The organism is Cytobacillus sp. MT66 (genome assembly GCF_058792595.1).
The window spans coordinates 568578-626248 of record NZ_JBXAFB010000001.1; the positions used below are offsets into that span (position 1 = coordinate 568578).

Consider the following 57671-nt stretch of genomic DNA (forward strand, 5'->3'; position numbering starts at 1 on the left):
TAGGTTTGTTTACTTTATAAATGTCTTTCCATCGCTCAAAAGTTAATAAGGTGTAGCCATGGTCTCTTAGATAAATCATTTGTTCTGCGAAATTCTCCGGTGTTACATATAACTCCTTAGAACCATGCCCTTTAAACTCGTCAATCGAATGATAGATTAAAATAGGTACTTTACGTTGAGCATGAACTTGTGACGGAAGAACGAATATAAGAAGACATAGGAAAAACACTGCAAGCTTTTTCATCAAACTCCTCGCTTTATTTCCTTTTTTTATACTTTTCATTTATTGTTCCTCAAAAACATAGAGCTATATGCAGAATTAGACCACCACCGTTCCTTTAATAAGTAAAAGTGAAACCGTAAAGACCTGGGGATATTATTACTCTACGAGGTAATAAAAATGATTTTAAGAGTAATTTTTTATTGAAAATTAACACTTTTCCATTTATTATATAGAGGAAGGGAGTTAAGCTATGGAAAAAATGGATGACCTCAGGTTAAATGTAGGTTTATTACGCAGGAAAGTACCGAATCTAACAAGCGCAGCCCGGCAAGTTGGCTTGCGGCCAGCTACCGTTTCTAATCTTTGCACTGGAAAGATTCCCGTTGGCAGAGCTGAAGTACGAACTTTAGCTGCACTTGCATCCTTAGCCAATTGCAGTTTGGATGATCTGATAATCAGAGGGGAGAAAATCGAAATGATTGAAACCAAAATCAAGACGTTAGATTTGTTTGCTCCATTAGCCAAAGGTGGCACTGTCGGTTTGGTTGCACGTCCTGGCATGGGGCAGCTTGTTGTCTTAGCAGAGTTACTTCATCGGTTTAAGAATGAAAAGTATAAAACAATCCTGCTAATGCCTGAAGGCGAACACCAGGGAATAAATGATCTCGTGGAGAATGTAGAAATCATTATTAACACCATTGATGATGCCTATAAGACGATCGCGAATATCGGCGGAGACCAAGAGATTATATTTGTTGCAGACAGAACCCATGTAATAACAGGACACATCCAACAACTGCAAGAGAATCTTGAAGAGATTGGCATTCATTCCGTTACAACTTTCCTCGTTGATTTGACAGGAGACGTGGTTGATGAAGATTTTCCTTATGGACCACTTGAAACCTTATGGCAATTCGATGCTGATCTTGCTGCCCGACACCGCTATCCAGCCGTTAATCCTCTAAGTTCAACATCATCTGTTCTCGAAGGAGCCCATTTAGATCAGGAACACTTCACCATCCAGCAAAAAGCCCTAAAACTTCTTCGCCGCTATCGGGAACTTCGCTCTTTAGTAAATGTTAGCGGGTTAGAAAGAATTCCAGCTACTGAGTTACTAACCTACCAAAGAGGAGAAAGACTTGAAGCCTATTTAACCCAGCCTTTTTATGTTGCCGAGGCCTTTACCAAAAAACCGGGGCAATCAATCCCCCTTCAAGACACGTTGAATGATGTGAACGAAATTATAAAAGGCGCCGCCGATTCTAAGGACGTATCAGAACTAGAGTTTATAGGGAAATTCCAATCCTAGAATAGAGAAAGCGCTCCTTTTTTAGAAGAAGCGCTTTTCCCTTCCTCTATATGGCTTCCGGGAATCATCCACTAATATTTATCAGTCATCGGGATTCCCATTTTAATCTTAGTTTAGAGTGAAGATGCAACCATATTCTCTTTAAGCTTTAGCTGTTTAGACTTCAACTGCTCGAATAAATTCTCAACCGTCCCTACTCCAACATTTGCATACTTTGCCAAGATGACAAGTTCTTTTGGCAGCTGTCCTACGGTTTCGATTTGATCTTCGTTAAGCTGCCGCAACAGGCTTGGGATTCCCGTAAATTCATCAGAAGTAAGCGGGATTTTTGATAATTCTTCGGTTACAACGATATGATCTGCTTGATAAAAGAAAAACAATTCCCCGGGACGTTCTAATGTGAGCTTTCTGCGCGCCTTTTCTTGTTCAATAAATATTGCTAATTCTTCAAAGAAAATTCCTTCATTTTTTTCACTGAAACGTTTGACATGCTTATGCAATCCTTCAAGATTGTTTGGCAGTTCACTCATTATGCGAGCCTGCTGCTCAGCCCCTAATCTGATAAGGAAGGTTTCGGATTTTGAAAAACGCTGCGGGAGTAAAAAGGCATCTCTCAAAAAGTATGGGACTTCAAGCTGCTGTTCTTTGCAGACAATGGTCCTGATTGCAGTAAACCCTGGCTGTTCCGGTGCTGGTGCAGAGGGTTCCTCAGCAGCACTTCCCCCCTCCCCTTGTTCGGGTGTGTGCCCACCCTGAATCGAGGATCTTAAGAGCTCCTCTAATCCTTTTAGCCTTGCTTCCAGTTCACTAACATCATAGGGTTTTTCCGTTTTAGGCGAAGGATCTTGATAATCTGGGACGATAAAATCTACTGGCCCATAGACCTCAACAAACCATTTCACAATTTTGTATACAGCTTCCCATGACAAAAGAGCCTCCGAATAACGGAACACACGTGCATCGTGTGCCGCCTGATTGCCAATTTGCCTGACATAATGCAATGCATCGCGTATTTCGGCAGTTAAATAACCGTTCTCATTAAGTAAATCAATTCTTTCCTTTAAATTTGACCATTGGTCTTCTGGCAGCTTTTCTGCCCGAATAACCTTTTGTAATATGTTTTCAACAAAGATTCTCGCGTGTGTTAACATTGTCCGCGGCCCAGTAAAAATACTATTTTCAAGTTCACGGGCGACTAAGGCAAGTTCCTTTGAGATTGGTTCAAGATAATAATAGAAATAGGATGATGTATTCATATTGAATCCTCCAAGTAAATGATCACTTAATATCGTGTTCATTGTTTCGTATGCTGCCAAATTAAACACCCCCTTTCTTTAAGGGAGTGCCCCATCTGCTCTATGTAGCTGCTAGAATAATAGTAGCATATTTTTTATCGATTAACCAGAAAAATAAGAACAGACGTTCCGTTATTTTTCATTTAAGGCCAAGCTGGATCCTATTCTCTAGCTTGGCCTTTTTCTTAAAAACTTGAGCCAACATGTCTCCTTAAAACTTCCAGGTTATTCGCTTATCATTCCTTTGCAAAAGTAAATTTTATCGAATTTTGTCTAACGCTAAAAAGTTGTATACACGCAAAAAATATTTACAAAGGCAAGAACCAGAGTTAAAATAATTTCATAAATTATATTATTTAATAACCTTTTTTACCTAAAAAGTTGGTCTAAGGAAAGTTTTTTAGCTTGATTCATATTCTAGGAGGGTTGATTGATGGATACTAAGCAAGAATTTGTGGGAAACGAGCATGGGTGGTTAAGGAAAAGCTCAAATGTAAGCCTAGAAGAGGTAAATAATACAGTAAGTGTTCCAAATAAAGGAGGATTTTGGCGTAAACTGCTTGCCTTTATGGGGCCTGGCTCACTAGTAGCCGTTGGTTATGTGGACCCAGGAAACTGGGCAACATCTATAGCTGGCGGTGCACGCTTTGGTTACACACTGTTAATCATCATTTTACTTTCTAACTTGGTTGCGATGCTTTTACAAGGATTGGCATCAAAACTTGGAATTGTCACAGGAAGAGATCTCGCCCAGGCAACAAGAGATGCAACCGGGATGAAAACAGCCTTTGTTCTTTGGATATTAACCGAATTAGCTATTATAGCAACAGATTTAGCTGAGGTTATTGGTTCAGCTATTGCCTTAAATTTATTATTTGGCATTCCTTTATTATTGGGTATAGCGATAACTACATTAGATGTTTTGCTTTTACTTTATCTGCAAAAGAAAAGCTTTCGTATTATTGAATCTATTGTCATTGTTTTAATGGTAACAATCTTTATCGTATTTGCATTCGAAGTCATTTTTTCAAAGCCGGAAATCTCCGCCTTATTTGGTGGATTTGTTCCTAAATCTGAGATTGTCACAAATCCACAAATGCTCTTTATTTCTTTAGGAATTTTAGGGGCAACGGTGATGCCGCATAATTTATATTTACATTCTTCTATCGTTCAAACCAGACAATATAAGAGGACCACAGAGGGGAAAAGAGAAGCCATTAAATTCTCTCTCATTGATTCCACCTTTTCATTAACCATTGCTTTCCTCATTAATTCAGCTATTCTGATTTTGGGAGCATCCGCATTTTATGGTACGGCTTTAGATGTAACAGAAATTGAAGCGGCTTATGAACTGCTCAGTCCAACACTCGGGGTAGGCATTGCAAGTACCTTATTCGCTGTCGCCTTACTTGCCTCCGGTCAAAATGCAACGATTACTGGAACGATTAGCGGCCAAATTGTAATGGAAGGATTTATTCATTTACGAATTTCACCGTGGCTTCGCCGCTTAATTACACGGTTATTGGCTGTTATTCCAGCGTTTATTGTAACTTGGGTCGCAGGTTCTAAAGGAACTGGTGAATTGCTATTATGGAGTCAAGTGGTATTAAGCTTAGCACTGCCATTTGCCGTGATACCGTTAGTCATGTTTACTAGCGATAAAAAGAAAATGGGTGTATTTGCGAACAAATTACCTGTGAAAATATTAGCATGGGTATGTACTGGTGTAATTGTTGTATTAAATATATTTTTAATTGGATATATTGTTGTAACAGGTCAAGACTTAGGGTAAATCTATTTTGCAACCATTGTGAATCTCGTATGCTAGTATTAAGGGGCTGTCTAGAAAGTAGGTATCGACTACTTTTCTGGAGCGCCTTTTTTATTTTTTGCTCTGTTAAATTTGGCCGTTGTTTTCCGCTCCAGGCGCATTGCTTTCCGGGGGCGTTTTGCGTGCCTCCTCAGAGAAAAATCCAAAAGGTAAAAATAAGGGTGGAGAAAATTTGTTGATTTTCTCCACCCTTATTTATTTCAGGGACTTATCGGACAGCCCTAATTGTAATACCATCATCGGAATAATTGATGTTAATGACCTGCACTTTTTTGGTAATTAAAGTATTTATTGTTTTTCTTTTACCAATACTTCACTAATTTTTTGCCCTTTTTCAAAATCAATCTAGGGCTTGCCAGATTAAGACGATTGTAACCATTGTTGCTTATATAAAGATGCTTGCCCTCATGTGTATTAATTCTTTAATTGATTTACTAAAGAGTCAGGCCAAAAATCCTTTTATAACAAATTTAAGGGTATATAATATAAAATAAATGTCAGAACTATAACGAGTGCGCCGCCAAAGATTAAAATATTTGGATATCTTTTCGTGATGTTCATCTCTTTTGGATCGGCTAAATCATCAGGAGCTTTCCAAAGTTGTTGTTGGAATAATCTCTCCTCCTCTGTAACTTCTCCAAACTTTGAACCTACGAAAAGAATGAGTGTTGATAGAACAACACCGATAATAACTGGATGGAAATAGATTGGGAAAGAAAACCAGAACTTCTGAATTATTTCACATACAAATACTGCTGCAAATCCAACGATAATGCTCCAAAATGCCGCTTCCTTATTAATCTTTTTAGAAAAGATACTCGCAAATGCAACTGGTCCCCAAGAAGCTGCAAATAATGTTGCCGCAAAATATCCAATCCACATTACTGCTGGTGGTTGCCAGAAAGTAAATATGAGGATGACAATACTAGATAATAACATTACGATTCTACTAAAACGCAAAAGACTCATGTCACTATTTTTCTTATTTATAAATATATCATTTGAAACACTATTTCCAATTAGCTGCAAGAAGGTTGAACAAGATGAAAGAACAGCTGACATAATACCTAATAATATGAGAATACCCAACCAGGTAGGCATCACATTTATTGCTGTCCAAATAAAGACATTTTCAGAAGGAGTAATATTCGGATTTATGTTATTTACAGTAGTCATGCTTATATGCAGGATGAGATAAATGACCATAATCGAAATCATTCCAATAATACCCGAACGAATAACAACATGTTCACTTTTTGCCATAAGGTATCTACTTGTCTGCCATGGACTTACAGAAACGATTGTACCCCAAACAAGTCCTAAGACAACAGCCCAAATAAGTGCTTCTGCAGGAGTGGAAAAATATGCATTTTCTCCTACTATTCCATGCCAATCAAGTATACCCTCTTTCCCTGGTGTTGAAGCTGCCTCAATAATCGCATTTGGCCAGCCACCTGTAACATTTAGAATAAATGGTAAAGCTACTACTGTAGCAAATAGAAAAATAAAGAACATTAATGTATCATTTACAAGTACCCCCTTTGCACCCGAAAGGAATGTGAAGGATGTATAAGCAAACCAGATGATAATTAATGATACAGTATAGGAAAATCCTGATACGGATGAAAACAGTAATGCTCCTCCCATGGTAACAGCAACTATATAGGCAGATATTCCTATGATCGTTGTAATGCCAGCGGCTCTTTGAATCTTTTTAGAGTTAAATCTTTTACCAAAGTATTCAGGCACCGTTAACGCGTTACTTCTACGTAAAAATCTGCCAAATAGGAAGACCCCAAAAACATAACCACTTGCATTAAAGATGACTAATATTAATTGAATAATTGGATAACCGTCATATGAAAATCCTGCTTCCCCCATAAAGGTTACGGAACTTAAAAAGGAAGCCACTAATGAACCTGTAATTAAGACAGTTGGTGCATTACGTCCAGAAACATAATAGTCTTCTACATTTGCTATTCGTTTAGATAGAACCAGACCAACTAAGATAAAAATTAGAATTCCTATTAGAATACCAACTAAATAAACCATTTTAAATCACCTCTTTTCGGCTATCTTTTTTATCCGCACTTTCAACTTTAGCCATTCGTGATATCATATATTTTGCAAAAAATCCAATGATAACCAAACTGCCTCCAAATGCAAAACTAAAAATTAAATTTCCCAATTAACATCATCTCCCTTTTTTAGTAGTACTTAGCTTGATAGATAGGTTGGATTTGAACCACAACCGATCATACATGTGCTGTTTGATTAGTATCTTCCAAATTAAGAATTGTTTCTAACCCTTCCGTGGTAGCCTCTTCAATCGTCCGTGGTGCTAAGCAGTCACCAATTTGATAAATGGATGGTGCTAAGTTCTTAATTTCCTCATATAGTTCCACATTTGGTACTCTTCCGTATGCAAGAATGATATGATCCCAATTTTCTAGTTCAAGAGTTTCATGTGTGAATAGATTTCTAGCCATTGCTTTATCTTCCTTAATTCCCCCAAAATCATGATGAGTCACCATTTTTACATGTGCCTTATAGAGTCTCTTCATATATTCATTTCGTAAATATTGATGAACTTCCTGCCCAATGTGTAATTTAGTTGTAACTAAGGTCACATTCTTCCCTTTTTCTGCTAAATAGAGTGAAGCTTCAATTCCGGCCCAGTCACCTCCCAAATCAAATACAATTGCATTGTTTCCAATCGTATCGTTTGATGATTTAAATAAATCATCTGCATAAATGATTCTATTATCTGTAACATTACTAACATGAGGTCTGTACGGTCTTGATCCCACCGCACAAATAATAACATCGGGTGCTATTTCTTCCACTTCATTAGCTGTTATACTTTTTCCAAGTTTTATATCAATATTTGTTGTAGATAGTTGGCGCGAATAGTTATCGATCATACTTTCTGCCATTTCAAGACGCATAGGCGCTTTTCGCATTATATTTAATAAACCACCAATTTTATCGTTTTTATCAACAAGAGTTACCTTATGACCTTGTCTATCTGCTGTAATCGCTGCCTGTAAACCAGCAGGTCCAGCTCCAATTACAAGAACATGTTTTACCGAACTACTCTTTTTCAGCTTTGGCAGCAGTTTCCCTTCTTTACCTGCTAAAGGATTTTGAATACATCCAACTGGTAACCCTCTATGATAATGGCCAATACAAGCCTGTAAGCAACCTATACAAGCATTAATTAAATGCAACTGATTGTTTAGAGCTTTGTTCGGCATCTCTGGGTCAACAATATTAGCCCTTGTCATGCCTACAGCATCTGCTTTACCCGAAGAAATGATATCCTCAGCTTCTTTCGGATCAACAATTCTTGTTCCAACAAATACAGGCACTGCTCCAGCCATGCGAATTTCAAAAGCTCGTGATGCATTATAAGCATGTTTCATAGGTGATCCTGGCGCAATATGTGTGGATCCAGCATAGGTACTTGAATCACCTGAAGTAACGTCTATAAAATCCACCCTTACTTTATCCACTAGATATTCCACAATTTGAACCGTATCTTTAATCTTAAGTCCATCCATTGTCATTTCATCCGCACTAATTCGAATCCCAACAGTGAAGTCATCTCCAACCTTATCCCAAATACGTTCTAACACTTCCACAATAAATCTCATTCTATTTTCAAAAGGGCCGCCATAGTGATCTACTCGATAATTTGTATGATGAGACCAAAATTGGGCTGGCAAATATCCATGTGAACAAGCAATTTCTACACCATCTAATCCAGCATCCTTTGCATTTTTTGCAGAAATAGCAAACCCTTCTATGATTTCTTCTATATCTTCAATACTTAACGGCCTAGGCATTGCTCCAAATCGCAAACTAGGTTCAGCAGATGGTGCCCATGCAGGATGTCTATATGTACTTGAAATAACCTCCCTACCGCCATGAAATAATTGAGCAAATACTTTCGTTCCATATTGATGCAGCTTTTTAGCAAGATCTGAAAACACCGGTATGACATTTTTGTCGTACCCAGCAATGGTTTTTCCCGTTAGCATTCCTGATGTATGTACTGCTGCAGCTTCTAAAATAGCTAGTCCTAACCCCCCCTTAGCCCGAGCAGCATGATATTCAATCATGTCTGATGTAGGAATTCCGTTAACTACATGATTGGTTTGGTGTGCTGTACTTATAATCCTATTTTTCAAAATAGTATTACCAACTTCCAAACTTGAAAATAGGTGTTTAAATTGTGTCATAATAGCAACCTCCTAAAATATGTGTAAGCGCTTTTATTATTCGATAGATTAATAAATCGCATAATTAATTACTCTAATACAAATTAAATCTTAGATAGTTTTAAATTATTATATTATTCTAACTATTATGGTACAATTAGATAATCGTATTAAATATATATATGAGTTCATACGAAAGGATGAATGACATGACAATTACAGTTGGTGACCTCGTTGACAATATTCATTTAAAAGCTGAGGTTATAGCTGGGAGTGACGGATTAAACCGTGAAGTAAATTGGGCCCATTCTTGTGACTTAGAAGACCCAACTTACTGGTTAACTGAAGGTGTGTTATTCATGACAAATGGTCTCACGATTCCAGAAGATGAAGGGGGACAAATATCTTATTTACAAAGAATTATCAATTCAGAGGCAAGTGGATTAGCAGTAGGCAAAGGATTACACGCACCGGAATTAACAGCAGGATTAATTGATTTAGCCAATCAATATCATTTTCCTATATTACTAGTAGACTATGATGTACCCTGGATTGCATTTTCTAAAATGGTAGCAACATCAAATGTTATGGAAGAACAGAAAAAAGTGGTAAAAACTATGCGCTTATACGACCTCGTTTCCAAGTCGATTCACCATACATCTCCAGAAAAGATCATTGAGATGATTAGCTGTATTATAGAATGTAGAATTTGTATTATTGACTTGAATAATAGTTTGCCATTATTTAATATGGATATTGAAAAATCTCTCATCGATCATTTTAAAACTTTATCAGTAAATAATGCACCACTCGCAATTAACACTTTTAAATGGTCTGAAAAAACTGTTGTAAATATTTCTTTATCTACTACTCGGCCATTATCAATGTTTGCCATTTCATCCACAACCAAAACTCCGGACGATGTAATTCTTAAACATATAGCAACAATTTTGGGACTAGTTATCGAGGTTGATACAACCATTTTAGAACGTCAAAGAAGAATGGGGTCTGAAATATTTATAAGAATGTTAGAAGGAGTCATAACAGATCAAATGGTTTCTCTACTTCTTCATGAACATGATTTTGAGGAAAAGCCCGTAGTACTTGCTGCAATAGAAAAACATTCATTCAAACATGATTGGTTACATCTTTGGCTGCGTGATTTAAGTATTCCACATCTTATTACAGAAAGAGAAAATTCACTTCTTATATTACTTCCAAACCAATCTGAAGTAATTTCTGCAGTGAAAAATGTATTACCAAAAAACTTGCAAATTGGTATAAGTAATTCAATTAGTAAACGCTTTACAAGAGTCCCTAAGGCATATGAAGAAGCAATATGGGCCTTACAATCAGCGATATCACAGAAAAAAAGAATAGCTTTCTACAGTCAAGAATTACCAACTAGCATTTTCGTGCCTAATAATATAGAAAATGCAACGGAAATCGTTGAACGGGTACTTGGCAGTTTGTTAAATTACGATACTGCCAATAATGGTCAGTTAGTTGAAACCCTTTATGAATATTTAAGTGAGACTCGTTCCTGGAAAAAAACAGCGGAAAAGCTACACATACATAAACAATCTTTAGTATACCGAATCAATAGGATTGAAGAAATCACAGGAAAGCCATTAAATGATATGAATCACATCTCAGAATTCTGGATTGCATTACGAATTGCTATCATGCTCGAAATTATACCTGATTATGGTAAAAAAAATAAAGGGGCTATCTAAAAGATCCCTTTAAAAGACACGAATAAGACCCCGAATGTTAAAAAACGAGGTCTCTGCACAGCCCCACTTTCACCATTCATATTTATCAATTTATCAAACTGAGGCAGTTTTTGATCTTAAATCCAAAAGGTTCCAATCATCTAAAAACGATGGCAGGAACCTTTTTAAAATTCTTCAGCAAGTTGGTCACAGCCTCTTTTTAATGAGAAAAATTATTCACTTTTACATATTCTTATAACTTCTTACTTTCCATTCTTCAAATTTTGACAGAAAAGGATAGACCAGAACAACAATCCCAAAGGTAAGGAGTCCGACTGGCCAGGCTTCAGGCAAAACAAAAGCCAGTATTGTTCCTAGAATGATCACTGTAATGGCACGCCTGTTGTACCTATAGCTTCCATCAAGGACCGCAAGATTAATCGTACGCTTTTGCATAAATACGAATTCCATAAAAATGACGCCAACAACCGGAGCTGCCAAATAACCCAAGAAAGAGATATAACGTTGTGCCTCACTTACGAATATAGGAAAGAAACACAGCAGGATTCCTAATAAACAAAATAATATTGTACTTTTTAGCCGGCCTAGAGATGGGAAACAATTCAGCAGACTGTAACCTCCTGAATAGGCATTATTCATATTAATTAATAGCATACTGATCATGGCTGCTAGAAAAATAACTGCTCCAACCAAGGGGGAATTCGTAAGTTCGTTTGCCGTGATATAGGCGTTCCATTCGCCGGTTGCTGATACAGAATAGATTGCTAGAAATGCCGTAAATGAATATCCAAAGAAATTACCAATCAACAGCCCCCAATGGGCATCCCGGTCCGTCTTGGCATACCTTGTTAAATCAGATGAGCTCCATGAACCTGAAAGAAACTGAACAAAGGCTAGACTGGCAAAAAAGAACATGGACAAAGGTTTGTTAGTAGCCTCCGGTGAATTCCAGACTTGCGCAAAATAAAAAGACTCTTTCTGAGAGGTTAAAAATAAAATAAGAGCAAAAATACCGCCAGCAATCAGGACAGGCAAACAGTATTTCGTTATTTTGCGGACTGCCTCATATCCGACAATCGAGAGAATGGACATAAGTATCGCCATGATAAGACTGATCGGTAAAAGCGGAATCGTCAATCCCCCGAGCTTCTGCAGCATCACTTGAATAAACAGTGCGCCGCTAATTGTTTGTACAGCGAACCAATAGATCAGCACAATCGCTCGTATAGGTGATGAAATATATCTTGCCCCATTAATTCCGAGGAAAGACCGGAATGCATATTGTGAAGGAATCCCGTACTTCGAACCTGGAAGTGACATGATTGAAAAAACAATAAAAGATAGCGATGCTCCGAAAAGTGCAGATAAAAAAGCCCAGCCAAAAGAAAGCCCACCGACCGTAACAGCCAGAGCAGGTACAAGAAAATTCCCCGCATTCGGGGAATAAGAAAATTGCATAATGGCGTACTCAAACCATCTAGTATTTTTCAATTCTTGCGGAACCGGTTCAAGTCCGAATTTCTCCAGTGCTGTTCGATGAATGTTTTGTTTCTCATGCTTAACCAGCGCCGAACTTTTCATTTGCTGCCTCCCCCCTTTTTATGTTTGAATTCTATAACAAAGCTATATATATGTAAAATTAAGAATAGTCATACAATGTTTGTCTGTTTTATTTTACCATATATACACATTAAAAAAGAGACAATCATTTTTGATTGCCTCGATCTTTTACCTCTTTTTCATAAAATACCCACTGGAAGTTGCAGGCATTGCTTGGACGGATGATTCATCATTTTCATGTTTTAATTGTAAAACTGCTAATTTTCATTAATATTGGAGACATTAATAGAAAACTCCTCAAAACTCAATTGTCCTAAGGCAAACTTCGTACTTTCAACAAATATACGTTCATTTTTAGTTAGTTCCTGTTTTGCTGCCTTTTCAATCCATTCATGTTCTATGTCTAAAATATCTAAAACATGCTTTTGTTTTGAAAAAGCCTCATAGTATCTTAATCCAAATTTCCTTTGGGACATAGCATCAATATGTATGCCATCTGGATTTGCAGTTAAGCCTTTTGACGTTACAAAATAGCAATTTTTTTCGGTATGAGCAACTTTAGATAATATCTGGTTTATTTGTTTATATTCTACAGCACTTTTTCCAAATCCTGCCTCTCCAAGATAATGTCCCAACTCACCAATAATTATCGGGATATCCGGTGCATTCAATTCTTCTCTCAAGTGTTTAAATAATGAAAGCAATTTATCTTGATATGTCTTATAACGTTCTCCGTAACTGTCGCTTTCTCCTTGATGCCACAGGATTCCCACTATTTCACTAGTTTCCATAGCGAATTTTGCTTCAGAAATCGCATGTCTTGTTAGTAATCCATCAATTGCCCAATCATCAATAGAGCTTCCTCCCTCGGCACATGGTATGACCCCAATGGACTCACCCGGATGATCCTCTGTCCAAGCCTGAGCAAAAGAGGCCGCCGGCCCAACACCGGATATGTGACGATCAAAATTAAGTGGCTCTGCCATCATTTGCCATCTGCCGTTTCGCAACATATTTATGTGCTCATTATAAATCGGAGATACATCCTCAATAAATCCTCTGCCTGCCATATTTGATTGCCCGATTAATAGTATAGATTTCATTGAAAAACCTTCTTTCTTTGTTTACAAAGATGTAATTAGATTAAATAAGATTAGATTATATTTACATATCTTTTAGATCAAATTGACTTTTAAATTCGAAAATCTTATCAACAGCCTTGTGATAACCACCCGATTTTCGGAAAGATTCCCTTATATTTGCTGCATTTTTTTTGAAAGATTGGTGGTTTAACACATGATCTACAGTTTCAAACAGTTGATTTGGAGTCAAATTTTCCATTTGTAATTTAACTCCAGCCCCGATATTAGTAACTTGCTGTGCGATTAACGGCTGATCAGCACTTAGTGGAATTACAATTAACGGAACCCCGTAATAGAGACCTTCATGGGTACTGTTCATTCCTCCATGTGTAATAAATAATTTAGTGTATTTCAGCACCTCAGTTTGTGGAATATAATTTTTAACAATAAAGTTTTTAGGAATCTCTCCTAATTCAGATAGTTGAACTTTTTCCCCAATCGACATTACCACGGTATGATCAGTGTTCCCAAATGCTTTAAAGCAAAGCTTATAGAAATCTAAAACTTGGTTAAAGACAGTACCCAGTGAAATGTAAATGGGGCTTTCTCCTTTGATTGAAGTATGGTCGAAGTTTTCTAGCTGTAGTCGAGGAGAGATGGATGGACCTACAAATTTGTATGTTTGATCAAAAGCTTCTCCACAAGGCTGAAACTCCCTAGTTGTATAAACAATGGTAAGTTGTGCGGGATTACAAAATACTTCGTAAGGAGAAGGAATAGCCACATCATATTTTTCCCTCACCATTCCCTTCAGGCTTTGAAATTGATCGTTTAATGGTTTATAGATCTCAGCAGGAATGTTTTTAGAAAGCTGTTCGAACATTTTGTTGAATGATGCTTCTGTATGTGCAAAAGTAGTACAAGAATTAATTGCTGGTAGTTTAAGTATTTGTGCAAGTAAATATCCACAGCCAAACATAGAATCGTGGATGATATAATCAAAATCTTCTCCTTCGGTTTGCTCCAGAACACTGGGGATCACGATATCTGCCGTAAGCAAAAGACCGTTGATTCTTTGCAGTAAATAGTTTCTTCCACCTGATATAAAGGCTTGTATAAACTTTTGAACATCAAAGGTTCTAACAGTGGCTCCTGTCTTCTCAATACGCTCTCGGAAATCTTCAATTGTAAAGTACACTACCTCTTCCCCACGCGAAATAAGCTCTTGCACAACTCCAATAGTTGGATTGACATGACCTTCTGATCCAGCATTAATAAATAAAACACGTGCCATTATTACCTCTCCTTAGATAAAATATGTTCATGCAGGCATCCTTTGTAAATAGGGGGCTTATTCTTTGTGAATAATCTTCAACTATGAAGAAAGACGCTTTCCTTAATAGGGAAAAGCGCCCGATTGTTGAAGATCGTTATTATAGTAATGCACTCTTTAGTGAAACACCAGTAAGGCATTGATTTTTTAAATTCTTAATATCATCTATCAGCATTTCAACATTTTCCTTTTTGGTAGCCCAACTGGTACAGAATCTCACAACACTTTGGGCTTCATCGACTTTTTCCCAAAAGGAAAAAGAATATTTTTCACCTAATTTTACTAACACATCATTAGGTATAATGGGAAACTGCTGATTGGTTTTGGAATCATAGCGTAATGAATAGCCTTTTTCAACAAAAGCTTCACGAATCATCATCGCCATTTCCACGGCATGATTAGAAATTTCAAAGTATAAACCATCTTCAAACAAGGTTTCAAACTGGATACCTAATAATCTCCCCTTAGCCAGCATGCCACCCTTTTGCTTAATAAAATACCGAAAATCTTTTTTAAGTTTATCATTTGCGATGACTACGGCTTCCCCAAACAATGCTCCTACTTTCGTGCCACCGATATAGAACACATCACAAAGTCTAGCAATATCTGCTAAGGATAGATCGCTGTCTTTTGAAACCAGACCATATCCCATTCTGGCGCCATCCATAACCAATGGCAAATCACACTCCCGGCAAACTTTGCTTAATTCCTCTAACTCGGATTTACTGTAAGTCGTCCCATTCTCTGTAGGGTGAGAAATGTACACCAAGCCTGGCTGCACCATATGTTCGTGTGTAACATCATTCCAGTGAGCATCATATATTTCTTTTACCTGTTCTGCTCGAATTTTCCCATCATCACTCGGCAAAGTAAGCACTTTATGACCAGTGGCTTCGATTGCTCCCGTTTCATGTCCTGCAATATGACCCGTCATTGCAGCAACTGCACCTTGATGCGGGCGCAATATGGAGGAGATAATGGTGGTATTCGTTTGTGTACCTCCAACTAAAAAGTGTACATCCGCATTCTCTGCATCGCACGCTTTTCTAATATAAGCTCTAGCTTTTTCGCAATGTTCATCCACACCATACCCAGGTGTTTGCTCTTCATTGGTTTCAATTAGTCGATTCAGAATTCGCTTATGAGCACCTTCTGCATAATCATTTTCAAAACGTATCATTAATGGTCCCTAGCCTTTCTAGTTAACAATCTCAAATAAAATTCGGACACGGGGACAGGCACTCTGTCCTCTTGGAAGAGGACAAGGCGCCTGTCCCCGTGTCCGTATTCCCCACATATTATTGTGGTGAGGAACTAAAATGCTTTTCTAATTTACTAGTAACTGCATCATTTTCTGCTCGCACCACTTCTACATATTGTGGTTTGTTAAACAATTGATCAATTTGTTCAGGATATGTCTGTTCAATTTCACAACGTTCAATGGCTTCATTGAATTTTGCAGGATGAGCCGTTGCTAATGTGACACACACCTCATTAGACTCATTACAGATTTTCGCTGCTGCCATTCCACAGGATGTATGCGGATCGAGTAAATACCCTGTTTCTGCATAGTACTTCCTAATCGTTTGCAGACATTCTTCTCCCTCTACTCCATATGCTGAAAAATCGGCTTGGACCTGGCGCAATTGATCTGTATTTACAGCGATTTTTCCATCTGACTTGAATTGGTCCATTAGAGAAGTGACATCATTTGGATTTTCATCAAGCAAATAGTATAAATACCGTTCAAAGTTGCTAGCCACTTGAATATCCATAGAAGGGCTATATGTGCTGCGGAACTCACCCGGCTGGTAGATCCCATCCTTGATAAAGTGTTCTAATATATTATTCTCATTCGTCGCAACAATAAGCTTGCCAATAGGAAGGCCCATTTTCTTTGCCAAATACCCAGCAAAAACATCACCAAAGTTGCCTGTTGGAACACTAAAATTAAGGGACTTAATCTCATTTTCCTTTGCAACTTGGAAATAGGCATAGAAATAGTAAACCGTTTGCGCTAAAATTCGGGCGAAGTTAATCGAATTAATGGCACGCAGATGATATTTTTCTTTAAATGACAAATCTGCGAAAATTTCTTTGATCATTCTTTGTCCATCATCAAATGTGCCCTCGATGGCTAAATTCAAGACACTCTCATCATCGACAGTTGTCATTTGCAGCTCTTGTACTTTACTTACCTTCCCATGAGGGTGCAATATACAAATGCGAATTCCTTCTTTTCCCCTTACTCCCTCAATAGCTGACGCACCAGTATCCCCTGACGTAGCACCAAGAATGTTAATAGTAACACCTGTCTTTTTTGCAATATAGGAATACAAATTTCCTAAAAATTGCAGAGCTACATCTTTAAATGCAAACGTTGGTCCATGGAATAGCTCCAACACATACATTTGATCGTTTATTTTTTGAACAGGAGTGACCTCTGGATGACGGAAGGTTCCATAGCTCTTCTCAATTAATTCCTTGAGCTCATTTTCCGGAATTTCCCCATCGACATAATAAGATATAATTTCGCATGCTAACTCCTGATAAGTCATCTTTGCCATTGATTGGAGCTTTTCATCAGAAATTTGCGGAATTTTTTCCGGAACCAAAAGTCCCCCGTCTGTTGCTAGCCCCATCAGAACCGTATCAATAAAACCAATTTTCTCTACATTGCCACGTGTACTTATGTATTTCATCATATCCTCCAAGATTACAGCTGCATTTGCCTCTGGTTTAATAAAATTTGCTTTTATTATACCATTTTAACTTTGTGAGTATTGAGAAATCTTTTATCAGGTGGTAAATAATATTTTAAAGCGGACAAAGGAACGGTATAAAAAAAGGCAATCATTTCTGATTGCCCCCTTCCTGTTCTAAGGGACAAGGTCCCATCGTCCCATTAATTGGATTCTTTTGCCGGTTGTACAAATTCCACAGTTACACCTTCAAATCCCTCTGGTTTAGCAAAGGCAACCATGGAGTTATGGGCACCAGGTCGCGGACTTCGATCTTTCATTTCTATTGATAAGTCCTCCATATTTTGAAGAGTTTCGTGAATGTCCTCTACCTCCACAGCTATGTGGTGTAATCCACCTCCTGTTTTTTGCAGAAATTCTACAAGGTCCCCTTCATCTCCTAATGGCTGTATCAACTCTATCTGTGTATCTCCGATAGGAAGGAAGACAAGGCGCACATTGAAAGATTCAACATATTCTATCTCCGTTTCTTTTAACCCAAGTCCTTCTCGATAAGGAATAAGAGCCGTTTCAATATCCTTTACGATGATGGCGATATGATTGATCTTCTTGACCATAAGTATATAACCCCTACCTTTTTTATTATTCTAGTAAATTAGTTTAATTATTTTTAGCAATAGTAAGGCTTCGAATTTGTTCTAATGTTTCAGGATTTTCCAATGATGACAAATCACCGATATCTGTATTCAGGTAAGATGCCCGAATAGCACGGCGCAAAACCTTGCCGTTTTTCGTTTTCGGAAGATCAGACACGAAATGAATTGCTTTTGGACGCATAGATTTTCCCATTTTGATCGTTATTAAATGTATTAGTTCTTCTTCTAAATCACTATTATCGTATTCTTCCATTTTCTTTACTACAAAACATACAGGTGCTTCACCTTTAATATGATCAGGTACACCAATTATTCCTGCCTCTACAACACATTCATGTTCGATCAAAACAGACTCTATCTCTGATGGACCCAACCGCTTTCCTGCTACGTTTAAGGTATCATCTGATCGCCCCGTGATTGTCCAAAAACCATTTTCATCAACCACAGCCCAGTCACCATGGACCCACGTTTCTGGCCAGCGATTCCAATAAGATTTCTCATAACGCTCAGGTTCCTGCCAAAAACCTTTTGTCATACCTACCCACGGCTTTTTTAATACTAACTCTCCCAATGACTCGCGTACGGACTGTCCATTTTCAGAAAATACTTGCACGTCCATACCCAACATAGGGGAATTGAATGTGATTGGCGTTATCGGTTTAACCAAAACATTAGTAAGAATTCCTCCACCAATTTCAGTACCACCCGCATAATTAATTATAGGAATCTTTCCTTTTCCAAGTTTTTCAAACAGCCATACCCATGGTTCAGGGTTCCAAGGTTCTCCTGTTGATCCGATAACTCTAAGCTTTTCGAAATCATGGTTTTCTAAATATTGATTGCCATATCTCATTAGGGAACGAACCAGTGTAGGTGAGATTCCTAAATGTGTCACTTGATGTTCACTTGTTAGTTTCCATATTCGATTTGGTTCAGGAAAATCGGGTGCGCCTTCGTAAAAGACAGCTGTAGCGCCGTTTAATAAAGCACCAAATAATACAAGCGGTCCAGTCAACCACCCCATATCAGCAATCCATAGTAATCTGTCTCCTTGTTTTACATCCATACCAATCCCTAAATCTAATGCTGCTTTAATGGGAAAACCGGATTGTGTGTGCACTGCACCCTTGGGTTTTCCAGTCGTACCAGAAGTATATATCAACATCATCGGGTCTTGGCTTTCCATTACTTCTGTGTTGGATTCAGAGACCTCTGTTGTTTCCAAATCTGCCCATTCCATATCAAATCCATCTTTCCATGGAATGTCACGATTCAGCCGACGAACTACGACAACTTTTTCAATTGAAGAAGACGCGGTAACTGCTCGGGCTACTTCTTCTTTCATCTTTATTTCTTTCCCTTTTCTTAAAAAACCATCTGCTGTTATAATCATCTTGGCCTGAGAAGCATTTAATCTTATGGATAACGGATCGGATCCATAGCCAGAAAAAGCTGGAGTGAATATAGCCCCTATTTTGACCGCAGCCAAAATAGCTACAGCTGTTTCCGGGATCATTGGCATATAGATCGCGATTCGATCTCCTTTCTTAATTCCATGGTTTCTAAACCCTTGTGCAACACAATTGATCCAATCATTCAATTCTGAATACGTATATTTCTTTACTTCTCCATCTTCTCCCTCCCATATTAATGCTAATTGGCGGGAGGCAGAAGAATCCTTTGCCCATCTATCAATAATACTCTGAATAATATTCAATTTTCCTTTTGTATACCAATTTGGATGCTTCATCCCCTTCGAAAGATCAAGGACTTGTTCATAAGGGCTGATCCACTCAATCCCTAGTTCTTTTTCCACTTCTCCCCAATACCATTCCGTATCATTTACTGAAGCATCAAGGAATTTCTCATAATCAGAAAAACCTAGTTTTTTCATCCAATTATAAATACGCGTAGACTCCAAATACTTCTGACTAGGTACCCATTCAGCCCGATTATTCATATGATCAATCACTCCCGAAAAAGATTTAGTCTTACACATTACCAAACGGTATATAACAAGTTATTTTAAAATTTTTCAATCTATTCATTAATTAAAAATATTATGAAACTAAATTAACTAGGTTACCATTGCAATAAAATTTAAATACCGATGTCGAATTTGACGTTGTAGCCTCAAAATCTCTTTTAACCTATTTTTCTACTAATTTTCTTCAACTACAAAGAGATAAATAGTACACACTCACAAATAGAACCAACCCAACAAACTGAAATTATTCTAAAGGTCAAAACAACAAGAGATGACCACCAAATGGCAGTCACCTCTTTATTGTTAAGTATCTCTTTTTATTTCGATAACCCTAAAATTAATTCTTTATAGATATCAAAGAAAGCCAAGTAATATTCTTTGTAGACGTATTCATCAGTTTTATGTGCCATTTTTGTTTCGCCTGGACCAAACATCATAAATGGGAAGTTTTCATCTTTATCTCGTAATAGGTTAGATGCATCCGTGACTCCTGGCGAACCTTTAACGGAAACTTCTAAATCCAAATGCTTTTTACCGAGTTCTTTAGCAAGTTCAACCATTTCAGACTGTCCTGAAGTGAAAACACTTGGTAATGACATGGTTACTTCAATATTAATAGTAGAGCCTTCTTTATTGTACTTGTTCGCTGTTTTGTTAAATATGTCAATGACTTCCTCGTTATCAAATTCTGGAATAGTCCGGACGTTTATTTCAGCAACTGCTTTTTCTGGAACTGAGTTTACCTGATTCCCTGCATGAAAAATAGTAGTACTCATAACCAATTTATCTAGAACTTCATTTTTTCGCTCATCACCATTTAATTTTTCGTCTATTTCTAATAGAAATTCCATCAACGGATTAATCGCATTATAACCTTGGTCAGGCATCGAACTGTGTGCCGCTTCACCAATAGACGTTACACGCAAGTTAAGTGATCCTTTGTGAGCGTAAATAATTGTGTCATGAGAAGGTTCAGCTACCCAAAGATATTCAACATCATTCATATAGCCTTCTTCGTATAATTTTTTTGAACCTGCGCCGCCCACTTCTTCACCTGTCGTTGCCATAAAACGAACCGTACCCTTTTTTAGTTCATTATTTTCTTTGAGTTCAATCATCACTAAAGCAAGGTTTAATAAACCTGCTTTCATGTCATTGGTTCCACGCCCGTATAATTTCCCGTCTCTTTCGGTCAACGTGAACGGATCTGAAGTCCACTCGCTCTCATCACCAGGAGAAACGACATCCATATGACCAGAAACGCCAATGACTGGACTCCCGCTCCCAATTTCAGCCACTAAGTTAACACGAGTGTCTGTAACGGGAACAATTGTAGACTCAATGCCGTATTCATTAAATAAATCTTTCAAGTAATTGGCCACTTCGATTTCGTTCTCATTAATAGATTTAATCGCTATAATGTCAGATAAAATCTTTACCTTTTCTTCTACTGTAAAATGTTTCAAACGAACTCCCTCCAAAATCCTATCTGTTTATCATCAATTGGAATACACCTGTATTTTACCCAAAATGGCCCCATTCCTCATAAAAGCAATGGGGCCATTTTGACTATTCTAAATCCAGTGTATGAATTCGATCATTTGAACAATCTGGGCAGATATCTAAAATCTCAAATATGAATTCATCTTCATCTACTTCTTCCTGCCGGCCGCAGATTTCACACACTCTAGGAATAAGAATCGCCTCCTAATTGTTTTATTGTTCATCTGTACTTACAATCTCAAATCCACTATCAATAATGGCCTGTTCAAAATCAGTAAAAGAAGCAGCTTTCTCATCATAAGAAATAACCGCCTCCCCCTTTTCAGGATTAAGCTTTACATTTCGAACACCCCATACATCATGTAAGGCATGATTAATTTTTTCTTCATCTGCTTTACTCATCTTTGTAATAGAAATTGTACGTGTAATCAAATGAATGTTCACCGTCCCGTCTTCAATGGGTGTGCCCTTTTTCTATTTCTTTTCCCATCCCTTTCAAAAATCCCATCATAAATATAAGTGCTGCATTCACATCAGGATCCCGGATGGATTTCATCATGCCCCAAACGCTAATGCTTTCATTTTTCCCGTTCATATCCGATGTTTCTTCTAGCCCTTTACTGATCCCATTTAAAATGATCTTCAATTTTTCCGGTTCAAGTGTTCCTAAAAACTCAAAGGCATTGAAACCATTTTTTATGGTGTTATGCATGCTTGGCTGATTAATTTGTTCCAAGGCGATAGCAGCTGCTTTTTCTCTTGCTTTTAGGAAACCTTTTAAAATATTGAGTACGCCGGAATTTTGCAGCTCATTCAAGATCTCAAGACTAGTTGTTATGGCTTCACGATTTTCTGAAATTTGTTTTAATATGACAGCTATATCCTGTGCTTGTTCTTCTTGAGCTGAAGACTGGATTTTTTCAATTTGCCTGATTGCTTTCGCCATCAATCAGCCCCTCGCTTTCTAACATTTCTGGAATGGAGATAAAATCGGATCGGCGCCATTTTTTCATCGTCTCAACCCCGATATGCGGCTGGGGATTACCGAATCTAAAATTATGGTGCGGTAAAGGTGATTCACCTTCTGTTTCCAGCACTTCCATTTTGACTTGCATTTCTTTGTAATTTGGCGTGTGCGTAATTTTATCATGATAACTGCTAGTAAGTTTGTTAACTGCTCCTTTGCCTTCCGTTGTGTGCATTGGCAAGTATAATTCTCTTCCTTTGACCTGATCCGTCACCCATACCTTTACTTTGACATGTCCATAAGGGGACGTAAGACGAACAAGAGCACCTGTCTGAATGCCCCTTTCCTCAGCGAGTTCAGGCGATACTTCCAGCCATAGTTCAGGAACTTTGCTTGTAATTCCTTCAGACTTATAAGTCATATTTCCTTCATGGAAATGTTCTAAAATTCGGCCATTATTCAGATGTAAATCATATTCGTCACCTGCTTCAAATGGCGGTGTCCAGTCCACAGGGAAAAGGCGTGCCTTGCCATCAGGAAAATGAAATTTATCCTGATATAATAATGGCGTATCCTTTCCGCTTTTCTCTACTGGCCATACAAGGCTTTCCCATCCTTCCAGCCGTTCGTAGGCGACACCTCCAAAAACAGGGGCTAGTTTAGCTGCCTCATCCATGATTTCCCCAGGATGCGAATAGTTCCAGTTTGCACCGAGCTTATTGGCAAGCGCCTGGAAAATCTCCCAATCGGGCTTACTGTCCCCTAGAGGCTCAAACACTTTGTAAAATCGTTGGATGCGCCGTTCCGTATTCGTAAATGTACCATCCTTTTCCAGGCTAGGTGCAGCTGGTAAAACGACATCCGCAAACTGAGCTGTTTTGGAAAAAAAGATATCCTGTACAACAAAAAACTCAAGCTTTTCGAAAGCCGCATGAACATGATTAATATTGGCATCGACCAATCCCATTTCTTCCCCAAAAAGATACATGGATTTCACTTTCCCGGCATGAATGGCTTCGACAACTTGGTGGTTATTGAGACCAGGTTTCTTCGGCAGTTCTGTTCCCCATGCTTTTTCATAACGGGCACGGACCTCATCATTTTCAATGGGTTCATATCCTGGCAGCCAGGCAGGCATCGTGCCAAAGTCACTGGCACCCTGCACATTATTATGACCACGCAAAGGATATGCACCGCAGCTTGGCTTTCCGAAATTGCCAGTGATTAATAGAAGGTTTCCGATCGCTGTGCTTGTATCGGTACCGCCCATATGCTGTGTGACACCCATTGCCCACAAAATACATGTTCCTTTTGATTCGTGAATCGCATTAGCAATGGTAATCATAGTATCTTTTGATAGCCCTGTGATTTCTTCGGCATAATCTAGGGTAAATTTATCAAGGGATTTGATGTAATCTTCAACATGATTAACCCGATTTTTCAGAAATTCTTTATCTTCCCATCCTTTATCAAGGATATATTTCGTGATCGCTGACAGCCATACAAGGTCCGTTCCAGGCTTTGGATGGATATGCAAATCAGCTCTTTGGGCTAAATCATTTTTCCGTAAATCTGCTACAATCAGTTTTTGATCATGCAGTTTATTTGCCCTCTTGATCCTTGTTGCTAGAACAGGATGGGATTCAGCAGGATTTGCGCCAATAACAATGATTAAATCTGCTCCCGCTATATCTTTAATGGTACCGGAGTCACCGCCGATTCCAACCGTACGCATGAGGCCCGTTGAGGCCGGTGTTTGACAATACCTTGAACAATTATCAATATTATTTGTTTTGAAAATGGACCTTGCCAGCTTTTGAAACAAATAGTTTTCTTCATTTGAACATTTGGAGGATGCTATAAAGCTAAGAGAATCTGCTCCATTTTCTTCCTTAATACGAAGGAGTTTTTCCGAGATAAGTGAAAGGGCTTCATCCCATGTCGCTTCAAAAAACTTTTCCCCTTTTCTTATTAAAGGCTTTGTTAACCGTTTTTCACTGTTCACAAAATCCCATCCGAACTTCCCTTTCACACATGTTGAAATTCCGTTGACCGGCGCATCCGGCTGTGGCTGAATTTTGAGAATTTCACGGTCCTTTGTCCAAACTTCAAAACTGCAGCCAACTCCGCAATAGGTACATACCGTTTTTGTACGGTTGATCCGATCCTCACGCATGGCTGATTCAATGTTTGAAATGGCAAAAATCTCTTTATATCCTGGCTCGACTTCTTTTGTTATATCAATCATCGGCTCAAGTATATTATTCGGAATATTTGTCAAATACCCAGCTTTACCGAGCATCGATTTTTCCATTAAAGCATTACATGGGCAGACCGTTACACAATGTCCACATGATACGCAGGACGATTCATTAATCGGAACATCATTGTCCCAAATCACTCTCGGCTGTTCCCGCTCCCAATCAATACTTAATACTTCGCTCACTTGAAGATCCTGACAAGCCTCTACACATTGACCGCATAAGATGCATTGATCAGGCTCATAACGGTAGAATGGATGAGAGTTATCAGGAGGATAAGGCTTCGGGGTAAATTCATATTTTTGATGATCCACTTGTAAATGCTCTGCTGTGTTATGAACCACACAGTTTCCGTTGTTATTATCACAAACGGTACAGTAGAGTTCATGATTTTTAAGAATCCGGGACATTCCCTCCAGCTGAGCTGCTTTTGCCCGATCAGACGCTGCGCTGACCTTCATATTCGGTTCGACCTTTGTCGTACAGGAGCGCTGTAATGTTCCATTCACTTCAACATAGCAAGTATCGCAAGTTTGAATGACGCCAACTCCCAAATCAGGCTGAGAGGAACAAATACCTGGCATAAAAAAGTCATTATCCCTGGCAGCTTCAAAAATGGATTGCCCTTGCCTAGCCGTCATCTTATGATTATCAATAAAAAAAGTAATGTTTTTTTCTTCCAACATAATCCCACCTAATTTAGTCCTCTGCTGTTAAGTATTAGCTAAATTTGGTAATTGTATTACTGATATCTAGTTATTTGCCATGTCTATTGCCAATAGTTGATAATGGAGGGAAAAATTGAAGGAAACTATTTTATTGGATATAATAAAAATTCCTTTTATAAAAATTTTTGGAAAAAATGATTCAAATTATGTGTTTTGGCCCGATTAGAATCAATAGTAGAGTACTAGGAAAGGAGTTAGAATATGATTCAAGAATATATCGAAATTCGCGGTGCACGGGAAAATAACCTTAAAAATGTGTCTTTGCGCATTCCGAAACGTAAAATCACGATTTTCACTGGTGTTTCGGGATCTGGCAAATCGTCAATCGTTTTCGATACCATCGCAGCTGAATCTCAGCGACTATTGAATGAAAACTTCAGTATGTTCGTCCGGACTTTTCTGCCGCGTATACCGCAGCCTGATGCGGATGCCATCGAAAATTTAAGCATGGCGGTAATTGTCGACCAAAAACGCTTAGGGGGCGGCGCCCACTCGACCTTAGGGACCATTACCGATATCTCTCCCATCCTTCGTCTCCTTTTTTCCCGCGCAGGTCAGCCTTATATCGGCGAGGCCTACATGTTCTCATTTAATGATCCGCAGGGCATGTGTCAGGAATGCAATGGAATTGGCCGCAAGCTGCGTGTGGATATGGATAAAGCCATCGACATGTCCAAATCATTAAATGAAGGGGCCATCATGCTCCCTGATTATAAAGTGGGCAGCTGGGAATGGAATATGCTAGTAGATTCCGGATCCTATGATATTAACAAAAAGCTAAGTGATTATTCTAAGGAGGATCTAGAGGAACTCCTGTATGGAAAAGCCAAAAAAGTTAAGGTGCAACTCTCTGGAAATACAATGAATTTGACTGTAGAAGGCGTCATCGAGAAGTTCACAAATAAGTACATCAAACAGGATTTGAAGACGAAATCCGAACGAACACAAAAAGCGGTTGCCCCATACATCACGGAAGGCCCATGCCCAGGCTGCCACGGAGCTCGCCTCAGTCAAAAGGCTCTTAGCTGTAAAATTAACAACTACAATATTGCTGATTTATCTTCTATGGAGGTTGGTCAGCTGATCCCTGTGATAAAGGAAATAAAAGACCCGGCAGCTGCTCCAATGGTGAAAGCAATAACAGAGAGATTACAGCACCTGGTGGATATCGGTCTCGAATATCTTAGTCTTGATCGTGAAACTGACACCTTATCTGGCGGTGAATCCCAGCGTGTCAAAATGGTTAAGCACTTAAGCGGCAGCCTAGTAGATGCTGTGTATATTTTTGATGAGCCAAGTGTAGGCTTACACCCCCGAGATGTACACCGACTCAATGAATTGCTGAAAAAGCTGCGAGACAAAGGGAATACTGTGATTGTGGTTGAGCATGACCCCGACGTTATTCAAGTAGCCGATCATATTATTGATGTAGGTCCATATGCTGGCGACAAGGGCGGCACAATTTTGTACGAAGGAAGTTTTGCTGGTCTGCTCGAGTCTGATACCTTAACAGGCAACCATATGAAGCACTCGATGCCGATTAAAGATCATTTTCGTCAAGCAACAGGCAAGCTATCAGTGGTAAACGCCTCATTACATAACTTAAAAAATGTTAGTGTTGATATTCCAACTGGTGTATTAACGGCAGTAACGGGTGTGGCTGGCTCTGGAAAAAGTACATTAATAAATGATGTATTTCTCCAGCAGCATCCTGATGCAATAGTGATTGACCAAAAAGCAGTCGGTACATCGACCCGCTCCAATCCTGCCACCTATACAGGCATGATGGATGACATACGGAAAGCTTTTGCCGCAGCTAACAAAGTGAAACCTGGTCTATTTAGCTTTAATTCCAAAGGTGCCTGTGAGAACTGCCATGGTCTAGGTGTTGTTTATACTGACCTATCGTTTTTAGAAAATGTCAAAACTCCTTGTGAAGTATGTGGCGGAAAACGTTTCAAAGAAGAGGTATTAGCCTATAAGCTGAATGATAAATCAATCGCAGATGTTTTGGGAATGACCGTTGAACAAGCACTAGCTTTCTTTGATATCAAAAAAGTGGTAAACGTTTTACAGGCCATGAGTGATGTAGGCTTAAACTATTTGACACTCGGACAGCCATTAAGTACATTATCGGGCGGTGAATGTCAGCGCATCAAGCTAGCAACCGAACTGCACAAAAAAGGAAGCATTTACGTCATGGATGAGCCAACTACGGGATTGCATATGTCAGACATTACTCATCTATTAGACATCATGAATCGACTTGTTGATACTGGAAACACGGTTATCGTCATCGAGCATAACTTAGATATCATCAGAAACGCCGATTGGATTATCGATATGGGACCCGAAGGCGGTAACAAAGGCGGTAAAGTCATATTTGAAGGCACGCCAAAGGAACTATTACATGCAGAACAATCACTGACAAGCAAGTACCTGATTCATTAATTGTTCATGAAGCAATTGCCTCTTTAATGTTTCACTGACTGTTAAAAGGAGGGGCCTTCACAGCCCTATGAGACAGGCACTTATGGGACAGCCCCTATTTGCCTAAAATAGGGGACGATTGTTGCTGCTTTAATGAGTCTCTTTAAAGGTTTAAAACAGTAAATTGCCATGCAATGGGGGAAGAAATCGCAGTGATTTTCTCCCCCATTTTTATTGCTATCAATGGTTTATGGCAAATAAAATCACAACTTGCGAATTGATATTCACTAACCGATAATTGGATTGCTAAAATAGATGTGAATGGCTAGGTTAGATTTTACTGTGTTTGAAAAATAAACGGAATAATTCCGTTTACATTAAAAAACACCTTTATTTTTCCAACAATAAAGGAAGTTTTTCCGTTTATCTTATTCAAATCTTCGGTTTTGCCTTATTTAGAACAGGTAATCGGAATTTCTCCGCTTATATCTGCTTCTTAAGCCTCTACTATATACATTAGACGGAAATTCTCCGCTTATGGCATGATGGTTAGTTAGTAAAAGGAATAAATGACGCTGCACACAACCATCATTATAGTGCTCCAGCACTTTTATACATCATTGAGAAACAGTGCTTACTGTAATGGGCAGACTTGTTGAAGAAGGAATTTTTTTTATTTCTTGAATTCTTATTTAATTGATGTAATTATGAATGAGCGAAAGGAGTAAATGACGATGATTAAAGGTTTCGGGGGGATATTTTGGAGAACCAAAAATCTAGATGCAACAAAAAAATGGTACAGCGAAGTATTGAAGATTAAAATAGAAAATTGGAATGGGACTATCATTAAACCCCATACAGGAAATGAAACGATTTTTTCATTTTTTGCTGAAGATGACAAGTATTTCCCAGCAGAACAGCAAGTAATGTTAAATTTCCAAGTTTATAACCTAGATGAAACTATTCAGCACCTTGAACAAATGAGTGTACCTATTGTAAAGGAAAAAGAGATTAGTGAATTTGGAAAGTTTATTTGGATTGAAGATCCTGATGGCAGACTGGTTGAGCTATGGGAGAAATAAACGGGTGCTAATTATCATATTTTGATGAAGGGTGCGATTCTTCAGCAGGAAGAATCGTTTTCTCTTTTTCAAGTAACTGGACATCCTCCCTTATTTGTTTAAATTATCGTTCGAAAAATAGTCGGGTGAAATGCGGCTACTTCACTCATTTATGAGAGTAACCTGACCTTTAAACCTTATTGGCACAAAAATGAGCAGCTGCCAGAACAACCACTCACTTGCTTTCCTTCTTATTTTAGGTCCATTGCTGCTCGAATAAGAGAAGTAAACGGTTGGATTTATATCATCCATCTTTTTTTTTCTAAAATTCCTCATGTTTTCCCAGTACCTTGCAATAAATGGAATTAATCATTGAAAATTCATATAAAGACAAAGAAAAGTTAATTCTTAATGTGCTATGTGAGCGTCGGGAAACTGATCCGAAACAAGATTTAAGATAATGTTATGTTCAAGAAGTGCCTTTAATCCACATAAAACAATGGTAAAACCGCTTGTTGAATCAATCACATGGTTAACGATTTCGTTTGGATTACCTTTAAATCCTGTGTTACTAATTGTGACCAATGTACCATCTGTCCGTGGTGTGAACACCCACTCCACGTTGGTATCATCATCAAATTGAATGAGGATTCTTCTGTTTGGTTCTAATTGTATGACATCAAGTTCCGCAGTTACGCCATACATCTCCCAATCCCATCGAATACGTTTTCCCTCTTCTAATCTTCCACTGCTTTTGGTAAACCAGAATTTTGTAGTAATAGAAGGATTGATAAAAGCCTCGAAAACCTCTTCAACAGGTTTTCTGATAAGCATTTCGACTTTTGCAATTGATACATCATCCAGATTTGTCATTATGTATTCTCCATTTCTATTTTCACTTTTTTGCACTTCGTCAATCCCTTGATTCTGCAAATAGTTCATCTAGGTCGATGCTAATGAAACAGAAAACTTTTATCAGTGATTTGAATTTTTTTGTATGCAGACAACATTTTAATGCTCAGCACGCTTCCGCAATACTTCTAGTTGCTGCTTCCATCCTTGGACATTCCCATTATAGTATTTACGCTGTTCCTCCTCCGGTACTGCAATACTAGAAAAACCATTTTCAATGACTATTTATATTATACACAGAATTATATTTCAAAATTAAAATAGTCAAAACACAATCAGGCAATACCTTCTATTTTGAATGGCAATGGATAAAAAAAGAGCAATCACACTTGATTGCCCTTCGATATAAAAGATTTTACCTTTCACAAGCCCAGCCGTCTTTATCATGGTCATGTTTTGGTGCATATGCAGGATGGTCTGAAGAAACACCGTTAGGATAATATTTTCTTAGTTCAGTACAATTTGCAAAAGAAGCTGGCGCATTTGCATGAACATCCGACCCGCCAGAATTATTTGTGGTTGAGGACGTTGATTGGTTATTGGACTCTTTTTCTAGTAAAGCTAACTTAGCTTTAGATGGAGTTTCATATTTTACTCGATCAGATTTTTGAACAAAAAGTCCTCCACCCAAACCATAGTATCCATTAGTTCCTGCCACTCTATAACTATAAACCCGATACTCCTCACCTTTTTTTAATCTTTTGTCTGGGGTTAAAGTGTCGCCAGTCATCTTAACGGCATTAACATTCGTTAGAATGGTTACCTTCCCTATTTGGCCCTTTTTTAATACTGGTCAAATTTGGTTGATATCAGTTCCTGTGATTTTTCAAAATTTGAATGATAGGGTGATTAGCAGGGAGTATTTTTATTAGTTTAGTTAACCTTTGGGTCCTTTCCAAAGGCATTGGGGTAGATTCCATTATTCGGATGAATGGGTGATCCGGCGGAAGCATTTGTTTTAATTTAATCAAATTATCGCCAGGTTTATGATCCAATTTCATTACTCCTCTCTCATAGATGAATGATAGGTTTAATTGCTATCCAAATCCAATGTTCTAAAATCAGCATCCAAAACAGTTTGTCCTGGAACATTTCCACTATTATTTATGCTAAGCCCGTTACTTGTAACTAAAACATTGTCATCACAATCAAAGAAAGTAACTCTAACTTCGTATATCAGAATAATCATATTATCTAAAAGACCAGTAGAGAATACTGCTGCTGTGTTTTCTTTAATCTCAATTGGACCCCCATCACCCGGTGTATTTTCAGGCCCATTAAATGAAGAAACAGGTACTTCAATTGGTTCATTAAAAGTCCAATCAAAAACCTCCACCTTAACACGTCGCGCACCATTCTTGTTAAGATTAGCGATATTTATAAGAATTTGCAGCGTTTCCAAACTTAAATTACCTAAGAGTCCACTAGATTTTACTTTACAAGGTCTAGTACCCATTCGAAACTTCCTTTCTATAATAAAGTCCTAATATTAAATGCTACAATGGGACAACCCGTAACGGCTAACATCATCTAAAACTTTGCATTGTAAAAAGAGCATAGTAAGTTCTTCACCTAGGGCATGAAGGACATTTCCCTTCGAAAAAGAACATAGTTTGTCCTTCATCAGGGGGATGAAGGACAAATAAGTAATTATATTCATCCGCAGCCGGATGCGGATACCATCGTATCTTGCCTTTTAATTCTTCGGTCGGTGATTCCTATACTTATTAGTGATTCTATTCAACAATATGAAATTTCCCATAAGTATACTTTGAAAAAAACAAAATAAATTTTTCAAATACATCTACTAACTCATTCACAACGTTAGGGATATGCTTTCGGTCTGACCGTATAGAATACCCTATTCCTTGTAATTGGTCGTTAAAATAAATGTCTGGGTGGATTAATTCTTTAAGATAATCTTCCATTTTCTTAAAATAACGATACCAAGATGACTTGCTATATCCAAACCGAATTTCAACAAATCCTCGATCCCGAGTACCCAGAGCAGATGAAAAGTAGGTAATATCAGCAAGCCCCGCACCCACTTTAAGGATTTTATCAAACTCCAAGTGTTTCTTTTCCGAATGGAAATTCAAAAAATAGGGGATTTTATTTCGCAATTCATTAAGCAAATATTCTTTTATATCATCGTCCCTTATGAAAGGATTCGCCGGCTCACCTAAGATGGCATTACCAATATGAGTAGCTGGCATTTGGACATGAGAGTCAATCACTTTAAACTTTTCGTCCACTTCATTAATGAAATGGAGGTTTTCCCAAATATCTAACTCATAAAGTGTATTCAAATCATTAATTCGCCTTATGACCTCCGGATGAATTTCTGCTGCGTAGAAATTGATATATTTTTGCGGATTTTGTCTTAGCAATTGTTTGACTTCATCAATATGGTCTTGGCGGAATTTAGCAGCTGTCCATATGACATACCCATCTGAAATGTTTTGAATGAGCGGAGTAATTTTCTGTTGAAGATGATCGGTCCGATCTGAACCCTTTATTTGATTTTCTACAAAAATTTCCACTCTCTTTTTCTCATTCACAGCATAAAAATCTATTTTTTTTGCACCTTTACTTATTTCTATTTTTATCTTATCAATCGAGTGGCCAACAATTTCCTCTATCGATCTTGGATACTTCTTTTGGGATAAGGTTAAAATCAGTTCTTTTTTTGATCCATTTTTGCTCATAAATTTAGCAGCCTTTATCAAATTTCACTTGAAGAATATCAATAAGTGTTTGTTTTACCTCTGGACCAACTAGCTGCCCGCCAATGGTGTAGTCATTGAATAATAGTATTTCAGATAGTTCTGGAAGCCTGTCTTTTCGTAAGTCAGCAAGGCCTAAAATCCAAAGTATAAACACAGAAGGGATCCTTAATGCTTTTATGATATTGACGACAATAGGCAGACTGGGTGCTCTCCGTTCTCCTTTAATAATTTTGTTAATATAAGCTGTATCTACATCTGCAAGCCTAGCCAATTCCTGCTGAGTCATCCCCTCCTTTTTCATATAAAATTTCACTGCCATACTAAAATCATCTGATACGTGCCGATTCTTTTTCATTATCATCTCTTCCTTTCCTTTGGTAATTTTTAATCTTGATAATATATTTTTCTAAAGAATTGAATTTATACCAAAAAATTTTAAAAAACTTATTAGTATGTACTATAATCAATATTTTTATTCCATTTCCTATAGTCAATATTTAAAAATTTTTAGGTGAATTTATAGTTTCAAGACCTAGTAATCGATGTTGGAGAAGAAGAAAGAAAAAAGCACTCGCTGCCCTGTCGCATCGAATGCTTCCAATCATTTACTCCCTATTTTATTAAATTCAATCAAACCATAAAAGTAGTTCACCTTAAAAATGTATTGTACATTTTCTGCACTACTAACTATTTTGAGCATGCATCAGTTCATATATCTTACGAGCGGTGTTGACATTTCTTACCGTAATTTGTTTGTATATCTTTGATCCAATAATCTTTGACATTCCGCTTTTGGTTACATTTTTCTTATCAACCGACCATAGGATTGCGCCAGGGACATACATTACCGTGTCAATATCTGGCTTAATGACCAGGTTGTCTAGCACAGATTCATCATCAATTTCATCCCACAAAAACATAACATCACTTTTCATATCTTTGTCATTTTTCCATGTTTCAGGAATAGCTTTAATGATTCCTCTGACATCATTGATACTGCGAACTACTACTCTAATATGCAATTCAAAATCATTTAGGATCGCTTCTTCCAAAATTTGTGATAGTTCCGTTTTTGATTGGCTATTGTTTGAGAAAATAATATTACCCGTATTGATGTATGTCAAAACATCATTCATCCCGGCTTGTTCAAACGTTTGTTTTAGGAGCTTCATGTCAATTTTATTTTTCCCACCCACATTAATCCCCCTAAGAAGAGCAATATAAACCATACCCATCCTCCTTTCTATTTTTTTTACCTAATCTGGCCATCATATCTACGTATCTATATCTATTATACTAACCTGGCCTGTATTTCGGGTACATGCGCTCAGTTAGAATCTCATAGACACCGATCCCTTTTTTGTCTGGGGGTTTGTCTATGAGAACCTCTCTCATGGACACAAGCCCTTGTTTATCCGGGGACTTTGTCCATGAGAACCTCTCTCATGGACACAATCCCTTGTTTATCCGGGGACTTTGTCCATGAGAACCTCTCTCATGGACACAAGCCCTTGTTTATCCGGGGACTTTGTCTATGAGAACCTCTCTCATGGACACAAGCCCTTGTTTATCCGGGGACTTTGTCCATGAGAACCTCCCTCATGGACACAAGCCCTTGTTTATTCGGGGACTTTGTCCATGAGAACCTCCCTCATGGACACAAGCCCTTGTTTATCCGGGGACTTTGTCCATGAGAACCTACTAACGGACACCGGTCCCATTTTTTCCCAGGAACTTGTCCATGAGAACCTCGCTCAATAACAATTGTTCTATTTTTCATTAAAGCGGGGGATTTTCCACACCTAAATGAATCCAATCTTCTTTGGGCGGTCCATAAACCCCAAAAGGTTTAATACCTGCTTGGCGCATAAGGATGGTCACTTGTCCGCGATGATGAACGATATGCTTAATTAGCCCCATTAATATTTGGGCATTTGTTTCTTCCCTGCCAAATGCCATTTGTACTTCTTTCAAAGATTCATCTGTCCATTGTTCTTCAATAATTTTGGCTGCAGAAGAACTTATATGTCTGCACGTTTCAGCAATTTCTTTTGCAGAGGTCGGGACATTTTCAGCACCATTTTCTGCTACCTCTGTCTTTAACCCAAAATGAGCTAAATATTCTGGAATGTTTGTTGTAAAATGCCAGGCTATCCTTCCTAATGTACGTCCTTCGGGATAAACCTTTTGATTCAATGAATCATCCGTTAAGCCATCTAAAACCTTTTGCGTAAGCGTTGCCTCGCGATTCCATTCTCTAATAAAGTCAGCAATCGTAACATACATATGTAATCCCTCCATAATGAATATCATTGATTATTATCAGATACATATTTTAAAACATTTGTTCGCATCATTCAAATTCCCTACTCTTTTTTCATTGAAAAGCATCTTTTTCCTCCTGTTAAAAATTAAAAAGACGAACCCTAATAAGTTCGTCTTACATTTAGCTATTTAAACTTCCTTTTAGCCAGACGCGGGGCCGGTATGGACCGACAGGGATTTGTATAAGGCTTGTTTTTTCTCTCGAACGGACTCCGTAAAGTTCATCACTTTGGTTCGAGTCGAATCCTAATAACGGGTGTCCCCCCATCTCTAGGGCACATGCTGTCAAGAGCAGCCTTTGCAAGAGTATCCCTGCTTCCATCTGTTGAATTCTGTATCCTCTATAGCCCATTTCCTTTTTGAGGTGATCTCTGTCTCCAACAACATGCAGACAGAGCGGTACCTGATACAGATTTACAGTGGGGGTTACTAAACCATTTTGCATATACTCCCGGAAATCCCCCTTAGATATTTTCCGAAGGGCATGTAAACTTTTGTCATAGGCGTAAGCACCATCTGGAACACCTTCCACGTTATAAAAAGTGCCATACAAATGTAACCCAGTATCAAGATTACCCTGTGTATGGTTAAGGTCTTTTTGATATGAAAAGGAAAAAGTCTCATTCAACAAAGCAGATACTTTCGGTTGACTAACTTTCCCTATCATAAAATCAAAATCGGGAGAGTGCCTCTCTCTGCAAATGGATGCCAGATCGTATGAAATTGCCTCCGAAAATGGCAGCATGATGAACTCCGAACCTAGTGCATGGTTAAGGGAATCACCTTTTTTTATGTTCACAAATGAATGGGTTGTTTCCAGCATTGAGGCTTCATTGATTTCTCTTAGCATTGGGTAATCTATGACTCTCTTTGAACGGTTATAGGTTTCATGCTTGAGTATTGGAACTTCCCGGCATAATTCCGTTGCAGAAATATTTTTTTCTAGATTAGATTGGTCAACATGATAAATGATCGGATAAATAGATAATGGGATCACAGCATATACACTTTCATCCTGTTCAGACAGCCCCAGCAAATGATTGATAGAACGATCTAGAAATTGATAGCATACCCGTGTTGAGAACCCCATCCTATCGGCCACTTCCAACGATTGCCCAATGAGCACGCCTGCATCTAACCCTTGTAGCCTGTAAGAGAAATTATTGTATTTATAAAAATTTTTTCCAAAAACCGTCGATACAAAAACAGTACAAAAATATTCTGAAAGATTATAACGATTTCCAAGACTTCTGGATAGGTAGGAATCATAGTTACCTTCTCGAACCAATAAAAGGCGGTGGTGTGCAACATCGTAGTGGTAAACTCCCTCTGGCACATCCTCCAGCTTTAAGTACACATATAATTCATTTGGATACAACGCGCCGCCAGATGGAACAAATCTGCGAAATAATTGGGCATAGCTTACAGCCGCCTTTTCTTCACTGCCCTCAATGAAAGCAGTTTGAGAGTATCGAGTAAGACCATATACATACCATAAGTAATGACCAACCTCCTCCAGGCTGGGTATGGAATTAGCTTTCCTCCCTTTGAGTGTTAACGGTGCGTCTGCAGTAAGTGGAATCTCTGGTAAGCCACGGTACAGTTTATAGGGAAGTGGCGCATCTTCCCAATCCGGCTGCCAATCCGATGGAAGAAGTTTATCCGTGTCAAAATGCAGATTGTATAGAAATGTATCTAGTTCCAATCTGAAACCTCCTACTTTTGCAGTTATGGGAAAGGATGGGGATGCGGATTTAACTGTTCATATGTTAACGGCTGCTTTTTAAACCCGAGTTTCACAGGTACGTTGAGTACCCGTTCAAGACCTTTTACACGTGTAAGGTGATGTCCAAACGTCATCGGCAGCATGCCAGGAATTAATACCTTTACACAAAATAAACCGTTTCTTTTAGTTATAGGTGATGTTTGGTCCACCACAATAACATCTAAGTCTAATTTTCGGAACCTATTTAGAAGATCCTCAACATCATCCTTCAAATCTGGATGGACCGGCGGGCATTTAAATTCCTCATCAAATGTACGTAAAGGACGATTTTCATCCAATAAAAAGTTCAAGTTTTTCTCTGCTTCTTTTAATCCGTAAAGCATACCATGGTCCTCCATGGTTCGTACCGCAAACGGATTTTTTAACATTTCTTCATATTTCTGCCGATTCTTCTCCAACATTTCGTCATGCCTAACCATCATTCCTGCAAGCTCGTAAATCGCACTTTTTACTGCCTTTACAGGATCAGGATTAGCTGCGCCTGCACAAATGATGTTTGTACCTTTGGATCTTCTGTTTTTTGCCACTGCCCACACGCTTGGAATCTCATGTTCCATTGTCGCATTGTAAAAATGCAGATCATAACCAGCCACTTCGCGGATCCGGCTAACCATCAGCTGCAATTCTTTATCGTTCGCTGAACTGAGGTCAAGACGGGGAAGCGGGAGTTGTGCATACCAGGTTAATAAGAATGAGTCTCGCTCGACGACCTCCATAATACCATGGAAAATGGCCTCTTCTAAAGTCCCTCCTAATGCACAGCCGTTGGAAGTCTCATAAACAAATCCTTCTCCAAATCCCAAACTGTAATAGGCCAGTAACTCTGGAACAAGAATAGGGCGTTCTTGTAAAAATGAATATCCCCAGACCCAATTCATTGGTTTATCAGGTTGAAATGGCTGAAATGGAAAATGAGGCTTTGCATACTGTTCCTTCTCATGCAAACCTACCTTTGCAGGATTCAGTGCTTTATCCGCCAGATTTTGATAACTATCACGAACGATCTTCCTTTTGCCGCGAGGTTCGATTCCGCAATACCTCTCCAACCCCTCTAAAACAGCCGTCAGCTCACTCATTTCATAGGAAGTAGACCTGCCTGCTACTCCCTCGTCTCCATCAAACAACGGCATGTTCACTAAAACATCAGCGAACGGCAGCCTGGAATCCTGCATTTTCCCATTCATGATTCCAGTACGATAATCGAGATAATCTTGGACTAGCACATTTTTTAATTCATCGATCGAACGGCATCGGTAACCAGCAGGATCCAATTTAGGACTAGCTTCCAACTTGATACAAGCTAATTCAGCTGTGTCTTCAGGTAATGGACTGCACATTGGGCACAACGGATCTGGCAAGAAAAAGTGGCTGGAGTTCGTTAATGTTTTCAGGTTTGTAATGAACATCCGTTCTTCTAAGCAGCTTTGTTCTCCTTGTACGATCTTCATTACTTCGCTGCTAATCAAGGTTGCCATTTGCGATAGTCCCGTTCTTGATGCCCATGCATCACGCAGTACGCCTTCTCCTGTTGCCATTTTCACCCGAAGCCCCAGCATTTCACGGCGATCAGGTCCTGCTAACAAAAGTCGTATGTCGGCACAGTGAGAACATCCCGGTTCATGCGGGCGTACAAATGGACCAATGATTCCCTCACCAAACGAAACAAAACCCCGAAGCCACGGAATACCTAATGTCCTTAATCTCTCTTCCGCTTTTTGATGAAAAGATGGTTTCCAGGTATCATGCAGCACAAGAACTACTTCTGTATGTTCGGGAACCTCTTCAAGAATGCTTTGCCGCCTGACAAGATAGTTTGGGGACAACTGATCATAGACGTATTCCGCTAATAAACCCTCGCCATCTATAAGGATATAAGCAGTCATTAGGATCCCCCCTTTTGAACCTGAACACCATACACGCCTGCCAGCTCTTGTTTTAAAAACGGCTCAAAGGCTAAGTCATAGATTACTAGCCGCATGCGGTTTTGGTTCAATACCTCAATAGACGATTGCAATAGCTCCCGAGACGTCATTTCATCACATGATGGGATATCCAGTTTGCTTTCGCTTCTCTCCAGAAAAACAGTTGACTCCATCTCTTGCTTTACTGTAAAATCCACCTGGTTTTGAGCATCCGAAAGCGCTTGTTCCAATGCCTTTCGTAATGCCAATGTTGTATTTAAACCTACATTATTGTACCAACGGCCATTCGACCTTACCCATACCACTGGGAACCCTAGTACATCCTCTTTTAAACCAATTGCTGGAGCACCATTCAAGGTGGTCAGGGCATTAAAATAGAATCTGCATCGCTTATCTTCCAGGGATCCCAGCTTCATATGATAAACCGTACTTTGGTGGTCGGCCTTTCTTCTATTCAATTCTTCACCTAAATATACTTGGAGGCCTCTGCAAACAGACTCTGCCATTGTTTCCCCAGCACCGATTCCTATAAATTCCTCAGGTATATTTATACCCGCCTTATTTTTCTGATGGCTGTGTCCCAAATTGTGCACATTTACCATTTGTGAAACATACATTTCAATGCCCCTCAGCCCGGCCTCTTTTTTTGCTTCCTCATGTGATAGTCCCGCACAGACAACTTCAGGAAGCAGCTCTGCCGGTCCCTCTGATAAGGGGTTAACTGCTTGAACATAGCACTGTGCTAGTGGAAGCTGAGATAAATTTCGTTCCTCCCAGGTATGGAAAATTCCTATTTCCTCTGACGTTAATCCACTGAAATACTCCAAGAGGTTACTCAATGGTTCATTTCTGTCCGTTTCCTGTTTGAGGCGTAAATCAAAATCTTCCACCAGTTTTATAGTTTCACGTTTAGACGTACTTAGTGGATGGGGGATGAAGGAAAGCCAGTCTCCTTCGAGGGTTTCAAGATCAAGCATGTAAATTTGATGACTCTCATGTGAGTCTGCAATCCCTGTAGCCCTTTTGAAAAATTCGAATACAGAAACATTTGCCAGAATCGATCCCGCTGTTGATGAGAAGGATTGAGGCTGCCGATCTTTTTTTAATGCTGAGTGATGGATTCTGCGCCATGCAGACTCCCAATATCCATCTGTATTTGGGTGGTCAAATGGACCAGAAAGCCCCACCTGGTCTAAGTAGATGGATGGCATAAATGCCTTCTTTTCTTCCTTGCAAACCAGATTAAGGTCCCTCAGCTCATTTATATTGCCATCCTGTGAGACGTATAGAATATAATCATAAGGCTGAATGACCTCTTTCCAAAAACTGCTCTTCTTGTCTTTATGAAAGGGGACCTCATTAATCTCGACTTCGGAATCGGTCTTTCGGGCATTTTGCACGAGTTCATTGATCCTCTGCCAATTAGTTGGAATGGATTCTGTCACCAAGACATTTAATTTGGACAGACCTGATTCAATTAACGCGGAAACCAATGAAACCAGTAAGGGGCCCGAGCCAACGGCCAGAACTTTCGCCTGACGGTATTCTTGAAAATGGTACGCACCAGATTCCATAAAGTTTTCTATAAATTCGATTTGTGAAGCATACTTTTCAAGAATGTTTCGATTCAATTGATGGGGAGCCTCTTTGCTTAGATCCCGAACAAAACCATTGTTATACAGCGTTTCTCCAATTTCGTACACCCTGTCCCGATAAGGGGCCGTTAATCCATTTGTTAATTCTCCCATCGTATGCTCTCCATTGAACATTGGAAGTAATTTTTCAATCCATTGATAGATGGTATTGCCTTCCAAACGGAATGCGCTTAAGTTGTTTCTAAAATACACACCGCCATTTGGATCTGGAAGAAAGTAAGTATCTCTTTTGACCTTCAGACGTGAGGACGAGTCCAGTTTTTTCATTCAGCTCCTCCTTATACATAAACGTACAAATTATGCATTAACAGTTTATGTACGATCTTTTGTCCAATATGTTAAAAAGAAAAGCGGAAGCGCCCTGTTCATCGGCGTATGCCTTGAGCGCTCCAGCCGAAATAGAGAAACCCGAAAAGCCAAAAGGCACATATGTGCTTGACTTTTCGTATGCCTTAAGAGTGAAGGATACTAGCCAATAGGGCGCTAGAACTGACAATTCTCAGAGTTATATATTTTTTGAAGTGTAAGAAATACCCCTGCGGTAAATGATGCAAGGCATTTTTGATTTCACAAAAGTTTTTTCTTAAGGAAATTATTTGGCGTCAAACAGCTCAGGCTGCCATAACCATTAAATAAAACCGAAACCAATGCCGAAACAACTGAAACCGAAGCAGCCACCACAGCCAAAGCAGCCAGCACAGCCAAAACCACCACAACGAAATCCTCCACAATGAAATCCTCCACAACGGAAACCACCACAGCCACCGCAGCGGAATCCACAGCCACCACAACGCCTGCTCATCATATACGGGTCCTGGTTCTGGATATCCATAGGAACTAACTGACCAACTTGATAAGGGTCGATTCCCAACCCTTGCAGCTCATTTTGTAACATTTTGCTTTTTTCCTCCCCATGTTATATTTAGGCTAAACTCAAAAAGAGAGTGAAAGGTCAGCCAGTTCTGTGTAAACGAAATCATTAGTTACGATGTGTACTCTCTTCAACAAAGTATGTTTTTTTTTAGGTCTCTGTTACCAATAAAAGAGCCTATTTCTCATTGAAGGATTTTACAATGTTATAAAAGAAATCTTATGGTTGAGCCCTATGTTCAGTCTGCAAATTTTCCTCTCTTGGTTTAACCTTATATTTCAACATTCATAGATTTTAAGAAAATATCATCGCTACAAAGGAATAAATAAATTTAAGGAAGGAGTTAAATGAATTGGAAAAAGAATATGTTTGGTATATGAGTTATGGTTCTAACTTGTCCAGGGGGCGCTTCATGTGTTATATCGAAGGTGGTACACCGGAGGGTTCCACAAGGACTGAAAGAGGATGCAGGGATACCTCTGCACCTATAAGAGATGAATTTATAGAAATCCCCTATCCCCTCTATTTTGCCAGGCACTCGGATCGCTGGGGTGGTGCACCAGCTTTTATCGGATTAGATCCAGTATCAAACGAAACAACTATAGGGAGAATGTATTTGATTACAAAAGATCAATTCATGGATGTAGCCGCTCAGGAAAATGGATTGAATGAGTTAGATATAGATTTGGATGAAGTAAAAGACAAAAAAAAGCTAAGCGTTGGTGGAAGAATGTACGGAATGATGCTTCATGTAGGTCAAAAGGACGGATACGAGATTTTTTCATTTACAAATAATAGTGATATGGAAGATGTCCAAACTGCAAAGCCGTCCATTCCTTATTTGGCAATGATTTTAGCCGGTATCCTCACAAACCAATCTCTTTCAAAAGAAAAGGCTATCGAGTATTTACATGATAAGCCGGGTGTAAGAGAATATTTCAGCCTTAATGAACTAAAACAACTACTGTAGAAATGAAAAAGGCACGAAATTTTAGCGTACTCGAAAAGGTTACGAATGGATTACATTTGTAGACTGTATGTTCAAAGGCTACTCCCTGCAAACTCGGCTGAAATCGTAGGGGTTTACTTGGGTTACGCTTTTTACTGGAGACACAACCTGCTATCCGCCTTAAAGCAAATAAGTTCAGTGCTTAAAAAGGTTTTTAACGGGCAATTGACTTAAAAAATAATGGGAGAGGAGAACTCTATTTATGGAAATTAGAAAACCAAACGATTCGGAATATAAAAAGGTTTTATCACTTTCACCACAAGCATTATTCGATGGTACATTAGGCGAGGCAAAACCGTCAGATGAAAAAGTCAAACAACTTATTGAACCTTTATTGCAGAAAGGAAGCTATTATTTGATAGCAACTGATGGCGGTAATCTAATGGGTTGGATTCTTATAGGAACAAGTAAAGACCAGTTTACTGAAAAAATATATGGATTTATTTATGAATTGTTTGTGTTAGAGGAGTTTAGGGGAAATGGAATTTCAAAACAATTGATGCAAACTGGTATTGAACATCTTAAACAAGATGGATATTCAGAGGTTCGTTTAAGTGTATATTCAGGTAATCGAGCCATTAAACTGTATGAAAAATTAGGATTCAAAAATAGAACCATTACAATGAGTATGCCCATTTAAAACAAATATCTTTATTGAATATCTAATAGGCTGGTTTATTGAGAATTGGGGATCCAAAAGTTGGTCCCCTAACATTTTATCGAAAAAATCAACATTAAACATTAACAGAGCCTTATTTTTAAAAGTAGTATCAGTGTTTCTTCGTTTTTATTATGTACGCAAAATCTTCTCCATCGCTTTTCCTTTTGCGAGCTCATCGATCAGCTTGTCCAAATAGCGAATTTCCCGCATGGTTGGTTCTTCGATTTCTTCTATACGGACACCGCAGATGACTCCTTTTATCAATCCCCGTGAAGGATTCAGCCGAGGAGCTTCCGCAAAGAAAGTTTCAAAGTCTGTCTTTTTTTCCAGCAGGGCTTCCAGCTCTTCCTGGCTGTATCCTGTCAGCCAACGAATGATTTCATCGACTTCTTCTTTCGTACGTCCTTTTTTCTCCGCCTTCGCAACATAATGGGGATAGACACCTGCGACGCTCATTGAATAAATCCGGTGCTTGGTCATGATACATCCTCCCTTACATGGGTTTAATTATAGTTTGAAAAATATTCGGGTTCAAATTTTATCCTCCTGCAAAAACAGCGATCTGTAGTTCCTGTTGTTTTTACACTCCACGTGTGAGGAGTTGATAGTGTATACAGGATTGATACTAGCTTAAGAATTAGGTTGGAGCCTTCAAATATCGAAGGCTCCCTTCTCCAGCTAAATTGCTTTAGCCACAATAATAAACCGGTGTTGTTTTACATCAAAATAACCCATTTGTTCAATGATTTTATGAATGGTGTATAATTCATCCTTGAATTTACTAATTTCAAAACCTGGGACTTGCCAAGGAATGGCTTTAAGATAATACACCAATGCACCAATATCATAGAATCTTTGAATAGGAAACTCTTCAATACTTTTCAAAACCTCAAAATTATTCTCCTGTATCCCCTTTAAAGCTAGTGTTAAGTTCCAATCAATAAATTCTTCATTTATTGGTACCCTTAGATGTTCATTAATCTCTATGCAATCAAGTCCACCGACTTGTTGCGTTAGGAAAATGCCGTCCTTCGAGATCATTCTTCTCACCTCTTTAGGTGAAAATGACTCATGTTGATTTATGATAAGGTCAAATTTCCCAGTCTCAAACGGAAGAAATTCATCATTATCAATTTGAACTACCTTAACTCCTAAAGGTGTTAATCGTTCTTTTGCTATGGGTACATTAGGCAGATAACCTTCTGTAGCATAAACGGTTGATGGCAAAGGTCTTAATTTTGATAAAAACTCTCCACCACCTGTTCCCATATCTAGCATTGATTTTGCACTTTGAACAAGAGTAGCAGCTATACTGCCGTATGACCATGAAAGCAGCTCACTTTTCATTCTTCCAGTTTCAGATATGAATGAGAAATCCCACCCAACAAAAGGTTCATCTGCTTGTTTTATAAATGAAGAAAACAGTTTGTCATTCATAATAATCACTCCAATAATCATTTTGCAGTTTTTATGATTAATATATTTGGAGGACCTCTTACGACCGTATAAAGTTGTTATGTTTCATGTTCTTTCAGGCTCATATTTAATAACTCCCTGCAAAAAATTAATTTACTTTACTATAACATATTTACCAGTTATTTCTATAAAGAGTATCCTGCTTCCTTCTGTTATTTGGCCGTTGTTTTTCCTATGCTCGTGAAATAAACGGTAAAATTCCGCTAAATTTAGAAATCCTCCTATTTCCCCTAAAAATAAAGGAGGCTTTTCCGATTATATTATCCAAATCATTGGTTTTTGTCTTATTTAGAAAAGCTTATCGGAATATCTCCGCTTATATCTACTTATTAAGCTTCCACTATATACATTAGCAGGAAATTCTCCGCCTATGAATTCTCATTCCCTCACCAAAATCAACATTATATAAAAACAGAGCCAACTAAAAAGAACCCTCCATACAAATCGGTTTGAAGGGTTCCTTTTTAGCTTTTACTTATCCTCTTAAATAAAAACCAAACTGCTGCTCATAAAATTTCCTAAATACGATTCTAGAAAACCCGTGCCATACGTCGTTATCGTAACCATAATCGCCATTATTTCGATAAGGCAAAAAGTAAAGGTATGAAATCAAATAGGATCCCCCCCATATTTTTATTTTTCATTGGCGGTTACAATGGGTTCTGACCTTTCATGCAGCCAGTTTCTCAAATACGCTGGTGAGACGCCTGTATGTCCTCCCTCAAGTGAAATATAAGTTTTATCTTCACTTGAGACCAGATCCATAACAGGATAAACAAGTCCCTCAGGCACTAACCTGTCGTATTTTGAAGAAAGTACAAGCAGATTTGCATGGATGTTATGAAGGTCCATGCTTTTTCCATTTATCTGAATCCCGCCATTTATGAGCTTATTGCCTTTTATCATGTCATCAAAAAGTTGTTTTAGAGAGGCACCAGGAAATGGGATGTGGCTCTTTGTCCAATGATTAAAACGGCGCCAATGTTCAACATATTCTTTGTCGTACGAACGGTTTAACAGGGATAAATAGTGACTAAAGTAAAGGGGAGATGTTATCATTCGGACGCCAGCCTCAATAAATGGTGCAGGAACTAAACCAATGGTCTCCAAAAGACGGCCAACGTCAAGTTGTCCATTTTGTGCAGCCATTAACCATTTAGCAAAAATGGGAAACGTGGAAAAATCAATCGGGGCAACGGTTAAGATCAAGTTCTTCACTGGCTCTTCTGCAATAGCTGTGTACATGGCAGCCAGCGTACCGCCAAGACAATAACCTATAATTGTGACGCTCTTGGCCTTGGAGTGTCTTAAAGCTCTTTGAACTCCTTTTTGGATATATTGTTGAATATAATCATTTAGCGTTAAATCCTTATCTTCATACCCTGGAACACCAAAATCAATCAAATAAACATCATAGCCTTCATGAACAAAAGCTTCTATTGTACTGGAACCAGGTGCTAGATCGAGAATAAATGACTGATTCACCATCGAATAGACAAGAAATAAGGGAATGTTGTACTTTTTTTGTTTAGCGGGATAATACCATAAGGTTGCTTTGTTTTTTTTCCAAATAGCATTTCTTGGTGTGATATCTGATTCAGGCGGCAGTGAAAGAAACGCATTAAAAAAGCCAGTCCAACGCTCTTTTTCCAGCTTTAAATAGTCTTTATCCAGTCTATTTTCAGACATTTCCCTTTGAGCCCTTCTTCGCTTTCATGTCTTTGCATAATGCTTTTTCAACGGTTTCTGTCAGTTTTATGATATGCTCCTCCAAGTTATCGACTTTTTCCTCCGTTTGTAATGTTAGCTTAGCTACATTTGCTACATCATTTTTGGTTGGGACTTGTAAAATATTAAATAGTACCTCGATTGTATTTTGCAATGCTCTAAAATTCCTGCTGAGTAAATCGAGATGCTCATTTGCTAATTTTACGAGATCTTCATCATTTAATAAGTTCTGAATTCGTTGATTAATCTGCTGTTCCAACGCAAGGCCAGTCTTTTTCAGTTTCCCATAAAATTCAGCTGCATTTGCAAACTTTACGAGGTCTTCATTACTTAGTAAGTTCTGTAGTCCTTGATTAACCTGCTGTTCCAACGCAAGGCCTGTCTTTTTCACATTCCCATAAAATTCAGCTGCATTTGCTAATTTTGTGAGATTTTCATTGTTTAATAAGTTCTGTAATCCTTGATTTAGCTGTTGTTCCATCGCATGGCCTGCCTTTTTTAGTTTCCCACAAAAGTCAGCTGCACCTGCTAATTTTACGAAATCTTCATTATTTAATAAGTTCTGTAGTTGATTAAGCTGTTGCTCCGTGGCAAAGCCAGTCCTTTTTAGAATCTCAACGGCGTTTTGATCCATCAGCTGCTTCTGAAGCTTAATTGTCCCTTTCTTCATTTTCTTCCTTTTGTGTTTATGTTTCATATTCTACTATCCTCCAATCATCATTCTTAGAAAATCTTACTCTTCCTTTCGGGCTTGTCCTCTAACTTTTCAAGCAGTAAAAATCATCACTAAACCTGGGCATGAATTCCCCCGTCGACCAAAAGGATATGCCCAGTAACATAATCAGAAGCCTTTGAGCTAAGGAACAGAATGGGGCCCATTAGATCGGTCTCACTGCCAAATCGCCCAGCTGGAATATGGGCTTGTAATGAATGTTTACTATCCTCTAAAATGCCCTTTGTAATTTTAGTTGGGAAGAACCCTGGCGCAATCGCGTTTACCTGAATATTATGAATTGCGAGCTTAACAGCTAAATCCTTGGTAAAGGTAATGATGGCACCTTTACTAGTGTTATAGGCAATGGTATCCATGAGCTGAGGATTCACACCTCCCAGTCCGAGAACTGAGGCAATATTGACAATCTTCCCGCTCCCCTGTAGAACCATTACTTTTGCTGCCGCTTGACTAAAAAGGAATGTCCCCTTTGCATTCACATCCATAACATAATCCCATTTTTCTTCAGGCAGATCGTCCACTGGAGCGGACCATGAAGCACCGCTATTATTCACAAGAATGTCGATCGATCCAAACGTGTTTACAGTCGCATTGATGACCTTTTGAATGTCGGCTGCCTTCGTCACATCACATTGAATAGCCAAACACTGAACACCCAATGGCCTCAGTTCCTTACATACCGCTTCGCATGCCTCAACCTTTCTTGAGCAAAGAACAAGATTAGCGCCTGCTTTTGCAAGGGCAGTCGCCATCTGTTTCCCGAGACCTCTGCCTCCGCCAGTAATGATGGCCGTTTTCCCTTGCAGGTTAAATAGCTCTTGCAAGTGTCCTCCTCCTCCTTTCTTGATTGAAAGAACGATTCTATATATTATAGACAAGCCTTATTTTAATGTGCATAATCTATGAATCTAACCTATGCCCTTTTTACGCTCATCTTTTAAAATTACATAACTTTATTGTTATTTTTCACTTATGTAAAACCACTTTTATCTATGTAGAAAACAGGGTTTAAATGAACGAAAATATGGCATATTAAGGAAATAAACCATTTTGAAGGGAGAATTTTAGTGGATTATCTATCTCGTGAACAAATTATGAATGAATTACAGCAATCTTTTCAGCCATATTTAAATAAGTATGGAATTGAAGATATCGGTATTTTTGAAGAAGAAGGAGAAGGCGATCACTACTATCTTGGATACACCACTCGAAAAGATGGCAAAACCCATCATATTCATCTGCCTTTTCAAAAAAATAATGATGGCGGGTTAGCCCCAGTTGATAGTAAGTGGACGGTAGAATCAGACAATCCGCAGGAAAAAGATCTCAAAGAATTTGAAGATCTTGATGATGTATTCCGTAAAATATACTAAACCCGTTTTTAAGAAATTTGAACCGAAATTTCCTATCTCCATAAAGAAGGAATTTCGGTTTTTTCTTGTGAAAAAGACGATATAATAGCTTTTATAGAATAGTGTAATGTTCGGATTCGTAAAAGGAGGTTTGTTCTTGAATATTTTAATTTTAGGAGGAACTGGACGAGTTGGAAGTCAATTAGTTACTCATGCCCTTGATGACAGACATGATGTATCTGTACTAGTTCGCACTCCAGAAAAAATCCAATTAAATCATGAAAATTTAACGATCATTCAAGGAAATGTTTTAAATAAAGAGGATATCGGACGTGCAATGCAAGGAATGGATGTCGTTATTAGTGCACTCAATACTGACGGGGCAACTGCTCTATCAGAAAGTATGCCATTTATTATCGAAGCAATGGAAAATGAAGGTATACAACGAATTATTACTATAGGAACTGCTGGGATCCTGCAAAGCAGGATTAGCCCCAATTTATTACGATATCAGTCAAGTGAATCAAAGCGCAAATCAGTACGTGCAGCCGAAGAGCATCATAAAGTCTACGATATGCTTAACCAATCAGACCTCGAATGGACGATTGTCTGTCCCACCTACCTACCGGATGGGGAAAGATTAGGTAAATATCGAATAGAAAGTAACTTTTTGCCTGAGGGTGGTATTAAAATCTCAGTGCCTGATACTGCTGAATTTGCATTTAGCCAAATAAAAAATAGCGATTATATAAAAATGCGAGTAGGTATTGCCTACTAATCATAAACTCTTACAGTGTTTACCAAGTTAAAGAAAAGTGGGTGACATGAATGAGAATTTTTGATGCACATTTTCATATTATTGATTTTAATTTTCCAATTATCGAAAACCAAGGCTATTTACCTCCCAGCTATGTTGTAGAAGATTATCAGAATGAAACGGCTAATTTGAATGTATTAGGTGGAGCGATTGTATCTGAAAAAGCTGCTGATAAAATTTTGTACACAAATGCATTAAAATGGTATTTCAAGTAAGAAATTAAGTCTAATTCCTCGGTAAAAAGCAGAGGTATTGGACTTTTTTTCCTTTAAAAGGAAACCTCTATTGGAGTATGCTCCCCTAGAATCAGCCAGAGGTTAGATAGATAGTATATTATCCTTCTTTAAAATGGGATCTCTTCCTTTTGTACGCACTCCCCCACCAGGGAGATATCTCTTGGTTAATGACACTATTTTCATTTAATACATCCCTCTGAAAACCTTATAACACATTGTAGACCATCCCTGATATAAGTTCTGAATGCTTCCCGAATGTTTCCTGATTTCTTGACCATAAAATTCGGTTGCACCCTCCACCTGATCTTGCGCCTGTACCTCAGACAGTTTAATTGCCTGTTAAATCAAAATAATATAATCAAAAATAAAGGTATTTAACCCATTTATATAAGTTTACTTTACTTTTATAAAAGATGAGTTTATAATTTGATTCAAGAGGTGATGGTCGTGAAGAAAGATTTTGGTGATTCGATATCAAATAAGGTTTATGAATATCGTGTACTTGCCAGAATGTCTCAGCAAGAATTAGCGGAAAAAGTCGGGGTTTCCAAACAAACCATCTTCGTAATGGAAAAAGGAAATTATGTTCCGACTCTGCTGTTAGCTTTTCGAATTGCCGAATTTTTTAATGCTGATGTAAACGATATTTTTACTTATGTGAAAGGAAATGATCAAAATGAAAATTAACTTCACAGATATCTCTAACGCAATTTTTCACCCTTTAAAGTCCTGGGCTGAACAAACTCAGGGAAATTGGAATTTGCTCATTTGCAGCGGATTTGTATTGCTTTTATTCGGGGGGATTGTAACATACGTATTTCACAAAAAAATGGGTAAAGCTGACGAAAGAACAACGCAAATATCTTTAAAAAGTGCCCTCATTGTGTTATGGGTAGTCATTCTGTGCGACATGATTTTCCCGAAAGAATATATGTGGCAAGTTTTCTTCTTATTTAAATATTCTCTTGCATTCCTCGCTTCAGGAATCTATCTAGCTTTTCGATATAAAATGGACTTTTTTTAACTAAAGAATAAAATTCCATTAGTGCAGGACATACGGAAAAAAATTGGCAAGGAATGATTGAAATTGGGAAAAGAGGTGGGCAAATAATTAGGACAATAATCAAAAGTCGGCCGCCAAAAACGGTTTTAATCATTCTTTTCACCCTGTTTTTAGTGTCGATAAACGGGTTCCATCGACTAGAGAAAGACTTTGTCTATCCGATTGTGCCTGTAGCGATCAAGGCCGATTTTTTATCGGAGGCCTACTTTTCTGAGCTATCAGAGCAGTATGATCAAATTCGCTCTGATTATAGAAAGTGGTATCTATTTGATACATCCAATGCCATTGCCTCACACGCAATCCTAACACAGATGATGCATGATTTGGCGGAAAATCAAAAGGTTCTGAATGGGCTTAAGCATTTTGATCTGTTTCTTGAGACATTTGATCAACATGTTAAACAACTCCCTTCTATCACGGGAGAGATTCATTATTTTCGCAATGAACTGAATCAATATGGTGAGGCACCTGAACAATTAGAAGAAATGATTGAACTAGTGGCATGTGGCAAGTGGCAGATATTCAGTGCCAGATATCACCGGTATGAATCAAGCGAATATGATGCTGCTTATAATGTGAAGTTTATATCATCAGATGGTCGCTTTGAAGTTGTCTATCATGCTGAGACGGGTCAGATGGTTAACGATCCGGTAAACATGGGCACGTATAATTATGCGCCGGGGAGTATCCATCCATGGAAATATTACCAGCACCATAAATACGATAAAATTCCCTGGAAGAAATGGGGTAATACTAATCAGATTTCATACAAGGAAATTACTAAGAGGCAGTCAAGGCATGGCTCAACGGAGCAAAGGAAAAGTACAGAAGAACTCAAAAACTTAATTAAAAACAAACTATCAGATTCAGGGAAGAAATGCTACACCAAGGTTCCTAAGCAAGCAGTTTCTCTTTTCGCCAGTCCTCTTTAAGCAACTCATATTGAAGTACCACTCCTATAATTTATTACTTTATTTCTTCGTTTTTTCTCTATAACGTTTGACGAACTTAGGAGGTAATAATTGCAAATTTAGGTATTTTAACATATAATTGAGTATATAATAAGAAAAGCTGAGCAGAGGAATGCTCAGCCTATGCAACTACACGCCGCAATGATAGCGGCTAGCCATGAATTATGATAAGGATTAAAAGAAGTAAACTGCCCTAATCTGGCCGGAATGGGGCGGTTTACTTCTTTTTTCTATTGGTGACGAGCGCAATCATTGCTACGATCGCTGCCAAAGCCGTCGCTAGAAAAATACCAAACTGCATTAGCATATTCATTGCTTCGTAGGTCACCATATTTACACACCCCCTTTCATAAGGGAGTGCCAACCGCCCATCCGCTTTATGTAGTTGCTAGTTAAATATTAACATATATTTCTACTTTTATCCACAAAAACAAGAACATAAGTTCTGTTACCCTAGGTAAACTTTGCTGGTAAGTTTCATATCTCCCAAAGAACGGGGGCTATAGAAAAAAAAGACTGTCTTGTTGACTGTCCTTTTTTTTGGTGAGATTAACACAAATACATATTAAAATACCTACTACTCATTTATAGAGTTATTATGGCTCTCATCATGATTTTTGGAAGCCGTTTCGTCATCGACTTCAGCCCCCTCTACGATCTGGTTACCGATAGCACCGCCTGAAACACCGCCTATTACAGCACCAATTAGTCCAAATGGAGCACCTATCATAGCACCTGCAACGGCATCATTAAGAGTTCCTGTAGCTTCACCAAAGTCACTCGCATCTTGATTAGCATCACTGCCAGCTTGATTGTTGTCACCTTCTTCTACATTTTCACCAAAGTTATTGCGTTCTTCGTTACTCTGATCCATCTGTTCACTTCCTTATTTATTAATGGGGAATATACTAATGATGAAAGCACACCATTTCAAACATATACTGCCCAGATGAAGCAGTTTTACTCTCAATATGTTGGTTCAAGATAAAGTTGTCTTATCGGCAGCTAATTTTTCTAACTAGTGAGAGACTGAATATTTGAATGAAAACAAAAAACAAATCAATAATTGGAATTTAATGGACCTCTCCCCCATCATTTTGACATGTATAATCTTACCTTCTAATTATGTTTGTCTATACATAATCTGCTTGTTTCTCATAAATTATAAAGTCTCAATTAATCTTTTAGTAACTGATTAATAGGCTGTTATATCAAATTTGAGAAAGGAGATTCAAATGGGAATTAGGAAATTATTAGACATCGGGACTCTTGGTGGCCAAAACAGCTTTGCATTTGGTATAAATAACCTTGGGCAAATTGTTGGGACATCCGAACTGGAAAGTGGGCAATCGCGAGCTTTCCTCTGGGAGAATGGTGAAATGATGGACCTTGGGACTCTTGGGGGCAATTTTAGTCAAGCATTTGGTATTAATAACCTTGGACAAGTCGTTGGTGAAACACAACTGGAAAATGGGCAAACCCATGCTTTTCTTTGGGAAAACGGTTCAATGAGAGACATCGGGACTTTGGGTGGAACATTTAGTCGTGCCTTAAGGATAAATGATCATGGACAGGTCATTGGAATATCAGCAATATCAAATGGACAAGGTGCAGCATTCCTTTGGGAGAATGGTTCAATGGTAAATCTCGGTACACTTGACGTTCGTGATATTAATAACTTAGGACAGATTGTTGGAGTTTTTAGTGGCGTTGCTGTAAATAGCCATGCATTCCTTTGGGAAAACGGAGTGATTTCAGATCTCGGGGCTCTTGGTGCAGATACAAATTCTAGTGGGGCACAAGGAATTAATGACCTCGGTCAAGTCGTAGGGGATTCGAATCTGCGAGCATTTTTTTGGGAAAATGGTTCAATGAGAGACATCGGTACTCTTGGCGGTGCATTTGGTTTCGCAAGTGATATTAATAACCTTGGCCAGATTGTTGGGAATTCAACACTGGCTACTGGAGAAGCAAGAGCAACCCTTTGGGATGGAAATAAAACTATTAACCTGGGTATTCTCCAAGGGAATACTTCTAGTCAAGCAACAGCAATTAATGACCTTGGGCAGGTTGTAGGGTTCTCAGAGGGGAATGGGCCCACTCATGCCTTTCTTTTTAACAGTGCATTTTAGCTGCTATTTTCAAATATTATATAAGTCTTTCATGATTGTGGACGTTGTAAACGGTTGTTTGTTCCACAGGGTGTTTAAGTAAAGGTGGACAAACAACCGTTTTATTTTTTTGTTAATTATTCAACTCCAACGTTTCATTAATGTCTATCGTTTCAGAACTTTGTCCTGTCATGCGTTTGTAGTAATAGACCATCTTCTTTATGTAATTTCCGCCCTCCCAATATTCGGCTGCTTCCACATTTACCTTTATCAAGATAACATTGGGATCGTCATATGAAGTTTGCATAATTTTCTCGTACATTTTACTCCATAATTCCTTTTTCTTGTTTAAATCTTCAACTATTTCCGCTCTTCCACGGACGGAAACATAGGACTTACCTGCGTACGCTACATTAACATCTTGATTATGTAATATTTCATCATATTTATTCGTCTCTTTTTTAGTAAAAAACCATAAGTCGCCATCAAACTCTACTTCTTGTGTTTTCATGGGACGAGAAACAAGCCCTTCTTCAGTCGCCGTAGTCAACATGGCAGTGTCAATATCTTTAATTAAGTCTCTTAAAGTTTCAATTTTATCTTGTTTCATCATGTTTGACATTTCTTTCACCTCTTTTTAGGTTATATACTACCCCCTATACCATCTTTTATTCAGATATAGTGGATCACTAAATTTGCTCTAATAAAATGAAAATAAAATGGAAACCTTATTTAATGGAGGTGTATTAAAAATGGGTAATGTGTTTGAATCTGCCACAAGTGTTTTAAAATCGTTTATAGACAATGAGCCTAAAACACCATTGCATGTTGGAGAAGTAATGGCATGTTGGACGTATCTCGCTTCCTTAGAGAGTTCTATTTCTTTTGAACAACAGGGATTAAATATGACAACTGATAGTGACGTAATCACTATGCTAAATGATGCTATTAAGATGTGTAATGGTCAGGTGAAACGTTTAAAAGAATTTTTGTTACATGAGGGCGTTCCATTACCTCCTGCACCTGAACCAAAACCAGACTCAAATCCAAATGATGTTCCCCTTGGTGTAAAATTAACAGATAATGAAATTGTAAATAGTGTTTCCATAAAAGTTGCCGGTGCATCTGTAAAGTGTGCAACAAGTCAAGCGGAATCGATTCGAAATGATGTTAGCTTAATGTTCCTCGAATTTCAAGCGGAACATGTTGCGTTTGGTGCTACCTTAAAAATGTTAATGCGGAATAAAGGTTGGATAAAGAATCCGCCTTTCTACCTCCCACCTGGACTACCAGAGAATGAATAAGTCAAGCAAAAAAGTCGTTCTACTTAATCAAGAATGGCTTTTTTTTATTTTTACGCATAAGAATTCTTTTTTTAACGTGAGTTTACCCCCCCTATTCGCTTATCTGATTCATACGTTTCCTATGTCTTTAATTATAAAATAATAATCTCTCCCTTTAAAAATCTTATATTAATAGGGATTATTGACTCAATTCTCGAAATTGAAACGGAAAATACTATTTAACTATTGGGCAGTTTAGTTCAAGAAAAGATGGTATAATTTTCAGAAAAGCATAGGACAAAGGGGAAGAGAAAAGTGATAAATTATAATGGTCGTAGCTTTGTTGCAATTGAAAATACAGATAACGGTGAAGTTTCTTCAAAAACTATTTTTTATTACAAACAAGAGGGGCATATCATCTCAGCAACATATAGTGGAGGGGAAATTGTAAAAGGTACATTGGTTGGAGTAATAAAGGAAGACGGTTGCTTAGAGTTTAGATATAACCACGTTAACAACAAAAATGAAATTAGAGGTGGACAATGTATTTCTACTCCTAAAATCTTACCAGATGGGCGAATTAGGTTATATGAAAGTTGGAAATGGCTTGACTCTGAAGCTACCGAGGGAAATTCAATTATTGAGGAAATCAGTATATAACTATTGGACCAGGTTAGTGAAGGAAAATTTTATGAAATAACGAATATATATTATAAAGGAGAAATTGAGGATGGATGAGGATAAAAAGCCTTTCAATGATGCAATAGACCATATGAACAAGATTGAAGGAAATGTTTCAAACCTTGCTAATGCAGACTTGAAGAAGCTACCAAAAGCCTTAAAATATTTTGGTTACTTTATGGTTGGTTTCTTTTCAATCTCTATTCTTCTGATACTGATTTTAAATTTATTAAAATGAATTTGTGAAACATTCCCCTTAAACATGATCAAGAATATATAGAATAGATTTCTAAAATGGGGAGGGCTTAATGATTCTAAGAAAATTTTTGGGTTTTGTTTTAACTACCCTCTTAACTGGATTATTTCTTAACCTTGTTTTTGCAATAATGGAGGGCTTTGATAATTATAATTTCTTTGCTGCCCTTGGTGTTCTTCTTGTTGGTGCATCTCCATTTATACTTCTTATTGGATTACCAGTATCCGCCATATCTGATTATCTAACTAAGAATTTAAACGGCAAGCAAAGATATAAAAAGGCATTCTTTATTCATATTATCTTTGGTCTAATTTTTGGATTAATTCTATCTTTCTTTTTTGAGCATTTAATTCTTGTTGCAGTAACAATAATAGCCGCATTAATATTTTTGTTAGTTGATGAATTTTTGAGGAAGAAAATTTAAGAGTAGTAAATATTAATTATTCAACTTACGGGTGCGTTAAACTAAGATTCAGCTGCCCTTTCCTGCAAGGGAGGAGCGATTTATGAAGACATTTAGAAAACAATCGAATTCCTTAATAAAATGAAGGACATAGAGATATGGGGAGATAAAAAAGTGGACTTATTAATGAGTGCTTTTTGAGAAATTGTGCTATATTGAAAGTGTCAGGAGTGAGTTGATGAAAAAGTTTTTAACAATTACCGCAATAATTCTTGTTTTACTAGGAGCTGCTGGCTATGCTGTGTGGCATTTTGGGACAAATATCGCTTCCGAAAAAATAATCGAAAAAGTGGAATCTACTTTAGATGACGAAAATCTAGAAGAAGTAAAATCCTATATCGAGAACGATTCGAAGGTTCAAGAAATTGTAAGCGAGGCAGCAACTACAAATCCGGATACTCTTCCCTTCCAAACTAAAGAAGAAGCGACACGTGTGTTAATAAAGAAAGTGGGCGTTAATCGTTTACTTGAAATTCAGGAACAAGTACAAAACGGTTCAATTAGTAAGGATGAAGTATTATCCGAAATTGAAGGTAAACTGTCTGAAGATGAAATTTCTGCTTTAAAATATGTTTTATATAAGGAATTAAATAAATAAATCTAGCAATTTAAAAGTTTATATTAAAAAAGCAGAAAGGCAATGATTCACATAAGGATTTTCAAACAGCTATTTTTTATTTACTTAGACTAACTCCAACCACGCGACAGCCCCACAATGTGTCGAGTATGCTACAACTGGAATCCGGTATGATTGAAAAATAGCAGTATCTATCCACATATAAAATAAAAGCTCTACTTCTTCCTCAGAAGAAGGGCTTTGCCCAATTACATGTACAGCCTCCGAACGACCAGTTACCCCAAATGTTCTACCATCGTTTTCAAATCCAAGTTCCTTTTCCAATGTCTTTAAATTGGTTGCATGACTTGGGCTCCAAGAAGATTTCAACACTGGTGCACCCCCCACCCCCATCCGGGTATGTACTTCCTTCTTTTTGAGAGAGTTCCTGTATTTTTAATAATAATGTACATCCCCTATCTATTTTCATCTTTTTATATCGTCCAAATTTTCCATCACTTAATATAAAAATCTATCCCAAAATGGACAAAACTCATAACCGTTTTAATTTTCATTTATTAAACTTATTATTTGTTAGATTAAGTGTATCTTTTCACATCTATTCGGTATACAATCTAACCTGTTTATTTAAGAATATGGCCCTTAAATAAAAATGAGCGCTTATTCTTATTTAAGGAAGCGCCCGATTGTTTAAGTTCAATTTTTCAAAAACTCAGATCAATTAATGATTCAAAATTAATATCACAGACAAAAAGCCAAAGAGATAATATTCTCCTTGACTTTAATTGTATTTTATATAAGAAAGTATCCTTGAAATTGGATGCTTCTTCATATCATTTACTTGCAGCTCGTCCAAAACTAGCTCTTCTTTATGATCAGCTAGCCATTGCTTTAGTTCATATTTATTCTGACATTGGGTTAAGTATATCTGTCCACCTTTACCGACAGCATTAACTACATATCTATGAGTAGTTTTCCCCATATTCGTCACCCTTTTCTAAATTAATTTGTTATTGTACTAAGGGGTTATTTGCTTCTTAGTATGCAATCTATTAATCAAAAAATAGATGGATATTTGAATGTCAATAACCGATAAAATTCGATTCACCAAGTTTCTTTTACTTACTGGGGATTTATGAACGTTATTCTAATCTCCCACGTACACTC

Annotated in this window: 55 protein-coding genes and 2 pseudogenes (1 of these 57 only partly in view); 20 read left to right on the forward strand and 37 right to left on the reverse strand. The window is 38.1% G+C overall.

The annotated features are described in order from the left end of the window. Positions 1-244, reverse strand: the beginning of a protein-coding gene (locus tag AC1Q59_RS02740) for a polysaccharide deacetylase family protein (protein ID WP_492364326.1). It extends 488 nt beyond the left edge of the window; 244 of the gene's 732 nt are visible here — the first part of the coding sequence; it begins with the start codon at positions 242-244; the stop codon falls past the left edge of the window. A gap of 238 nt (positions 245-482) precedes the next feature. Here AC1Q59_RS02740 and AC1Q59_RS02745 point away from each other — a divergent pair, with 238 nt between their 5' ends. Then, the gene (locus AC1Q59_RS02745; protein ID WP_492364327.1) at positions 483-1532 is read left to right on the forward strand and encodes an ATP synthase beta subunit C-terminal domain-containing protein; all 1050 of its coding nucleotides are present in this window, start codon (positions 483-485) and stop codon (positions 1530-1532) included. A 113-nt stretch (positions 1533-1645) separates the two neighbouring features. Here the strand turns inward: AC1Q59_RS02745 and AC1Q59_RS02750 are convergent, their stop codons facing one another. Next, entirely contained in the window at positions 1646-2848 is a 1203-nt protein-coding gene (locus AC1Q59_RS02750; RefSeq protein WP_492364238.1) for a DUF4145 domain-containing protein, read from the reverse strand. A 412-nt stretch (positions 2849-3260) separates the two neighbouring features. Between AC1Q59_RS02750 and AC1Q59_RS02755 the strand changes: the two genes are divergently transcribed. Next, positions 3261-4619, forward strand: a complete 1359-nt coding sequence (locus AC1Q59_RS02755) for an Nramp family divalent metal transporter (protein ID WP_492364239.1) — start codon at positions 3261-3263, stop codon at positions 4617-4619. A 498-nt stretch (positions 4620-5117) separates the two neighbouring features. Here the strand turns inward: AC1Q59_RS02755 and AC1Q59_RS02760 are convergent, their stop codons facing one another. The 3 genes from AC1Q59_RS02760 to AC1Q59_RS02770 all read right to left on the reverse strand — a co-directional run bounded on the left by AC1Q59_RS02760 (position 5118) and on the right by AC1Q59_RS02770 (position 8902). Next, positions 5118-6710: a sodium:solute symporter family protein gene (locus AC1Q59_RS02760; protein WP_492364240.1), complete on the reverse strand. Its 1593-nt coding sequence runs from the start codon at positions 6708-6710 to the stop codon at positions 5118-5120. A 1-nt stretch (position 6711) separates the two neighbouring features. Further along, complete coding sequence (locus tag AC1Q59_RS02765; protein ID WP_492364241.1) at positions 6712-6846, reverse strand: hypothetical protein; 135 nt, start codon at positions 6844-6846, stop codon at positions 6712-6714. 67 nt (positions 6847-6913) lie between these two features. Further along, entirely contained in the window at positions 6914-8902 is a 1989-nt protein-coding gene (locus AC1Q59_RS02770; protein WP_492364242.1) for an oxidoreductase, read from the reverse strand. Between the two features lie 188 nt (positions 8903-9090). Here AC1Q59_RS02770 and AC1Q59_RS02775 point away from each other — a divergent pair, with 188 nt between their 5' ends. Then, complete coding sequence (locus tag AC1Q59_RS02775) at positions 9091-10617, forward strand: PucR family transcriptional regulator (protein WP_492364243.1); 1527 nt, start codon at positions 9091-9093, stop codon at positions 10615-10617. A 222-nt stretch (positions 10618-10839) separates the two neighbouring features. Here the strand turns inward: AC1Q59_RS02775 and AC1Q59_RS02780 are convergent, their stop codons facing one another. From AC1Q59_RS02780 to fdhF, 11 genes are all read right to left on the reverse strand, one after another. Further along, positions 10840-12198, reverse strand: coding sequence for a purine-cytosine permease family protein (locus tag AC1Q59_RS02780; protein WP_492364244.1), 1359 nt, complete (start codon positions 12196-12198; stop codon positions 10840-10842). A gap of 236 nt (positions 12199-12434) precedes the next feature. Continuing rightward, entirely contained in the window at positions 12435-13280 is an 846-nt protein-coding gene (locus AC1Q59_RS02785) for a sialate O-acetylesterase (RefSeq protein WP_492364245.1), read from the reverse strand. A gap of 61 nt (positions 13281-13341) precedes the next feature. Beyond that, complete coding sequence (locus AC1Q59_RS02790) at positions 13342-14553, reverse strand: macrolide family glycosyltransferase (protein ID WP_492364246.1); 1212 nt, start codon at positions 14551-14553, stop codon at positions 13342-13344. Between the two features lie 139 nt (positions 14554-14692). Next, on the reverse strand, positions 14693-15772 hold the full coding sequence (locus AC1Q59_RS02795; protein ID WP_492364247.1) for a threonine aldolase family protein: 1080 nt from the start codon (positions 15770-15772) through the stop codon (positions 14693-14695). Between the two features lie 118 nt (positions 15773-15890). Then, entirely contained in the window at positions 15891-17294 is a 1404-nt protein-coding gene (gene thrC / locus AC1Q59_RS02800) for a threonine synthase (protein ID WP_492364328.1), read from the reverse strand. A 203-nt stretch (positions 17295-17497) separates the two neighbouring features. Further along, complete coding sequence (gene mce / locus AC1Q59_RS02805; RefSeq protein WP_492364248.1) at positions 17498-17911, reverse strand: methylmalonyl-CoA epimerase; 414 nt, start codon at positions 17909-17911, stop codon at positions 17498-17500. Positions 17912-17954: 43 nt separating this feature from the next. Further along, positions 17955-19910, reverse strand: coding sequence for an AMP-binding protein (locus AC1Q59_RS02810; RefSeq protein ID WP_492364249.1), 1956 nt, complete (start codon positions 19908-19910; stop codon positions 17955-17957). Positions 19911-20254: 344 nt separating this feature from the next. Next, positions 20255-21403, reverse strand: a complete 1149-nt coding sequence (locus tag AC1Q59_RS02815; protein WP_492364250.1) for an ArgE/DapE family deacylase — start codon at positions 21401-21403, stop codon at positions 20255-20257. 250 nt (positions 21404-21653) lie between these two features. Next, on the reverse strand, positions 21654-21872 hold the full coding sequence (locus AC1Q59_RS02820) for a heavy-metal-associated domain-containing protein (RefSeq protein ID WP_492364251.1): 219 nt from the start codon (positions 21870-21872) through the stop codon (positions 21654-21656). Between the two features lie 22 nt (positions 21873-21894). After that, entirely contained in the window at positions 21895-22386 is a 492-nt protein-coding gene (locus AC1Q59_RS02825; RefSeq protein ID WP_492364252.1) for a helical membrane plugin domain-containing protein, read from the reverse strand. After that, positions 22361-25354 (reverse strand): formate dehydrogenase subunit alpha, encoded by a 2994-nt coding sequence (fdhF, locus tag AC1Q59_RS02830; protein ID WP_492364253.1) that lies wholly within the window; start codon positions 25352-25354, stop codon positions 22361-22363. The genes AC1Q59_RS02825 and fdhF overlap by 26 nt, the downstream gene beginning before the upstream one ends. 243 nt (positions 25355-25597) lie before the next feature. Here fdhF and AC1Q59_RS02835 point away from each other — a divergent pair, with 243 nt between their 5' ends. Then, positions 25598-27847, forward strand: coding sequence for an ATP-binding cassette domain-containing protein (locus tag AC1Q59_RS02835; RefSeq protein ID WP_492364254.1), 2250 nt, complete (start codon positions 25598-25600; stop codon positions 27845-27847). Positions 27848-28560: 713 nt separating this feature from the next. Beyond that, positions 28561-28908 (forward strand): VOC family protein, encoded by a 348-nt coding sequence (locus tag AC1Q59_RS02840; RefSeq protein WP_492364255.1) that lies wholly within the window; start codon positions 28561-28563, stop codon positions 28906-28908. Between the two features lie 387 nt (positions 28909-29295). On the opposite strand, the gene AC1Q59_RS02845 is transcribed toward AC1Q59_RS02840, so the two are convergent. From AC1Q59_RS02845 to AC1Q59_RS02895, 11 genes are all read right to left on the reverse strand, one after another. Next, the gene (locus AC1Q59_RS02845) at positions 29296-29760 is read right to left on the reverse strand and encodes an SRPBCC family protein (RefSeq protein WP_492364256.1); all 465 of its coding nucleotides are present in this window, start codon (positions 29758-29760) and stop codon (positions 29296-29298) included. Between the two features lie 394 nt (positions 29761-30154). After that, entirely contained in the window at positions 30155-30457 is a 303-nt protein-coding gene (locus tag AC1Q59_RS02850; RefSeq protein ID WP_492364257.1) for an excalibur calcium-binding domain-containing protein, read from the reverse strand. A 372-nt stretch (positions 30458-30829) separates the two neighbouring features. Next, on the reverse strand, positions 30830-31255 hold the full coding sequence (locus tag AC1Q59_RS02855; RefSeq protein WP_492364258.1) for a hypothetical protein: 426 nt from the start codon (positions 31253-31255) through the stop codon (positions 30830-30832). Positions 31256-31535: 280 nt separating this feature from the next. Next, positions 31536-32507: a hypothetical protein gene (locus AC1Q59_RS02860; RefSeq protein ID WP_492364259.1), complete on the reverse strand. Its 972-nt coding sequence runs from the start codon at positions 32505-32507 to the stop codon at positions 31536-31538. A 4-nt stretch (positions 32508-32511) separates the two neighbouring features. Then, entirely contained in the window at positions 32512-32883 is a 372-nt protein-coding gene (locus tag AC1Q59_RS02865) for a helix-turn-helix domain-containing protein (protein WP_492364260.1), read from the reverse strand. 328 nt (positions 32884-33211) lie between these two features. Then, positions 33212-33757 carry a DUF1697 domain-containing protein gene (locus AC1Q59_RS02870; protein WP_492364261.1) on the reverse strand — a complete coding sequence of 182 codons (546 nt, stop codon included), beginning with the start codon at positions 33755-33757 and terminating at the stop codon, positions 33212-33214. A gap of 550 nt (positions 33758-34307) precedes the next feature. After that, positions 34308-34814, reverse strand: a complete 507-nt coding sequence (locus AC1Q59_RS02875) for a DinB family protein (protein ID WP_492364262.1) — start codon at positions 34812-34814, stop codon at positions 34308-34310. A 160-nt stretch (positions 34815-34974) separates the two neighbouring features. After that, positions 34975-36558, reverse strand: coding sequence for a SagB family peptide dehydrogenase (locus tag AC1Q59_RS02880; RefSeq protein ID WP_492364263.1), 1584 nt, complete (start codon positions 36556-36558; stop codon positions 34975-34977). Between the two features lie 23 nt (positions 36559-36581). Continuing rightward, positions 36582-38522, reverse strand: a complete 1941-nt coding sequence (locus AC1Q59_RS02885; RefSeq protein WP_492364264.1) for a TOMM precursor leader peptide-binding protein — start codon at positions 38520-38522, stop codon at positions 36582-36584. Continuing rightward, the gene (locus tag AC1Q59_RS02890) at positions 38522-40483 is read right to left on the reverse strand and encodes a putative thiazole-containing bacteriocin maturation protein (RefSeq protein ID WP_492364265.1); all 1962 of its coding nucleotides are present in this window, start codon (positions 40481-40483) and stop codon (positions 38522-38524) included. The genes AC1Q59_RS02885 and AC1Q59_RS02890 overlap by 1 nt, the downstream gene beginning before the upstream one ends. A 361-nt stretch (positions 40484-40844) precedes the next feature. After that, entirely contained in the window at positions 40845-41111 is a 267-nt protein-coding gene (locus AC1Q59_RS02895; protein WP_492364266.1) for a heterocycloanthracin/sonorensin family bacteriocin, read from the reverse strand. Positions 41112-41439: 328 nt separating this feature from the next. On the opposite strand from AC1Q59_RS02895, the gene AC1Q59_RS02900 reads away from it, so the two are divergent. The 3 genes and pseudogenes from AC1Q59_RS02900 to AC1Q59_RS02910 all read left to right on the forward strand — a co-directional run bounded on the left by AC1Q59_RS02900 (position 41440) and on the right by AC1Q59_RS02910 (position 42736). Next, positions 41440-42057: a hypothetical protein gene (locus AC1Q59_RS02900; protein WP_492364267.1), complete on the forward strand. Its 618-nt coding sequence runs from the start codon at positions 41440-41442 to the stop codon at positions 42055-42057. 25 nt (positions 42058-42082) lie between these two features. After that, positions 42083-42228: pseudogene (locus AC1Q59_RS02905) on the forward strand (IS1595 family transposase); the annotation flags it as partial. A 70-nt stretch (positions 42229-42298) separates the two neighbouring features. Continuing rightward, the gene (locus AC1Q59_RS02910) at positions 42299-42736 is read left to right on the forward strand and encodes a GNAT family N-acetyltransferase (protein WP_492364268.1); all 438 of its coding nucleotides are present in this window, start codon (positions 42299-42301) and stop codon (positions 42734-42736) included. Between the two features lie 150 nt (positions 42737-42886). On the opposite strand, the gene AC1Q59_RS02915 is transcribed toward AC1Q59_RS02910, so the two are convergent. The 5 genes from AC1Q59_RS02915 to AC1Q59_RS02935 all read right to left on the reverse strand — a co-directional run bounded on the left by AC1Q59_RS02915 (position 42887) and on the right by AC1Q59_RS02935 (position 47518). Next, the gene (locus tag AC1Q59_RS02915) at positions 42887-43237 is read right to left on the reverse strand and encodes a DUF2200 domain-containing protein (RefSeq protein WP_492364269.1); all 351 of its coding nucleotides are present in this window, start codon (positions 43235-43237) and stop codon (positions 42887-42889) included. A 198-nt stretch (positions 43238-43435) separates the two neighbouring features. Beyond that, complete coding sequence (locus AC1Q59_RS02920; protein ID WP_492364329.1) at positions 43436-44197, reverse strand: methyltransferase domain-containing protein; 762 nt, start codon at positions 44195-44197, stop codon at positions 43436-43438. Between the two features lie 669 nt (positions 44198-44866). Further along, positions 44867-45922 (reverse strand): alpha/beta fold hydrolase, encoded by a 1056-nt coding sequence (locus AC1Q59_RS02925; protein ID WP_492364270.1) that lies wholly within the window; start codon positions 45920-45922, stop codon positions 44867-44869. Continuing rightward, positions 45915-46658: a hypothetical protein gene (locus AC1Q59_RS02930; protein ID WP_492364271.1), complete on the reverse strand. Its 744-nt coding sequence runs from the start codon at positions 46656-46658 to the stop codon at positions 45915-45917. The genes AC1Q59_RS02925 and AC1Q59_RS02930 overlap by 8 nt, the downstream gene beginning before the upstream one ends. Positions 46659-46747: 89 nt before the next feature. Further along, positions 46748-47518, reverse strand: a complete 771-nt coding sequence (locus tag AC1Q59_RS02935) for an SDR family oxidoreductase (RefSeq protein WP_492364272.1) — start codon at positions 47516-47518, stop codon at positions 46748-46750. A 243-nt stretch (positions 47519-47761) separates the two neighbouring features. Here AC1Q59_RS02935 and AC1Q59_RS02940 point away from each other — a divergent pair, with 243 nt between their 5' ends. The 6 genes and pseudogenes from AC1Q59_RS02940 to AC1Q59_RS02965 all read left to right on the forward strand — a co-directional run bounded on the left by AC1Q59_RS02940 (position 47762) and on the right by AC1Q59_RS02965 (position 51094). Further along, a complete protein-coding gene (locus AC1Q59_RS02940; RefSeq protein WP_492364273.1) occupies positions 47762-48067 on the forward strand; it encodes a DUF5634 family protein in 306 nt (101 codons plus the stop codon). A 136-nt stretch (positions 48068-48203) separates the two neighbouring features. Further along, positions 48204-48824, forward strand: coding sequence for an NAD(P)-dependent oxidoreductase (locus AC1Q59_RS02945; RefSeq protein WP_492364274.1), 621 nt, complete (start codon positions 48204-48206; stop codon positions 48822-48824). 50 nt (positions 48825-48874) lie between these two features. Next, positions 48875-49021, forward strand: a pseudogene (locus AC1Q59_RS02950) (amidohydrolase family protein); the annotation flags it as partial. A gap of 519 nt (positions 49022-49540) precedes the next feature. Beyond that, positions 49541-49786, forward strand: a complete 246-nt coding sequence (locus tag AC1Q59_RS02955) for a helix-turn-helix transcriptional regulator (RefSeq protein WP_492364330.1) — start codon at positions 49541-49543, stop codon at positions 49784-49786. Beyond that, a complete protein-coding gene (locus AC1Q59_RS02960; protein ID WP_492364275.1) occupies positions 49776-50123 on the forward strand; it encodes a DUF2178 domain-containing protein in 348 nt (115 codons plus the stop codon). Before AC1Q59_RS02955 ends, AC1Q59_RS02960 begins: the two co-directional genes overlap by 11 nt. Before the next feature lie 53 nt (positions 50124-50176). After that, positions 50177-51094, forward strand: coding sequence for a hypothetical protein (locus AC1Q59_RS02965; protein ID WP_492364276.1), 918 nt, complete (start codon positions 50177-50179; stop codon positions 51092-51094). Positions 51095-51350: 256 nt separating this feature from the next. Here the strand turns inward: AC1Q59_RS02965 and AC1Q59_RS02970 are convergent, their stop codons facing one another. Continuing rightward, positions 51351-51464, reverse strand: coding sequence for a putative holin-like toxin (locus tag AC1Q59_RS02970; protein ID WP_492364277.1), 114 nt, complete (start codon positions 51462-51464; stop codon positions 51351-51353). A gap of 246 nt (positions 51465-51710) precedes the next feature. Then, positions 51711-52007 (reverse strand): hypothetical protein, encoded by a 297-nt coding sequence (locus AC1Q59_RS02975; protein ID WP_492364278.1) that lies wholly within the window; start codon positions 52005-52007, stop codon positions 51711-51713. A gap of 361 nt (positions 52008-52368) precedes the next feature. Between AC1Q59_RS02975 and AC1Q59_RS02980 the strand changes: the two genes are divergently transcribed. Beyond that, a complete protein-coding gene (locus AC1Q59_RS02980; RefSeq protein WP_492364279.1) occupies positions 52369-53265 on the forward strand; it encodes a hypothetical protein in 897 nt (298 codons plus the stop codon). Positions 53266-53377: 112 nt separating this feature from the next. Here the strand turns inward: AC1Q59_RS02980 and AC1Q59_RS02985 are convergent, their stop codons facing one another. Then, the gene (locus tag AC1Q59_RS02985; RefSeq protein WP_492364280.1) at positions 53378-53866 is read right to left on the reverse strand and encodes a pyridoxamine 5'-phosphate oxidase family protein; all 489 of its coding nucleotides are present in this window, start codon (positions 53864-53866) and stop codon (positions 53378-53380) included. A gap of 130 nt (positions 53867-53996) precedes the next feature. On the opposite strand from AC1Q59_RS02985, the gene AC1Q59_RS02990 reads away from it, so the two are divergent. From AC1Q59_RS02990 to AC1Q59_RS03010, 5 genes are all read left to right on the forward strand, one after another. Further along, positions 53997-54548 (forward strand): DUF3231 family protein, encoded by a 552-nt coding sequence (locus tag AC1Q59_RS02990; RefSeq protein WP_492364281.1) that lies wholly within the window; start codon positions 53997-53999, stop codon positions 54546-54548. A 294-nt stretch (positions 54549-54842) separates the two neighbouring features. After that, entirely contained in the window at positions 54843-55187 is a 345-nt protein-coding gene (locus tag AC1Q59_RS02995) for an avidin-fold protein (RefSeq protein ID WP_492364282.1), read from the forward strand. 70 nt (positions 55188-55257) lie between these two features. Then, the gene (locus AC1Q59_RS03000) at positions 55258-55446 is read left to right on the forward strand and encodes a hypothetical protein (protein ID WP_492364283.1); all 189 of its coding nucleotides are present in this window, start codon (positions 55258-55260) and stop codon (positions 55444-55446) included. Positions 55447-55516: 70 nt separating this feature from the next. Then, complete coding sequence (locus AC1Q59_RS03005) at positions 55517-55888, forward strand: hypothetical protein (RefSeq protein ID WP_492364284.1); 372 nt, start codon at positions 55517-55519, stop codon at positions 55886-55888. Between the two features lie 217 nt (positions 55889-56105). Next, positions 56106-56525 carry a hypothetical protein gene (locus tag AC1Q59_RS03010; RefSeq protein ID WP_492364285.1) on the forward strand — a complete coding sequence of 140 codons (420 nt, stop codon included), beginning with the start codon at positions 56106-56108 and terminating at the stop codon, positions 56523-56525. Between the two features lie 84 nt (positions 56526-56609). On the opposite strand, the gene AC1Q59_RS03015 is transcribed toward AC1Q59_RS03010, so the two are convergent. Next, positions 56610-56876, reverse strand: coding sequence for a hypothetical protein (locus AC1Q59_RS03015; protein WP_492364286.1), 267 nt, complete (start codon positions 56874-56876; stop codon positions 56610-56612). A gap of 409 nt (positions 56877-57285) precedes the next feature. Next, positions 57286-57486, reverse strand: a complete 201-nt coding sequence (locus tag AC1Q59_RS03020; protein WP_492364287.1) for a hypothetical protein — start codon at positions 57484-57486, stop codon at positions 57286-57288. Positions 57487-57671 lie beyond the last annotated feature (185 nt).

Bases quoted from the DNA above. Each gene is read 5' to 3' on its own strand.
- AC1Q59_RS02745 (WP_492364327.1), top strand. From the start codon at position 483: ATGGATGACCTCAGGTTAAATGTAGGTTTATTACGCAGGAAAGTACCG.
- AC1Q59_RS02755 (WP_492364239.1), top strand. From the start codon at position 3,261: ATGGATACTAAGCAAGAATTTGTGGGAAACGAGCATGGGTGGTTAAGG.
- AC1Q59_RS02760 (WP_492364240.1), bottom strand. From the start codon at position 6,710: ATGGTTTATTTAGTTGGTATTCTAATAGGAATTCTAATTTTTATCTTA.
- AC1Q59_RS02770 (WP_492364242.1), bottom strand. From the start codon at position 8,902: ATGACACAATTTAAACACCTATTTTCAAGTTTGGAAGTTGGTAATACT.
- AC1Q59_RS02775 (WP_492364243.1), top strand. From the start codon at position 9,091: ATGACAATTACAGTTGGTGACCTCGTTGACAATATTCATTTAAAAGCT.
- AC1Q59_RS02780 (WP_492364244.1), bottom strand. From the start codon at position 12,198: ATGAAAAGTTCGGCGCTGGTTAAGCATGAGAAACAAAACATTCATCGA.
- AC1Q59_RS02785 (WP_492364245.1), bottom strand. From the start codon at position 13,280: ATGAAATCTATACTATTAATCGGGCAATCAAATATGGCAGGCAGAGGA.
- AC1Q59_RS02790 (WP_492364246.1), bottom strand. From the start codon at position 14,553: ATGGCACGTGTTTTATTTATTAATGCTGGATCAGAAGGTCATGTCAAT.
- AC1Q59_RS02795 (WP_492364247.1), bottom strand. From the start codon at position 15,772: ATGATACGTTTTGAAAATGATTATGCAGAAGGTGCTCATAAGCGAATT.
- thrC (WP_492364328.1), bottom strand. From the start codon at position 17,294: ATGAAATACATAAGTACACGTGGCAATGTAGAGAAAATTGGTTTTATT.
- mce (WP_492364248.1), bottom strand. From the start codon at position 17,911: ATGGTCAAGAAGATCAATCATATCGCCATCATCGTAAAGGATATTGAA.
- AC1Q59_RS02810 (WP_492364249.1), bottom strand. From the start codon at position 19,910: ATGAATAATCGGGCTGAATGGGTACCTAGTCAGAAGTATTTGGAGTCT.
- AC1Q59_RS02825 (WP_492364252.1), bottom strand. From the start codon at position 22,386: ATGGCGAAAGCAATCAGGCAAATTGAAAAAATCCAGTCTTCAGCTCAA.
- fdhF (WP_492364253.1), bottom strand. From the start codon at position 25,354: ATGTTGGAAGAAAAAAACATTACTTTTTTTATTGATAATCATAAGATG.
- AC1Q59_RS02835 (WP_492364254.1), top strand. From the start codon at position 25,598: ATGATTCAAGAATATATCGAAATTCGCGGTGCACGGGAAAATAACCTT.
- AC1Q59_RS02840 (WP_492364255.1), top strand. From the start codon at position 28,561: ATGATTAAAGGTTTCGGGGGGATATTTTGGAGAACCAAAAATCTAGAT.
- AC1Q59_RS02845 (WP_492364256.1), bottom strand. From the start codon at position 29,760: ATGACAAATCTGGATGATGTATCAATTGCAAAAGTCGAAATGCTTATC.
- AC1Q59_RS02855 (WP_492364258.1), bottom strand. From the start codon at position 31,255: ATGGGTACTAGACCTTGTAAAGTAAAATCTAGTGGACTCTTAGGTAAT.
- AC1Q59_RS02860 (WP_492364259.1), bottom strand. From the start codon at position 32,507: ATGAGCAAAAATGGATCAAAAAAAGAACTGATTTTAACCTTATCCCAA.
- AC1Q59_RS02865 (WP_492364260.1), bottom strand. From the start codon at position 32,883: ATGAAAAAGAATCGGCACGTATCAGATGATTTTAGTATGGCAGTGAAA.
- AC1Q59_RS02870 (WP_492364261.1), bottom strand. From the start codon at position 33,757: ATGGTTTATATTGCTCTTCTTAGGGGGATTAATGTGGGTGGGAAAAAT.
- AC1Q59_RS02875 (WP_492364262.1), bottom strand. From the start codon at position 34,814: ATGTATGTTACGATTGCTGACTTTATTAGAGAATGGAATCGCGAGGCA.
- AC1Q59_RS02885 (WP_492364264.1), bottom strand. From the start codon at position 38,522: ATGACTGCTTATATCCTTATAGATGGCGAGGGTTTATTAGCGGAATAC.
- AC1Q59_RS02890 (WP_492364265.1), bottom strand. From the start codon at position 40,483: ATGAAAAAACTGGACTCGTCCTCACGTCTGAAGGTCAAAAGAGATACT.
- AC1Q59_RS02895 (WP_492364266.1), bottom strand. From the start codon at position 41,111: ATGTTACAAAATGAGCTGCAAGGGTTGGGAATCGACCCTTATCAAGTT.
- AC1Q59_RS02910 (WP_492364268.1), top strand. From the start codon at position 42,299: ATGGAAATTAGAAAACCAAACGATTCGGAATATAAAAAGGTTTTATCA.
- AC1Q59_RS02915 (WP_492364269.1), bottom strand. From the start codon at position 43,237: ATGACCAAGCACCGGATTTATTCAATGAGCGTCGCAGGTGTCTATCCC.
- AC1Q59_RS02925 (WP_492364270.1), bottom strand. From the start codon at position 45,922: ATGTCTGAAAATAGACTGGATAAAGACTATTTAAAGCTGGAAAAAGAG.
- AC1Q59_RS02930 (WP_492364271.1), bottom strand. From the start codon at position 46,658: ATGAAACATAAACACAAAAGGAAGAAAATGAAGAAAGGGACAATTAAG.
- AC1Q59_RS02955 (WP_492364330.1), top strand. From the start codon at position 49,541: ATGGTCGTGAAGAAAGATTTTGGTGATTCGATATCAAATAAGGTTTAT.
- AC1Q59_RS02960 (WP_492364275.1), top strand. From the start codon at position 49,776: ATGAAAATTAACTTCACAGATATCTCTAACGCAATTTTTCACCCTTTA.
- AC1Q59_RS02965 (WP_492364276.1), top strand. From the start codon at position 50,177: ATGATTGAAATTGGGAAAAGAGGTGGGCAAATAATTAGGACAATAATC.
- AC1Q59_RS02970 (WP_492364277.1), bottom strand. From the start codon at position 51,464: ATGGTGACCTACGAAGCAATGAATATGCTAATGCAGTTTGGTATTTTT.
- AC1Q59_RS02975 (WP_492364278.1), bottom strand. From the start codon at position 52,007: ATGGATCAGAGTAACGAAGAACGCAATAACTTTGGTGAAAATGTAGAA.
- AC1Q59_RS02980 (WP_492364279.1), top strand. From the start codon at position 52,369: ATGGGAATTAGGAAATTATTAGACATCGGGACTCTTGGTGGCCAAAAC.
- AC1Q59_RS02985 (WP_492364280.1), bottom strand. From the start codon at position 53,866: ATGTCAAACATGATGAAACAAGATAAAATTGAAACTTTAAGAGACTTA.
- AC1Q59_RS02990 (WP_492364281.1), top strand. From the start codon at position 53,997: ATGGGTAATGTGTTTGAATCTGCCACAAGTGTTTTAAAATCGTTTATA.
- AC1Q59_RS03000 (WP_492364283.1), top strand. From the start codon at position 55,258: ATGGATGAGGATAAAAAGCCTTTCAATGATGCAATAGACCATATGAAC.
- AC1Q59_RS03005 (WP_492364284.1), top strand. From the start codon at position 55,517: ATGATTCTAAGAAAATTTTTGGGTTTTGTTTTAACTACCCTCTTAACT.
- AC1Q59_RS03010 (WP_492364285.1), top strand. From the start codon at position 56,106: ATGAAAAAGTTTTTAACAATTACCGCAATAATTCTTGTTTTACTAGGA.
- AC1Q59_RS03020 (WP_492364287.1), bottom strand. From the start codon at position 57,486: ATGGGGAAAACTACTCATAGATATGTAGTTAATGCTGTCGGTAAAGGT.